49 protein-coding genes and 1 tRNA gene (1 of these 50 running past the window's edge) are annotated in these 57,671 nt (G+C 34.1%); 39 read left to right on the forward strand and 11 right to left on the reverse strand.

The window, feature by feature from the left end; translation table 11 throughout:
* The 6 genes from M2373_RS19435 to M2373_RS19460 all read left to right on the forward strand — a co-directional run.
* On the forward strand, positions 1–204 hold a 204-nt coding region (locus M2373_RS19435; protein WP_259112921.1), incomplete at its 5' end, for a class I lanthipeptide.
* An 83-nt stretch (positions 205–287) separates the two neighbouring features.
* On the forward strand, positions 288–1,460 hold the full coding sequence (locus tag M2373_RS19440) for a lanthionine synthetase LanC family protein (RefSeq protein WP_259112922.1): 1,173 nt from the start codon (positions 288–290) through the stop codon (positions 1,458–1,460).
* A complete protein-coding gene (locus tag M2373_RS19445) occupies positions 1,460–2,617 on the forward strand; it encodes a lanthionine synthetase LanC family protein (protein WP_259112923.1) in 1,158 nt (385 codons plus the stop codon). The genes M2373_RS19440 and M2373_RS19445 overlap by 1 nt, the downstream gene beginning before the upstream one ends.
* A 1-nt stretch (position 2,618) precedes the next feature.
* Complete coding sequence (locus tag M2373_RS19450; RefSeq protein ID WP_259112924.1) at positions 2,619–3,569, forward strand: LLM class flavin-dependent oxidoreductase; 951 nt, start codon at positions 2,619–2,621, stop codon at positions 3,567–3,569.
* Entirely contained in the window at positions 3,550–6,654 is a 3,105-nt protein-coding gene (locus tag M2373_RS19455) for a lantibiotic dehydratase (protein ID WP_259112925.1), read from the forward strand. Before M2373_RS19450 ends, M2373_RS19455 begins: the two co-directional genes overlap by 20 nt.
* A complete protein-coding gene (locus tag M2373_RS19460) occupies positions 6,651–8,861 on the forward strand; it encodes a peptidase domain-containing ABC transporter (RefSeq protein WP_259112926.1) in 2,211 nt (736 codons plus the stop codon). The genes M2373_RS19455 and M2373_RS19460 overlap by 4 nt, the downstream gene beginning before the upstream one ends.
* Before the next feature lie 547 nt (positions 8,862–9,408).
* On the opposite strand, the gene M2373_RS19465 is transcribed toward M2373_RS19460, so the two are convergent.
* From M2373_RS19465 to M2373_RS19490, 6 genes are all read right to left on the reverse strand, one after another.
* Positions 9,409–11,625: a peptidase domain-containing ABC transporter gene (locus M2373_RS19465; RefSeq protein WP_259112927.1), complete on the reverse strand. Its 2,217-nt coding sequence runs from the start codon at positions 11,623–11,625 to the stop codon at positions 9,409–9,411.
* Complete coding sequence (locus M2373_RS19470) at positions 11,603–12,928, reverse strand: radical SAM/SPASM domain-containing protein (RefSeq protein ID WP_259112928.1); 1,326 nt, start codon at positions 12,926–12,928, stop codon at positions 11,603–11,605. The genes M2373_RS19465 and M2373_RS19470 overlap by 23 nt, the downstream gene beginning before the upstream one ends.
* A gap of 60 nt (positions 12,929–12,988) precedes the next feature.
* On the reverse strand, positions 12,989–13,204 hold the full coding sequence (locus M2373_RS19475; protein ID WP_259112929.1) for a hypothetical protein: 216 nt from the start codon (positions 13,202–13,204) through the stop codon (positions 12,989–12,991).
* A gap of 53 nt (positions 13,205–13,257) precedes the next feature.
* A complete protein-coding gene (locus M2373_RS19480) occupies positions 13,258–13,419 on the reverse strand; it encodes a hypothetical protein (protein WP_259112930.1) in 162 nt (53 codons plus the stop codon).
* A gap of 202 nt (positions 13,420–13,621) precedes the next feature.
* Positions 13,622–15,613 carry a TonB-dependent receptor domain-containing protein gene (locus M2373_RS19485; RefSeq protein WP_259112931.1) on the reverse strand — a complete coding sequence of 664 codons (1,992 nt, stop codon included), beginning with the start codon at positions 15,611–15,613 and terminating at the stop codon, positions 13,622–13,624.
* A 348-nt stretch (positions 15,614–15,961) separates the two neighbouring features.
* Positions 15,962–17,713 (reverse strand): helix-turn-helix domain-containing protein, encoded by a 1,752-nt coding sequence (locus tag M2373_RS19490; protein WP_259112932.1) that lies wholly within the window; start codon positions 17,711–17,713, stop codon positions 15,962–15,964.
* Between the two features lie 205 nt (positions 17,714–17,918).
* Here M2373_RS19490 and M2373_RS19495 point away from each other — a divergent pair, with 205 nt between their 5' ends.
* A complete protein-coding gene (locus tag M2373_RS19495) occupies positions 17,919–18,110 on the forward strand; it encodes a hypothetical protein (protein WP_259112933.1) in 192 nt (63 codons plus the stop codon).
* 17 nt (positions 18,111–18,127) lie between these two features.
* Positions 18,128–20,311, forward strand: coding sequence for a prolyl oligopeptidase family serine peptidase (locus tag M2373_RS19500; protein ID WP_259112934.1), 2,184 nt, complete (start codon positions 18,128–18,130; stop codon positions 20,309–20,311).
* A 160-nt stretch (positions 20,312–20,471) separates the two neighbouring features.
* Here the strand turns inward: M2373_RS19500 and M2373_RS19505 are convergent.
* A tRNA-Ile gene (locus M2373_RS19505) sits at positions 20,472–20,545 on the reverse strand.
* A 62-nt stretch (positions 20,546–20,607) separates the two neighbouring features.
* Positions 20,608–21,006: a methylmalonyl-CoA epimerase gene (gene mce, locus M2373_RS19510; protein ID WP_259112935.1), complete on the reverse strand. Its 399-nt coding sequence runs from the start codon at positions 21,004–21,006 to the stop codon at positions 20,608–20,610.
* 91 nt (positions 21,007–21,097) lie between these two features.
* Between mce and rbfA the strand changes: the two genes are divergently transcribed.
* The 7 genes from rbfA (at position 21,098) to M2373_RS19545 (ending at position 29,000) form a co-directional block, all read left to right on the forward strand.
* Positions 21,098–21,457 (forward strand): 30S ribosome-binding factor RbfA, encoded by a 360-nt coding sequence (rbfA, locus tag M2373_RS19515; protein ID WP_259112936.1) that lies wholly within the window; start codon positions 21,098–21,100, stop codon positions 21,455–21,457.
* 3 nt (positions 21,458–21,460) lie between these two features.
* Positions 21,461–22,666, forward strand: a complete 1,206-nt coding sequence (locus tag M2373_RS19520) for an ABC transporter permease (protein ID WP_259112937.1) — start codon at positions 21,461–21,463, stop codon at positions 22,664–22,666.
* Between the two features lie 50 nt (positions 22,667–22,716).
* The gene (locus M2373_RS19525; protein WP_259112938.1) at positions 22,717–24,513 is read left to right on the forward strand and encodes an endonuclease; all 1,797 of its coding nucleotides are present in this window, start codon (positions 22,717–22,719) and stop codon (positions 24,511–24,513) included.
* Between the two features lie 62 nt (positions 24,514–24,575).
* Complete coding sequence (locus tag M2373_RS19530) at positions 24,576–25,313, forward strand: shikimate dehydrogenase (RefSeq protein WP_259112939.1); 738 nt, start codon at positions 24,576–24,578, stop codon at positions 25,311–25,313.
* Positions 25,314–25,388: 75 nt separating this feature from the next.
* Complete coding sequence (locus tag M2373_RS19535; protein ID WP_259112940.1) at positions 25,389–27,194, forward strand: DUF349 domain-containing protein; 1,806 nt, start codon at positions 25,389–25,391, stop codon at positions 27,192–27,194.
* A 61-nt stretch (positions 27,195–27,255) separates the two neighbouring features.
* Positions 27,256–28,281 (forward strand): bifunctional diaminohydroxyphosphoribosylaminopyrimidine deaminase/5-amino-6-(5-phosphoribosylamino)uracil reductase RibD, encoded by a 1,026-nt coding sequence (ribD, locus tag M2373_RS19540; protein WP_259112941.1) that lies wholly within the window; start codon positions 27,256–27,258, stop codon positions 28,279–28,281.
* A gap of 113 nt (positions 28,282–28,394) precedes the next feature.
* The gene (locus M2373_RS19545; RefSeq protein ID WP_259112942.1) at positions 28,395–29,000 is read left to right on the forward strand and encodes a YigZ family protein; all 606 of its coding nucleotides are present in this window, start codon (positions 28,395–28,397) and stop codon (positions 28,998–29,000) included.
* On the opposite strand, the gene M2373_RS19550 is transcribed toward M2373_RS19545, so the two are convergent.
* Positions 28,997–29,707, reverse strand: a complete 711-nt coding sequence (locus M2373_RS19550) for a zinc metallopeptidase (RefSeq protein ID WP_259112943.1) — start codon at positions 29,705–29,707, stop codon at positions 28,997–28,999. The two genes, M2373_RS19545 and M2373_RS19550, sit on opposite strands and share 4 nt — an antisense overlap.
* Before the next feature lie 107 nt (positions 29,708–29,814).
* Between M2373_RS19550 and M2373_RS19555 the strand changes: the two genes are divergently transcribed.
* The 24 genes from M2373_RS19555 to M2373_RS19670 all read left to right on the forward strand — a co-directional run bounded on the left by M2373_RS19555 (position 29,815) and on the right by M2373_RS19670 (position 55,936).
* A complete protein-coding gene (locus M2373_RS19555; RefSeq protein WP_259112944.1) occupies positions 29,815–30,948 on the forward strand; it encodes a GTP cyclohydrolase in 1,134 nt (377 codons plus the stop codon).
* Positions 30,949–31,002: 54 nt separating this feature from the next.
* Complete coding sequence (locus M2373_RS19560) at positions 31,003–31,179, forward strand: hypothetical protein (protein ID WP_259112945.1); 177 nt, start codon at positions 31,003–31,005, stop codon at positions 31,177–31,179.
* A gap of 76 nt (positions 31,180–31,255) precedes the next feature.
* Entirely contained in the window at positions 31,256–32,296 is a 1,041-nt protein-coding gene (locus M2373_RS19565) for a T9SS type A sorting domain-containing protein (RefSeq protein ID WP_259112946.1), read from the forward strand.
* A 115-nt stretch (positions 32,297–32,411) separates the two neighbouring features.
* Positions 32,412–32,783, forward strand: coding sequence for an NADH-quinone oxidoreductase subunit A (locus M2373_RS19570; RefSeq protein WP_048502955.1), 372 nt, complete (start codon positions 32,412–32,414; stop codon positions 32,781–32,783).
* Between the two features lie 92 nt (positions 32,784–32,875).
* Complete coding sequence (locus M2373_RS19575) at positions 32,876–33,436, forward strand: NADH-quinone oxidoreductase subunit B (protein ID WP_047397471.1); 561 nt, start codon at positions 32,876–32,878, stop codon at positions 33,434–33,436.
* A 5-nt stretch (positions 33,437–33,441) separates the two neighbouring features.
* Positions 33,442–33,936 carry an NADH-quinone oxidoreductase subunit C gene (locus tag M2373_RS19580; protein ID WP_259112947.1) on the forward strand — a complete coding sequence of 165 codons (495 nt, stop codon included), beginning with the start codon at positions 33,442–33,444 and terminating at the stop codon, positions 33,934–33,936.
* A gap of 76 nt (positions 33,937–34,012) precedes the next feature.
* Entirely contained in the window at positions 34,013–35,236 is a 1,224-nt protein-coding gene (locus M2373_RS19585; RefSeq protein ID WP_259112948.1) for an NADH-quinone oxidoreductase subunit D, read from the forward strand.
* Between the two features lie 108 nt (positions 35,237–35,344).
* Complete coding sequence (nuoE, locus tag M2373_RS19590; RefSeq protein WP_039370403.1) at positions 35,345–35,854, forward strand: NAD(P)H-dependent oxidoreductase subunit E; 510 nt, start codon at positions 35,345–35,347, stop codon at positions 35,852–35,854.
* Positions 35,855–35,944: 90 nt separating this feature from the next.
* The gene (gene nuoF / locus M2373_RS19595; RefSeq protein ID WP_259112949.1) at positions 35,945–37,303 is read left to right on the forward strand and encodes an NADH-quinone oxidoreductase subunit NuoF; all 1,359 of its coding nucleotides are present in this window, start codon (positions 35,945–35,947) and stop codon (positions 37,301–37,303) included.
* Position 37,304: 1 nt separating this feature from the next.
* Entirely contained in the window at positions 37,305–38,186 is an 882-nt protein-coding gene (locus M2373_RS19600) for a hypothetical protein (RefSeq protein ID WP_259112950.1), read from the forward strand.
* Between the two features lie 42 nt (positions 38,187–38,228).
* On the forward strand, positions 38,229–39,227 hold the full coding sequence (locus tag M2373_RS19605) for a 2Fe-2S iron-sulfur cluster-binding protein (RefSeq protein ID WP_259112951.1): 999 nt from the start codon (positions 38,229–38,231) through the stop codon (positions 39,225–39,227).
* 94 nt (positions 39,228–39,321) lie between these two features.
* Positions 39,322–40,386 (forward strand): NADH-quinone oxidoreductase subunit NuoH, encoded by a 1,065-nt coding sequence (nuoH, locus tag M2373_RS19610; RefSeq protein WP_259112952.1) that lies wholly within the window; start codon positions 39,322–39,324, stop codon positions 40,384–40,386.
* A gap of 58 nt (positions 40,387–40,444) precedes the next feature.
* Positions 40,445–41,002, forward strand: coding sequence for an NADH-quinone oxidoreductase subunit I (locus M2373_RS19615; protein WP_259112953.1), 558 nt, complete (start codon positions 40,445–40,447; stop codon positions 41,000–41,002).
* A complete protein-coding gene (locus M2373_RS19620; RefSeq protein ID WP_259112954.1) occupies positions 41,002–41,499 on the forward strand; it encodes an NADH-quinone oxidoreductase subunit J in 498 nt (165 codons plus the stop codon). The genes M2373_RS19615 and M2373_RS19620 overlap by 1 nt, the downstream gene beginning before the upstream one ends.
* A 4-nt stretch (positions 41,500–41,503) precedes the next feature.
* Entirely contained in the window at positions 41,504–41,833 is a 330-nt protein-coding gene (gene nuoK, locus M2373_RS19625) for an NADH-quinone oxidoreductase subunit NuoK (protein WP_089754032.1), read from the forward strand.
* Between the two features lie 2 nt (positions 41,834–41,835).
* Positions 41,836–43,749 (forward strand): NADH-quinone oxidoreductase subunit L, encoded by a 1,914-nt coding sequence (gene nuoL / locus M2373_RS19630; RefSeq protein WP_259112955.1) that lies wholly within the window; start codon positions 41,836–41,838, stop codon positions 43,747–43,749.
* Positions 43,749–45,242: a NuoM family protein gene (locus M2373_RS19635; protein WP_259112956.1), complete on the forward strand. Its 1,494-nt coding sequence runs from the start codon at positions 43,749–43,751 to the stop codon at positions 45,240–45,242. Before nuoL ends, M2373_RS19635 begins: the two co-directional genes overlap by 1 nt.
* Before the next feature lie 16 nt (positions 45,243–45,258).
* Entirely contained in the window at positions 45,259–46,644 is a 1,386-nt protein-coding gene (locus tag M2373_RS19640) for an NADH-quinone oxidoreductase subunit N (RefSeq protein ID WP_259112957.1), read from the forward strand.
* A gap of 532 nt (positions 46,645–47,176) precedes the next feature.
* The gene (locus M2373_RS19645; protein WP_259112958.1) at positions 47,177–48,232 is read left to right on the forward strand and encodes a LysM peptidoglycan-binding domain-containing protein; all 1,056 of its coding nucleotides are present in this window, start codon (positions 47,177–47,179) and stop codon (positions 48,230–48,232) included.
* A 36-nt stretch (positions 48,233–48,268) separates the two neighbouring features.
* Positions 48,269–49,096 carry a PAAR-like protein gene (locus M2373_RS19650; RefSeq protein ID WP_259112959.1) on the forward strand — a complete coding sequence of 276 codons (828 nt, stop codon included), beginning with the start codon at positions 48,269–48,271 and terminating at the stop codon, positions 49,094–49,096.
* A 17-nt stretch (positions 49,097–49,113) separates the two neighbouring features.
* Positions 49,114–51,558: a hypothetical protein gene (locus M2373_RS19655; protein WP_259112960.1), complete on the forward strand. Its 2,445-nt coding sequence runs from the start codon at positions 49,114–49,116 to the stop codon at positions 51,556–51,558.
* Complete coding sequence (locus tag M2373_RS19660) at positions 51,558–52,673, forward strand: hypothetical protein (protein WP_259112961.1); 1,116 nt, start codon at positions 51,558–51,560, stop codon at positions 52,671–52,673. Before M2373_RS19655 ends, M2373_RS19660 begins: the two co-directional genes overlap by 1 nt.
* Before the next feature lie 495 nt (positions 52,674–53,168).
* Entirely contained in the window at positions 53,169–53,588 is a 420-nt protein-coding gene (locus tag M2373_RS19665) for a hypothetical protein (protein WP_259112962.1), read from the forward strand.
* Positions 53,589–53,629: 41 nt separating this feature from the next.
* Complete coding sequence (locus M2373_RS19670; RefSeq protein WP_259112963.1) at positions 53,630–55,936, forward strand: GAF domain-containing protein; 2,307 nt, start codon at positions 53,630–53,632, stop codon at positions 55,934–55,936.
* On the opposite strand, the gene M2373_RS19675 is transcribed toward M2373_RS19670, so the two are convergent.
* Both M2373_RS19675 and M2373_RS19680 read right to left on the reverse strand, forming a co-directional pair.
* Entirely contained in the window at positions 55,933–56,847 is a 915-nt protein-coding gene (locus tag M2373_RS19675; RefSeq protein ID WP_259112964.1) for a bestrophin family protein, read from the reverse strand. The two genes, M2373_RS19670 and M2373_RS19675, sit on opposite strands and share 4 nt — an antisense overlap.
* A 15-nt stretch (positions 56,848–56,862) precedes the next feature.
* Positions 56,863–57,671, reverse strand: the 3' portion of a protein-coding gene (locus M2373_RS19680; RefSeq protein ID WP_259112965.1) for a Pycsar system effector family protein. 364 nt of this gene lie beyond the right edge of the window; the window shows 809 of its 1,173 coding nt (coding positions 365–1,173); its start codon lies beyond the right edge, outside the window; it ends in the stop codon at positions 56,863–56,865.

Raw genomic sequence — 57,671 nt, forward strand, 5'->3', positions numbered from 1 at the left:
TATAAACAATTAAAATTCAAAATCATGTACAAAATCAAATTAACAAAAGGATTACAAATCAACAAAGAGCAAATCAGCAAACTGCAGGAAGCACAAATGAACAGCCTGAAAGGGGGAACTAATAAAATCCAAAATCCGTCTCAGTCTTGCGGACAGTGTTCTTGTGATGGAGTGACTCAGGTAGCTACGAAAATCGCAAGATAATTCAATCCCTATAAAAAGAGGGAGATCTTAAAATTCCCTCCCTCTTTTTTTTTAAATCTATATAATCTCATAGCTCTCAGATCATGCAAAAAGAAAAACAAATCATCTCAGAAATAGAAAAATGTATCCGCGAAAAAGATGCTGTACTTACCAGTATTGGTCTTAATAACGGGATTTTAAGTGCTTCAATGTTTTATTATTATCATTATCTAATGACTCAAGAATCAGAATCTTTAGAATTGGTTACACATTACATAGAGAAGTCTTTATCTGTTCTTACGGAAGATTATGAAAGTTTTCATTTTAATGATGAAATCAGAGAGCTAGGATTATATATACTGTTCTTAAAAAAGCAGGGTATCTTAGATAACGATACAGATTCTTTACTAGAAAATATTGATGAAATACTGGAAGAGATATTGATTCAAAAAACAGAGAAAGGCGATCTTGATTTAACAAGTGGCTTCCCGAGTATTGCGAAGTACTTCGTTTTGAGAAATCTTGGTGATAAAAGATATTTATTGCAAAAAACCCTTGATAAAGTTATAGAACTGGCAAAATCTCACGAAACCGGAAGTTATTGGGTATTTGATCTGCGGAATAGAGAAGACCCTTATATAGAACTCGGTATGGGACATGGAGTAACAGGTGTTGTGAATTATCTTTTATTCCTTTATAAAAACAATATCTATAATGACGAATCTCTACGATTGATTCATGAGGGATTATCATTTATCTGGACCTGCAAAGAACACGATTCTGAAAACATAAATCTTTTCCCATTCAATGCATTTGAAGACATCTATATCGATTATCATAACCTGGCTTACGGCGAAATAGGTATAGGCTATACTTTTTACAATGCAGGAGTTATACTAAGCCATAAAGACTATTGTGATAAAGGATTATACATTTTATTACATACTGCTAAATTTAAAGATACCGATCAATCCAGTATTCTGGAACCGGGACTTATTTACGGCTCGGCAGGGCTATCCGCTCTGTATAACAATATACATCATCTTACGGGGCATGATAATTTTTTAGAAGCCAAAGATTATTGGCATCAGCACATGCTTCAGTACCAAAACAATGAAAATTCCAGCTGGGCAGGATTTAGTGCTTATTACAGCAAACAATACGACAGCGTACAAATGGCCTTAGGGCAAGGCATTACAGGAGTCGGGATTACCCTGATGACTGATATGATCAACACCAAACACGACTATATCTCATTTTATAACTATCATCTATAATGGAAACACTATCTTATCAAAACAGGACCGAAATTCTTAATGAATACGACCAGAAAATACTTGATTTTGATTATAGCACATTACCGGACGGATTGTTATTTGGAAAACTGGGATTACTGCTTTATTTTTTAGCCAACTATGAAGTCAATAAAAAAGAAGAATATATAAACAAAGTAGGCGCCATTCTGGAAGAAGTTTTTGCAAACTGCAATGAGCAGAAAGAAGACAATGTATATGCGTTACCTACTCTATCTAAAGGAATGACAGGCTTAGGCATTATTCTGGATTTACTAAAAAAAGACGGATTAATAGATGATGATTTTGATGAACAAATCAATGAAATCGGAGAAATTATTTTCAATCAGTCTGTTAAAATGCTGCAGGAAGACAATTACACCTTTTTTGACGGACCGATAGGAAATTTACATTATTTCAACACCATCAAAAACGAAAAATACAGCAATGGAATTGTAGACATTCTCTATGATGAATGCATTTCCAAACCTATTCCATTTGAAAATAAACTCAATGACAGTTTTACAGATGGTATCAACTTAGGATTCAATTACGGCTATCTTTCTATTGTTAATAATCTTTTATCACTTCCTGTGATCACGGAGAAAGCAAAATATATTATTGACAACTGTATGAATTTTATTATCTCAAATTTTGATATTCATGAAATAGAAAATGCCAAAATATATAAACCATACAACTATAAAGGAACACCGGAGCTTTTAAAACCTTTCCACAACAACAGGCTTTGCTGGTGTAACAGCGACCTCTCTTTCTCCTATCTTCTTTATAAAACAGGAGAAACATTACAAAACGAAAACTATAAGAAATGGGCTCATGAGATCGGAATGGAAACCACCAAAAGAAAGGTGATGGCAAACACGGGAATAGAATTAATCCACTATTGCCACGGAACTTCAGGACTCGTTCAGCTCTATCACGAAATCGATCAAAAAGACGGCCAGCCCAACTATAAAGAAGCAAAAAACTTCTGGATGAAAAGATCGATAGAAATTTTGGAAAACGAAATAGACCAGCCATTCACAGAACAGGATGCTTCTTTAATCTTCGGAAAAATAGGAGCCTTAATCGCCCTTAACGATACTATTGAAAAAACTAAATATCTAAAATTTTTACTGTAACATGAAAACAAAAAGCATAGGATTACTAGAACTGGGATACAGAAGCGGCAAAGACTCAATCACTGCTCTTAACGACGTAGTAGATTATGCCCTTCATGCAGAAAGACTTGGATACAGCAGATTCTGGCTGGCAGAGCACCACTACCCGAATATCAAGAATCTTGCCTTCTCAAATCCGGATATCGTGATTGCCATGATCGCCGGAATGACAGAAAAAATAAGAGTGGGATCCGCAGGAACTTCTGTTCCAAGCTATTCTCCATATGCAGTGGTGACCAATTATAAATTGATGAACAATATATTCGACGGAAGGATTGATCTTGGATTATCCAAAGGAGTTCCGGAAAGCGAACATACCAAAAACCTCTTAAATCCGCAGATGCTGGAAAAAGGAATCAGAAATGTATTTAAAGAGAATACAGAAGAAATTCACAATCTCCTTTATTCAGAAGAAGAAAAAAATGAAAAACAGGGTATCCTGATTCCTCCATACCGTGGACTGATTCCCGATCTTTGGTACCTTTCTTCTTCTTTAAGCAATGTAGAAGATGCTGTAAATCTACACGCTAACTATTGTGTGTCTACCTTTCATGGCAACGGAAGATTTTTGGAAAATCTAGAAGATAAAAAAGAAGAAATCAACAGATATAAAACTTCATTTTTAGAAAAAAACGGCTTTATCCCTAAAGTTTCTCTGGCTCTGGCTGTCAATTTTGCAGAAAATCATACTATAAAAACGGATGCCGAACAGAAATCTGAGTCATTTAAAATTCTTGATCTCAACTTTGAAGAATTTTATGAAATGATTGAAAATCTGGATGAAAAACTGGCCGTTGATGAATTCATTTTATACGATACAGAAGGCGACAGTGAAATAAAAACAGCCAATGCCGAAATGATAAGTAATTACTATAACCTGCAATCTATTGAACATGAAAACGCAACTCGATAATATAAATGTTGGTTTTATGAGGAACGCTTTGTACTCACTAAAACAATTTAAAGATATTCCCAAGAATACAACCGATCTCGATCAATTCGTTTTAGAATTATGGAATGACAACATATTTAGAGAATCTATTTTTCTGGCTTCTTACGAGCTGTACAACGAGTGGGCTAGATTATGTCAGGATGATCCATCTTTATCTGCGGCGAAGAGAAATAAAATCAACAATTCTATTCTGAAATATTATATCAGAATTACCACAAGATCTACTCCGTTCGGGACATTTGCTTCTCATTCTGCTTTTGAACTGAATTCAGAAAACGAAAATATTAAAGTCGAAAATATGAATTCTATCAGTCGGTATACGACATTGGATTTATCTTTTCTTTTTCAGGTTATTGCATTAATTAACAGGGATTTTCCGGAAGTTCACGAGTATGCACTTAATGATTCGATTTATAAATTGGGTGACTATTACCGATACATTGAAACAACTATACAGAACGAAAAAAGAATCTACACCTTAAGTTCATTAGAAAAAGATGAACTTCTGGACTTCCTTGTTGAAGCGACCACCAACAGACATTATTCATTCGAAAATCTGGTCACTCTGGTTACTGAAAATGTGGAAGGCGTTTCTGATGAAGACGCGAGATATTATATCTTTGGACTTATTGATGCCCAATTCTTCAAAAGTACTTTTGATATTTGTTTAAATGAGCATTCTCCTTTACACCAGATCATTGAATATCTAAATCCCAAAAAAGATATTCACGATGATTTAGAAAGATACCTGAACAACCTCATCAAAATAGAAAGTCTTCTGGAAACATTAAATTCCGGGGTAGGACAATCTCAGGAGTATTATGATGAAATTTTTGCTCTTGCCAATCAGTTTTCCATTCTTTATGACAGAAAATACCTGATCAATTCTTCTTTAAAAAGAAATCTTGATTTTTCACCGGTTTCCAAAGAAGATCTTTCAAAAATTAAAAAAGCAATCAATACCCTATCCTGCTTTTATGATAAAGAAAGTGAAATTATTAATGAAAATTTAGAAAAATTCAAAGCCGCATTTTATTCGCGTTATGAAGAAAGCCTGGTTCCTTTAGTTGAGGTTCTGGACAATGAAAGCGGCATCGGATATATACAAGAGCAAAATAGCGAAAATGATTTTTCCTCTTTACTGGATACATTGAGCTGGCCGAATATTGATAGTGATTCATTCACGATTATGTATAACAAAAAGATACACGAATTCTGGAGAAGAATAATCAATAAATCGAATATTAACGGTGATTCTGAGATCGACTTAAGCCAGCAGGATATCAACAGTATTACCAGTTCTGAAGATATCAGTCTTTCGAAATCTTTATCTGTTATGGTACAGAAAGTTTCGGATAAAATCATGGTATCTTCCGTAGGAGGTACAAGTGCAGCCAATCTTATTGCCCGATTTTCCAATGAAGACGAAGGCATCCTGGCTCCGATAAACAGAATTATTAAAGAAGAGCAAAACGATGATCATTTCATCTATGTGGAATTGCTGCATTTACCCGATAACAGAGTCGGAAATATACTTCTGAGACAGGTAAAAAGAGGAAATCAACTATCTTATCTTACCAAAGCTTCAAGTTCAGAAAACACGATTACCCTGACCGATCTGTATATTAAAATGAATAACAGCAGGGTGGTTTTATTCCATAAAGAACTCAATAAAGAAGTCAAAATTTTCCATTCTACTGCGCATAATTTTGATTACAATTCCCTTCCGGTCTATCAGTTTTTGTGTGACCTGCAAAATCAGGATGTATCAGCAGCATTGACTCTGAACATTGGAGAAACTAATTATTTAATGTACGATCATATTCCCCGCATCACATTCGGCAGCGATATTATTTTCACACCGGCGTTATGGAGAGTATATCAAAATGAGGTGGCAGGAATTAAGGTTAAAAATAATGCAGAAAGTACTAAAGCTTTAAAGCAGTACCTTTCAGATAAAAAAATAAGTCGATATTTTTTCATTTCTCAGGGTGATAATAAACTACTGATTGACTCTGAAAACGAAAATTTATTATTATTTCTTGTGGATGAACTGAGATCGAAAGAAATTGTAACATTAACGGAATGTCTTTATAACCTCGATACGGATGAATTCAACAATGAAATTATCATCCCGATGATCAACAGAAATCATAAAGCTTTAAAAACCTCACTGGACGAGCATGTCTTAAATGGTCATATTTCCGACACTAAATTCATTCCCGGAAACAAGTGGCTGTATTACAAAATTTATTGCGGAAGCAAGTTTTCAGACAAAATACTTCAGGATGTTTTCCCAGGTCTTTTACCTCAGCTGAGTGAAGAAGATATCATCAAAAAATGGTTTTATATCAGATACAATGATCCGGATAATCATATCAGACTAAGACTGGAAATCAATGATAATGATTTGACCAATACTGCTAAAATCATTACCTCTTTCAATGACTATTTTGATAAATACATCACTGAAGGTATTGTGAATAAAGTAGAAATGGGGACCTACGACAGAGAATATGAAAGATATGAAGGCGAGTTTATCGATGTGGCAGAACATATTTTTCACTACGACAGTGTTTTGTCTGTCAACCTGTTAAAAAATATTCAGAACAACGATGATCTTTGGTTGTATGCGATTAAGAGTATCGATACCTATTTTAATGTTTTTGATCTTGATTTAGATAAAAGATATGAGGTGATCAATAAGCTGTACACCGGGTTCCAAAAAGAATTCAATGTAGACAGCAATCTTAAAAAACAGCTCGATCTGAAATACAGAAACAATCTGAATATCATCAGTGAAATTGTAGAGACAGAGAATAGCGATTCTTATTTCTCAAACTTTGTAGCCTTAGTTACAGAAAACTGCAGAGAAATAGAAGATCTGAAGACCGCACAAAGGGAAAGATTAGTCAGCAGTTTCATTCATATGCATATCAACAGACTGATCAGATCCAGACACAGAATGCACGAACTGATTATTTACGGCATTGTAGAAAAGTATTACAAAATGAAAATCGGTAAAAGAAAATATCTAGTATCATGAAGCTAAAATTTATCCCTCAACACGACCAAATGGACTGTGGTCCAGCATGTATCGCAATGGTAGCTTCCTACTTCGGTAAGAACATTCCGCTCCGTTTCTTAAAAGAAAATGCCAATCTGTCAAGAGAAGGGGTAAGCTTACTAAGCATCAGCGAATTGTGCGAAGATATTGGATTTGAAACCTATCCCGCAAAATTAACACTGAAAACGCTGGATGAAAATGGTAGCTTACCGTGTATCCTTCATTGGAACAAAAACCATTTTGTAGTACTGCTTGATGTAAAGAAAAGCCTTATTACAGGCAAAAAAAGATATAAAATTGCCGATCCCAGCCATGGAATGATCTGGATGAGTGAAAAAGATTTTCTGAAAAGCTGGCTGTCAGACGGAGAAGAGGGAGTGGCACTTTTTGTAAGCCCTACCAACAGTTTTTATCAGCAGACCTTCCCTGAGGAAGAAAAAATAAGCCTTTCTTTTGCTTTAAAATATTTTAAGGAGCATAAAAAGAAATTCCTTTTCCTTTGCGGAATGCTTTTAATCGGAAGCTGTCTGAGCCTTGTTTTTCCTTTTCTTACGCAAAACCTTATCGATAAAGGGGTAAATACAAAGGATATTAATATTATCACAGTTATTCTTATTTCTCAGATCGTGTTATATGTAGGAAGTATCACTATAGAAATTTTAAGAAACTGGCTGATGCTGTATATCGGAACAAGAATAAGCATTTCTATTATTTCAGACTTTCTGAAGAAAATGCTGCTCCTTCCGATGGGATTTTTCGATACCAAAACGAAAGGAGACTTTACCCAAAGAATACAGGATAATGAAAGAATTGAAGATTTCCTGACTTCCCAGAGTCTGATGACCTTCTTCTCAATGATCACATTCCTTGTCTTTTTCGGCGTACTTTGGTATTATAATGTCTCGATTGTATTGATTTATTCTGCTTTAACAGCTTTATCATTGGGTTGGGCTCAATATTGGCTAAAGAAAAGAGAAATATTAGATTATTACCGTTTCAGAGAGAAAGGAGAAAGCCAGGAAAGTGTTTATGAAATTCTGAATGGTGTTTCAGAAATGAAATTAAACCAATTTGAAGATTATAAAAGACAGGAATGGGAAGGTATTCAGAATAAACTTTTCAAAACAACCCTTCGTATCTTAAAAATTGACCAGTATCAGTTTTCAGGATTTGAATTCCTTAACCAGTTAAAAAATATATTAGTTACTTTCTTTGCTGCATTACAGGTTGTAAAAGGAAATATGACGATTGGGGAATTATTGGCTATTTCTTATATCATAGGTCAGCTGAACTCTCCTGTCAATCAAATGATTTCATTTTTCCGTTCGCTACAGGATGCTAAATTGAGTCTTTCAAGACTAAACGAAGTTCAAAATCATGAGGAAGAAGAAAAAGAAGGGATGAAAGCTCTTTCAGTAAACAATACAACCATAAAAAATGAAGAAGAAAGAGGAATCACCTTAAACAATGTTTCTTTCCAGTATGAAGGTCCGAAATCACAATTTGTTTTAAAAGATGTCAATCTTTTTATTCCTGAAGGTAAAGTCACAGCCATCGTCGGAGCCAGCGGAAGCGGTAAAACGACATTGATGAAATTATTATTAAAATTTTATGATCCTACTTACGGGTCGATTCATTACAATGATGATGACATTCTTACTTTGTCACCGAAAAGCATCAGAGAAAACTATGGAGTCGTTATGCAGGATGGGTTTATTTTCTCAGACACTATAGAAAGAAATATTGCAACCAGCGAAGTAGAAATCAACACCCGAAAAATGGAAAATGCAGTAAGAGTGGCCAATATCTCATCTTTCATTGATAACCTTCCTTTAGGTTATAATACCAAGATCGGAGCTGCAGGAAACGGAATTTCAGGAGGTCAGAAACAGAGAGTGCTTATCGCAAGATCGGTATACAAAAATCCTCATTTCATCCTATTTGATGAAGCTACTTCTGCTTTGGATGCTGAAAACGAAAAAATAATCCATGATAATTTACAGGAATTCTTCAAAGGTAAAACCGTAATTATCGTAGCCCACCGTTTAAGTACCGTAAAAAATGCAGATCAGATTATTGTTTTAAAAAACGGATCTGTAGTTGAAAAAGGAAATCACCAGGATCTTGTGAACAGAAAAGCAGATTATTACAGTCTTGTCAAAAATCAGCTTGAACTGGGCAATTAATTTAGGTTATCGTTTTTTAGATATATAGTTTTTATAGTAAAACTCCCTGGATATTTTTCAGGGAGTTTTCGTTGTATACCAACAAATATGGGCATTTTGAAAGGTATCAGAAAAAGGTAATCTACTTCATTCTCACAGGGGATTTCCACTACTAAACTGATTAGTCGATACTTAATCTGATAGTTACAATCAAATTGAATAACCTTAAAAGAGATTCAGTATTCACTAATTCAATTTAACCTTTCATAAAAATAAAGGCACCTACAATATTGTAAGTGCTTTTTTGAAATAATTTCTGGTGTTTTTACCTAACTTAAAATTTAAATAATTAATCAACTAAAATTTTATTTATATAACCCGTTGTGCATTTTGCGAAATTTTGGGATTAAATTCGTCGGTTCGAGTGTTTTTTCGTAACAAAGTGGAGAAAAAATGTATCGAGAACAGATTCATCTTCAAAATTACAAACTTCTCGATACGATTTTTTTCAAAAACCTACTCGAAGTGACGAAAACAAGTCAAAATGCACAACGGGTTTATTTATATTTTAATTTCCCAATTCTAACTGATTTTTGACAAGACTGTAATATTCTCCAGTTTTATTTACCAAGTCCTGATGGCTTCCTTGTTCTACAATTTCACCTTTTTTCAGAACAATAATATTATCTGCATTTTTCACTGTGCTAAGACGATGGGCAATGATGATGACCATTTTCCCTTTGAAAAAACCCTGCAGATTATCATGAATAATTTTTTCGTTTTCGGCATCCAGAGCAGAAGTCGCTTCATCGAAAAATAGAAACTGTGGATCTTTATATACCGCTCTGGCAATTAATATTCTTTGTTTCTGACCACCTGACAGTTCAATACCCGAAGAACCTATTTTAGTATAATAATGCATTGGAAGTTCTTCTATAAATTTATCAATAGCGGCTATTTGTGTAGCATATTTTAATCTTTCAAAATCAATCTCTTCATCTGAAAAGGCTATGTTTTCAGCAATCGTACGGCTAAATATCTTCCCCTCCTGTAAAACAGCTCCACAGTTTTTTCTCCAATCTTCAGAGTTTATTTCGTTGAAATTGATATTATCATTCAGTATGATACTTCCCGCTTTTACCGGATAGTAAGATAATAGAAGCTTCAATAAAGTGGTCTTACCACTGCCACTGGCACCAACAATAGCAGTAACGCTATTTGCAGGAATTTTAAAAGATATGTCTTTCAAAATATCCGGTGAGAATTTTCCGGGATATCGGAAGTTTACATTTTCCAACAGAATCTGATTGACAGAATCCGGGTTTTCTTTTTTATCTAAAGTATTTTCGTTTTTTTCTTTATAAATTTCTCCTATCCTTTCATTCGCAATTTTTGCATCCTGAGTATCTTTTAAAAAATTGATGATATTTTCTAAAGGCGAAGCAAGTTGCCCTAAAATGTAGGAAATACTCAATAATCCTCCAATACTCATGGCATCTTCCGTGATTAAAACTGCACAAAAGCCAATTACTACAAGTTCTTTCAACTTAGATAAAAACTGAACGCCTGCTAATTGATAGGTATTTAAAAAAAGAGAATTAAGCTCCAACTCATTAAGTTTATTTTGAATTTTCAGGATAACATTAATATTCTTTTTCTGTGCATTATTTATTTTTATCTCAGGCATATTCATAATAAACTCATATACATGATTACTATTTTCTGACTGCCTCAAAAACATGGCATATTCAAGAACTTCTCTTTTCTTAAGAAAATAAAGCATCCAAATAATAGAAAATAATGACAATCCAAAATAAATTCCAAAAATCTCGACACTATAATATGCCAAAATAGAGCTAAATACCAGCAAATTCAGGATCGAAATCACCAGTGAAATACCTTTCCAGGTAAGAAATATCTGAATTTTATTCTGATCATTAATACGCTGTAATGTTTCAGTATTCAAACGGGTATCAAAATAATGAAGCGGAAGTTTCATCAATTTATGCAACAGAAACTCCTTCAGTTTAATGCCTAATTTAAAATTAATTTTAAGTAAAAATACATTACTGAAAAAATCGGAAATAAAGCTTGATAAAAACAAAATCAATTGGGCTAATAGCAATGCATAGACCGTTTTTAAAGATTTATTTCCGATTCCCAAATCAATTATTTTCTGAAAACTAAATGGTATAAGCCAATTGGCACCCAATCCTATTAATAATAAAAATAAAGCTCCAATATATTTCCACTGATGATTTTTCAGAAATTGGATAAATATTTTATAAAAATCTGATCCTTTAAAAGATAGTTTATTAAATGCTGGTAATTCAATAGAATACAGCTCATCAGTTTCTTCAAAAACTAAAGCTACTCCTTTGTTAAAATTTCCCATCCACTCATTACAAAAACCTTCTCTATCCAAGATGATTTTGCCATATGAAGGATCTGAAATGTGATACAGTGTCTTCTTTTTTGTAACAGAAACCTTTTCTAAAACAACAAAATGCTCTTGTTTCCAATATAAAATAGCAGGCAGTGGAATTTCTAATAAATCATCTGCAGTAAGTTTCAATGCGGTAGCTTCTATTCCTAATTTGGGAGTTACATCTAATATGTCCTGAATTGATACTCCGATTCTGGTAAATTCGAACAGATTTTTGACCTGCTGTATCGCATAATATTTCCCAAAAGAGCTCATTATCATGGCTAAACATGCTGCTGCACAGTCTGTAGATTCTAGCTGATGATAAAATTTGAATTTAGGCTTCCTGAAGTTCAGCATTTATTATTTCTTCTACTTTTGTGTAAACAATTTTACTTTTTTCATTTTCATCTCCCTGATAAATACAATATTCATCATTGGCTTCTTTATACTCCATGGCGTGCTGAGAACACCCTCCATTACACAATGGCATTATCCTGCAAGATAAGCAAGGTTTATTACTGAACTTAGCATCCATTCTTCTTTCCAGATAATCATTCTCCCAAATCAGGTCACCCTCTTCAGATAAATACCCTCCCCTGTTTTCTGTAAGAAAATCTCGTGCTGTACATTTAAATAAGTCCCCGTTATAATTTACAGTAGCACTATTTCGTTTGTCTGCATAACAAGAATTTTGAATATTGTTCGGAGAGTTATTGCTGTTTGTTCTTAAACCCCATATTTCAAACTGTTCCCTGATTTCATGAAGAGTTTTATCCAGATCATCAATTTGGTTATTTTGCCAGACACGGTGAAAGTCAAACTTCAGATATTTTTCTTTAGCTTCTTCTGATACCTCTTTAAAATCTTCAACAATTTTTGAAGAGTTACTTAAATTCTCATCGGTAAAGTTGATTCTTACATTGACAGGAAATTCATTATTGGCCAGAAAAATAATATTTCTTACAATTTCATCATAACTTCCCTTCTTTTTACTGACGAAACGAACCTTATCATGTTCATCTTTATAACCATCCAATGTGATCTGAAGATGAGGTTTTATGTCTACAGAATTAAAGTAATCAATAAAATCCTGATTAATAAGATACCCGTTGGTCGTAAAACTCACATGGATCATCTTGTTGCTATGATCATTCTCTCTCTTAAGATGTTCTACAAGAGGTTTTACATTTTTCTCAAAATATAATAAAGGTTCTCCGCCAAAGAATGCCAGTGAAAAAAACTTGATGTTTTCTTTATTTATTGTTTTTGTTATAAACGATTGGATTGAATCTAAAACAGAAGTCTCAAGCCTGGAATCTTTAATATGGGTTTCATAGCAATACCAGCATTTAAAATTACAGTTCATCGTAGGATTTACGGTAAGCAAAAAGAAATCTGTATTTTCATCAATTTTTTTACTAATATCTTTCACTTGCTGTACTTCATCGAACGAAGAATCTACAACAAAGCCGGATTCTACCAAATAATCAAAAAAACTGGGATGTACTTCTTTTAAATTATCAATTCCTTCATGGATGGCAGCTTCCAAAAGCTCTTTTAGTTCTTCTTCTAAAAAAATGGTCTTTTGCTGATAAGAATTATACAGAAAATACTGATTTTCATAAGGTAAAAGACTATTAAATTGGCTATATTTTTTCATTGATCTTATTTAAAATTAAAAATAAAGAGAGCCTGATTTCAGGCTCTCGTTTTGTGCGAATTAACCTCCACAGCCTTTTACCATGTTACAAGTGTTAGTACATGTGTTACTAACCCCGCAATCTCCAATATTAGCTCCGATATCAGGAAGTATTCCTTCTTCTTTTTTCCCACCTACAAAAGTAGCAGAGAATCCCCCTTTAAGGATTTCACCTTGTGTTGATAGTTTTTCGAAGTTAGATAAATCAAATTTTTTATTATTTTTAATAGGTTTCATAAGTTGAATAGTTTAAAAATTTAAATAAACGAATTGGTATTAGCGTGGATATATTAACCTCCACAACCTTTTACCATGTTACAAGTATTTGTACACTGATTGGTAGTACCACAGTCACCAATATTTGCATCAATAGGAGGAATAATTCCGATTTCTTTTCCACCGGTAAAAGTAGCAGAGAATCCACCTTTTAGAGTTTCTCCTTGTGTCGACAATTTCTCAAAGTTTGTTAAATCAAACTTTTTATTAGTTTTAATAGCTTTCATAAGTTTTAATAGTTTGAAATTATAAATGAATGGTTATTAGTTTTTAGGCATTAGCTTTTAAAGTCATCAAATACTTGTTTGGACTTTCTTGCGCAAGACTTTATTTATATTTCTTTTACGTGGCCTTTGTAAAGAGAAAAGTAAATCGTTTTTAGTTGGTTCTGTTCTGTTCTTCCAGGTTTTTGTTTTCCCTATTTTTTACATTGATATTCCCTCCAAAGGAATAGCTTAGTGTAAGCCTGATATAGCGGGAATCAAAATATCCATGCGTGGATGTAGGATATCCATTACGTTCAGAGGTACTGTTAAATACATATTCTCTGAAAAGGTTATTAATATTTACAGACATATTAAGTTTATCCCACAATGTTGTCTGGAAAAAAAGGCTGAGCATTGTATTGGGTTCATTATAAACTAGATCCAGTGACTTTGCAGCTAATCTATGCGAAAAGTTGAAGCCTGCATTCGTTTTTTTACTCAATGTAAATGAACTATTTAAAGTAAAATTCAAATAAGTACCCTCTACTTTCTCAGGAGTAAGCGGAGCTATTTTAGAATTTGCAATCTGATATCCTGCATATCCCGTTACATAAGCTTTCATCCATTTTTTTTTGTTATATACATAGGTTTGCCTGAAGCCATAGCTTTCTGTATCAGCATAATTAAGCTGAGTTATCTTTTGGGTCTGGTCATTAGAATTAAGTAAAACTATTCCGGCAAATGCATCACTGGTTTTCTGATAAGACAGGACCGATTGCAGAATCCCCTTATACACAAAGTTAAGTTCTATATTATGAGTATAAGAAGGCATTATATTGGGGTTGCCTTCCCAATAAGAAAACGGACTGTAGTATACTCTAAAAGGATTTAAGTTAGAAAATCCTGTTCTTCCTATTCTTTTACCATACTGAAAACTCAGGCTATGATTTTTAGTAGGAGTAAAGGTCAAATAAAACGTTGGGAAAAGTTTTGAATAATTTTTTTTATTGATTTCCTGTAATGAAATACTATTACCTTCCAGCTGAGTATTTTCCCACCTTAAACCAAGTTCTGTAGACCATTTTTTGCCCAGCTCTTTTTCTGCGGACAAGAAAAGAGCCTGTGTATTTTCTTTGTATTTAAACAAATCATTCTGAGAAAAGCCTACCGCATTAATATCTGCATATAATTCATTAGAAGTATCAGAAAAGGATAATCTTCCACCATAATTTAGTTTGGTAAACTTTGTAGGATGCTCAACATCTACATTTAAAGAGTAATTTTTAATACTTTGCGTAGAGTTATTAATATTGGACTTTGTAGAAATAGGTTTACTATTGAGATAGGCATCAAAAGTTCTGTCACTTCGATCTGTATAATCAAAGAAATCAAAATCTGTATTCATTACTATTCCTGACGAATCTAATTTATTAACAGCATGTAGATTAAAACTATTAAAGTTTCTTTTCTTATCCGTTAATCCATAGGTGTCATAGTTTTCTGCTATATTATTGACAGTCGTTTTTGTATAATCATTATTCTCTGTAACAGGTTTGCTGTAACTGCCTGTATAAAAAAAACCTACCTGGAAATTTTTATTAATATCGTAATCCAATCCCAATTTTGCAGATAGGCCATTATTGGTATAGGTAGAATTCGTGGTGCTATTCCAAAAAGATAATGGATAGTGTACGTCAGAATATTCTTCACCAATATATTTTCCGTAGTTATAGCTTAATCCGCTGTAAAGAGATATTTTATTCTTTTTATAATTGAAATTAAGAGAAGTTGTATTTTGCGATTTTGTAGCTTGCTGAAAAGTATTGGAGACATTTAATCTCCAAAAATCTCCTTTATTCTTTTTCATAACAACATTTACAAGTCCGCTATTCCCTTCTGCACTATATTTTGCCGATGGGTTTGAAATAACTTCTATACTTTTAATATCATCAGCCTTTAAATTTTTCAAAAAAGAAGTTAATTCATCTCCGGATAGTTTCAGCAGCCTCCCATCAACCATTACTCCCAAACCGGATTTTCCAATCATTGAAATCTGCTCATTGTTCACTTGTAATCCCGGGGTAATATTTAATATATCTATCCCGTTTCCTCCTGCTGCAAAACCACTTTCCTCAACATTGAAAACAAATTTATTAGTTTTCATTTCAATCAATTTCTTGTTGGCTTTTATTTCAATGGTTTTTATTTGCTTTTCCAAGATCTTATTGATTGAATCTTGTTTCTGAGCAAAAGAGAAAACGGAAATAAAACTCGCAGAAAAAAATAAAACTTTCGCCATTTTGATTATTAAATTAATTTATCCGAATAAACTTTCATATTTATAATATTCATTACGACTATATGAAATAATAAATTCGTTAAGCGAAAGTATATAAATCCAAGAATCAAAAAAAACAAATGAAATATAGATTCATGAATCTATTCTTATAAATTCATGAATCAAAACAGAATAAAACACTATTTAACAAACAGTTAAGCAAATAAATTCTCTTTAATTTTCTGATTTTTCAATTTCTTTTAAATAAACAGAAAGAGGAGTTCCTGTTCTCTTTTTAAAGGCCAAAGTGAATGCCTGTTCATTATTATATCCTAATTCTTCAGCAATAAAAGGAATTTTATAGGATCGGAATTTTCTATCCTTTGCCAGTCTACTGATGGCATAATCGATACGTAAATCATTAAGATAACCCGCAAAGTTTTTTTCTTTATGAGTATTAATAGTCTCTGATAAGTATTTGCTATTTGTCTTTATCTTTTTAGCCAAACTGCTAAGGCTGATGCCTTTTTTGAGAAATTGCTCTTTAGATTCAAACATACTTAGCTCCTGAAGAATGGCCTGCATTACTTCTGCAGAGGCACCACTTACAGATGGTTTCTCTTTGGTATCTTCTTCTATTATTTCTACAGGAGTATTTTGTATAGGTCTCTCAATTTTTTTCTCAAATTGGGTTTCTACCTGTATTTTTTGTTGAGTAATAATCTTATCTTTTTCATAAACGGAGTGTAGCAGATCCTGTGCTCTTTTTTTAAATTCCCGTTCAGATTTTTTTGATTTATAGTAAAAATATCCAAGCAGGGAAAGTCCCAGTATCAGGATCGATACTGAGATATACAATAGATTTCTACGATTCTCCAGACTATTGATAATACTCTCTTTTTCTTTTAAAAGATTAGGAGCATCGTACTTTTTCGGAAGTTCTCTTGAAATATATCGAAATTGTGAATCTAAAACTTTATCTACTTCTAAAAAGCGATCGATGTAATAAAGCTGTTTCTCTTTATCTTGTAATTCTTTATAATACTCAATAAGAAAAGGGTAAATTTCCCTCAGTTCAGGAAAAGTGCTCTTATCTTTTTGAATAATTGAATCAATCTCAATAAAATTTTTGGCTGCAATATCTTTTTGTCCTAGTGCATCATACGATTTTCCTAGATAAAGCAACGTATAATTGATATTAAGATCATTAGAATGAGATAAAAAATAATCTTTACACTTACTCAGAATATTGATTGCCTGTTTATAATTTTTCAATTTAAAATTATAAAGCCCTGAAAGATAAAGATATCGATAGTATTTATAATCATCTTTTGACTGATATAATTTTACGCCTTCTTTTATTAAAACATTAGCAGAATCTAAATTATTATAATCCAAATAAACATCAGCTAAACTAGAGTGAATATCACCCAATTCATTCTCATTCAGATATTTAGCATTTCTCAAATAATACCTTAGCGTTTTAGCTGCCTCTTCATGCTTTCCTATATAATTATTCAGATAGGCAATATTTATGTCTGCAAAAGCAATCTGTCTTTTATTTTTCTTTTCTTTCGCATATTTTAAAGCTAAAAGATAATTTTCTAATGCTTTCGACTGATTATCAAACTTATAATATAGATTTCCCTTTAAAAGATAAACTCTTGCAGGATAAGTATTTTTGGTTGAGTTTTTAGTAAAAACCAATAAACTATCAAGATACCTTAGAGAGATATCCTGATTTTCAGAAAGATGAGCTAAGACATATCCTTCTTCTATCTGATCGGTTTCATTTTCAGTTTTGGCTTTTTGAAGATAATATTTTGAAACTTGTTTCGCTTTCTCTTTATCATCATTGTTATACTGATAGAATTTTTGCTGTAACTCACTATATGAATACTTCTTCAGTGAATCGGTAAAATTATTTTGGGCATGTATTGATATACATAAAAGTAAAAGCAAAACACTACATATATACCTCATCATTTTTAAAAGTTTTTGCAAAAATATTACTTTTATCAGTTGCTTTACAATGCTCTTGTTTATTTAGATTGATTCTACGTAAGTAGTTCATACAAAGAAGTATAAACCTTCTTTTTTTTCTATAAATTCATGAATCTAGATAACATATATTATGAAAATTCACAAAAAAAAAATTTCTTTGCAGTAAATAATTTTTAATTTTACAACAATGAAGAAAGCAAAAAAAAATGAAAAAAAGTTATCTCTAAAAAAATTGCAACTTTCTAAAATCACCGATTTAGGAAAAGTACAGGGAGGTAAAACTCCTGATGGCTTGGGAATTATAGGTGATGATGGATGTATGTTTCCTGAGAATGCAAGCAAAATACATGATGGTCCTATCGGAAGTACCGGACAATAATTAATATTTATTTTTACATGAAGTATAGAATATTTATCATTACTTTACTACTTTTCACAGTTTTAGGTGCACAATCAAATAATTTAGCTCTTAAAACATCTGCTACAGATCAATATTTCGGAAGTACAATAACAGATGATTACAGAAATCTGGAAAATTTAAAAGATCCTCAAACCATTTCCTGGATGAGGTCTCAAACAGATTATTCTAATTCAGTTATTAATGCTATCCCCAATCGAAATTATTATTTAGAAAAAAGATTGGAACTAGATAAAAGACAAGGGTATTCGGTAAGCGGATTAAAAATTACAAGTGATGATAAATATTTCTATCTAAAGAAGAAATCAAACGAAAAAGTAGCTAAAGTCTATTATCGAAAAGGATTTTCAGGAAAAGAAGAAGTCTTATACGATCCTTCTCATTTTGTTTCTCCAAGAGATCGTGATACTGCACACGAATTCATCATCAATCTTATAAGTCCGAGCTGGGACGGAAACCGCCTGGCCATTTCGCTTTCCGAGAAAGGAAAAGAATTTTCAGAAGTTATTATCATGGATGTAAAAACCAAATATATTCATCCTGAAATTCTTACAAATATAAACCCGTCTACTGTCGGCGGCATTAAATGGCTTGGTGACAACTCCGGTTTTTTTTATGTTTATTACCCTACAACAGACAAAACTTCTGATAGCTTTGGCAAAAACACCGAATCTATTTTATATAAAATTGGAGAAGACCCAGAAAAACGAAATATCATTTTTTCAAATCACCATAATCCTGATTTAAAAATTGGTGATACAGGATTTCCAGCCGTGCTGACATTTACGCCTACCAATCAAAATCTTATAGGAATTATCGTAGACTCCGAAGACTTCAGAGATACTTTCATTATCAGTAAAAAAGACTTACTAAATGGTAAGCAAAACTGGAAGCCGCTGTATACCAAAAAAGATAAGATTTTTAATATAACTTTGATTGATGATGATCTATACTATATGTCCGGTCAAAACTCATCTAATTTTAAATTATGTAAGACAAACATAAATAATCCCGATTTCAAAAATCCTACCATCCTTATTCCTGAAAAAAAGACGGAAGTTCTTACCAATTATGTAATAACATCTGATGGTATCTATTATACAACAACCAAAAATGGTGTAGAAGCCAAACTTTATTTATATAAAAAGGGTAAAGAGAATCCTATAAAATTACCTTACACTTCTGGCAATATAGGTCTTCAAGCTAAAGGTAAAGACTTTTCTGATATCTGGGTAAGCTGCTCTGGATGGGCCAATGAACAGCAGAGATTTAAATATAATGTAACTAAAAATATATTTACATTAGAAAACTTAGTCCCTATAATAGAGTATCCTGAATTTAAAGATATCATTGTGGATGAAATCACGGTTAAATCTTATGACGGAACTGAAGTACCATTATCCCTGATTTACAGGAAAAATATTAAAAGAGACGGTAAGGCACCTGTTTTAATGCAGGCTTATGGGGCATACGCAGAATCATATTATCCATTTTTCGCAAGAAGTTATCTGGTTTGGGCCAACCAGGGAGGTATAGTAGCCGTTCCACACATCCGTGGAGGCGGGGAAAAAGGAGAGCAATGGCATATTGACGGTCAAAAACTAAAGAAGCCTAATTCCTGGAAAGACTTAATAGCCTGTGCTGAATATTTAATTGATCAAAATTATACCTCATCAAAAAAAATAGCTGTTTGGGGAGCAAGTGCAGGTGGAATTACCATTGGAAGAGCAATTACCGAAAAGCCCGAATTATTTGGGGCGGCAATTATTGAAGCTGGTGTTTTAAATCCCTTAAGAAATGAGTTTGGAGGAACGATAAAAACTTCTGTTCAGGAATATGGCTCCATTGAAGACTCAGTAGGCTTTAAAGGACTTTTGGAAATGGATGCTTATATGCACATAAAAAAAGGCGTTGAATATCCTGCTACCTTAATTACTGCAGGTATTAATGATCCCAGAGTTGCCCCTTGGATGCCTTCAAAGTTTGCAGCAAAATTATTGGCAGATAATGCTGCAAAAAGTCCAATTTTGTTAAGAATAAATTACGATGGCGGACATGGCGCAGATCTTCCGGTTTCAGAATTATACTCAAATATAAGTGATATTTTTGCTTTTGCATTTTGGCAGTTAGGACATCCCGATTACCAACCGGATAAAAAATAAAATGAATTCGTTTTAGTTAATTTATTTTCTACTCTTTATCAAGGATTAGTATTTGGTATCCATTATAAATTGTAATAGCCACGACTTGACCTATACCTTGATCTTATAAAATTAAAAACAATCAAGCACCTACATTTCTGTAAGTGCTTGATTCTATATGTGGTCCCACCTGGGCTCGAACCAGGGACCACCTGATTATGAGTCAGGTGCTCTAACCAACTGAGCTATAGGACCTCAAAACTTGGTTAAATTTTGTGATTGCAAAAATAGCAAAAATTATTTCACTACAAAACTTTTTATTGCTTTTCTTGACAAAGTTCTACCAGTACACCATTGGTAGATTTAGGATGTAAGAAGACAACTAATTTGTTATCAGCACCTTCTTTGGGTTCTTCGGATATAAACTGAAATCCTTCTTTTTTTAATCTTTTTACTTCTTCAACAATATTTTCCACTCCAAAAGCAAGATGATGGATGCCTTCCCCCTTCTTTTCAATAAATTTTGAGATTGGGCTTTCTTCTTTACTGGCTTCCAAAAGCTCAATTTTACTCTCTCCGGTCTCATAAAAAGAAGTAATCACTCCTTCCCTTTCCACCATTTCTTTTTTATAAGATTCCTTTCCTAAAAGTTTCGTAAAGAGTTCATCAGAAATGCCTAAGGATTTTACAGCAATACCAATATGTTCTAACTTCATAAATAAAAAATATAATTTTAGTTGTAAATTTGATACAGACTCTAAATTTCAAAGTATCAATTCAAACAAAAGTACTAAATTTGCATAACTTATGGAAAGTAACAGACAAAGAAAAGTAGCACAGATTATTCAGGAAGATTTCGCAGAACTTTTCCGCAAGCAGGCTGCAGAAAGCAAACAAAGTATTTTGGTATCAGTTTCAGACGTAAAAGTAACTGCAGATTTAGGAATTGCTAAAATTTATTTAAGCATTTTTCCTCAGGAATTCCGTTCTGCTGTCATGAAGGAAATCGAAGAAAATAAAGCTCAGTACAGAAATTTTATCGGCCAGAAAATGGCAAAACAGGTTCGTGTAATTCCTAATCTTAATTTTTATCTTGATACTGCTCTTGATGACGTTGAGAAACTGGAAAGAGAATTAAGAGGAGAAGGAGACAACCCTGTTTTATAGATTTTGAAGAACATTGCATTTTATATCGCTTCAAGATACCTTTTATCAAAAAAAGGGAGTACTGCCGTTACGTTTATTACGTGGCTGGCTGTTGGAGCAATGACGGTTGCCGTTACTGCAATGTTCGTTATTATTTCAGTTTTTTCGGGATTAGAAGATCTTAATAAGGATCTTATCTCCAATCTTCATTCAGATTTAACCATTAAAAGCAATTCCGGAAAAACGATAAAAGATCTCAAAAAAATTACAACTGTATTAGGCGACAGCAAAGAGATCAGTAATTTTTCAAAAATTATAGAAGAGAAAGTATATATCAGCTATAACGGAAAAGGTGATATTGCTTATTTAAGAGGTGTTGATTCGGCTTATGTAAAAGTAAATCCTATTGATAAAGATGTGATCTACGGAGCTTATCCGAGTTTTGATTATTCCAATGAAGTTATCATGGAAAACTCTCTGGATAACAGACTTTCAATTCCTGTAGATACGACGAATGCTTACGCAACAGTTTTGATGCCTAAACCCGGAACAGGAATTATCAACAGAGAAGATGACATTTACAATAAAAAAGATATTATTGTTACAGGAGTTTTCCCTGGAAAAGATCAGTTGGACAATTATATCATTGCACCGATCGAATTGGCAGAGGAACTTCTTAATCTTCCTAAAAAATCAGCATATCAGATTGTTATTAAATTAAAAAATCCTGAAAATGCAGATTCCGTTAAACAAAGCTTATTATCTTCTCTTGGAAAAAATATTGAGATCAAAACCAAAGAAGAAGAAAACGCAGCTTTCTGGAAGATGATAAACACTGAAAAACTGTTTATTTATCTCATTTTCGCACTGGTTATTTTTATTACAACTTTTAATCTTGCAGGAGCTATTATTATTCTTCAGCTCGACAAAAAAGAACAGGCAAAATCGTTGGTTTCTTTAGGTTTCCCTTTAAGAGATTTACGAAGAATATACTTTTATACCGGAATTCTGATCGTCGTTTTAGGTATTATTTCCGGATTAATCGTGGGAACAGCATTATGCTACTTCCAACAATACACAGAGTTTTTCAAAGCCAATGAAATTTTACCTTTCCCTGTAAAGATCGTCGGGAAAAATTATTTCATTGTAGCCCTTACTGCATCCCTCTTCGGATTCATCATTTCGTGGGTATTTTCAAAAATCAGCAAAGAGTATATTACTAAAAGTTAACAATCGTTAGGATTTATTTTTTTGTACCTTTACCGCCCAATTTTTTTAGGATGAAACATACTTTACTCTCTACTTTAATGTGCTTTGTATTTGCTAGTACATTTGCACAAATCCCGACGGGATACTACAATGGGACTACTGGTCTTACCGGAGCAACATTGAAAACAAAACTGAAAGACATTATATCTGCCGGTCACCAGGATCATGGATATGGCGGATTATGGACAGGATATCAAACCACTGACCGTGATACGACTTACGAAAACGACGGAACTATTCTTGACATTTATTCCGAGAATCCAAACGGTCCGGATCCGTATAACTTTACTTACGGAACTAATCAGTGTGGAAGCTACAGCGCAGAAGGCAATTGCTACAACAGAGAACATATCGTTCCGCAAAGTCTTTTTAATGAAGCTTTTCCAATGAAATCTGACATCCACTTTATCCGTGCTACAGACGGAAAAGTAAACGGAATGAGATCCAACTATCCTTTCGGAAAAGTAGGGACAGCGAGCTTTACTTCTCTAAACGGATCAAAATTAGGAAATTCTGTTTCTGCAGGATATGGAGGAACAGTTTTCGAACCTATTGATGCATTCAAAGGAGATGTTGCCAGAATGATCTTTTATTTTGTAACAAGATACGAAACCCAACTTGCAGGTTTCAGTACAGGAAATATGTTGGGAGGTTCTTCATTCCCTGGATTACAACAGTGGGAACTTGATCAGCTGATAGCATGGAATACTTTAGATCCTGTTTCTCAAGCTGAAATTAACAGAAATAACGCTTCTTATACCTATCAGGGTAACAGAAACCCTTATATCGACCACCCGGAATATGTAAATCAGATCTGGGGAACTCCGGTAGTTGATACTCAAGCTCCAACAGCTGCGACTAACTTAGCCACAAACAATCCGACTTCAAATTCTATTTCTTTAAGCTGGACAGCTGCAACAGATAATATTGGAGTAACAGGTTATGACATCTATGTAAACGGAACTTTTTACACCACTGCTTCCGGAACTACTGCAACAGTTTCAGGATTAAATCCTTCTACGACATACAACTTTTATATCATTGCAAAAGATGCTGCCGGAAATACGTCTTCCCAAAGTAATACTGCTACAGGAACTACTTTAGCAGGACAACCCGGAGGCGGAAGCTGTGGTACAGAAAATTTTGAAAATATACCTTCCGGAGGAAATGGCTATGATACAAGAACATGGACAAATGCAGGTATTACATGGACCGCTACTGATGGAAGAACAGACCAGACTATTTCAGGAAAAGCAATTACTTTAAGAGTTGGAAACCTTACAAGTTCTACAGTTTCCGGAGGAATTCAAAGCTTAACTTTAACGACAGCTTTAAAATTCGGAACTGGGCCAGGTGTTTTAAATGTTGAAATAAACGGAGTTCAGGTAGGTACAATTCCTTACAGTTCTACAGCTAACGCAACAACGACCACTACCATCAATAATATCAACGTAAGCGGAAACGTTGTCATTAAGATTACTAACCCTATTACAAGTACAACGGGAGCAAGAGTTGCTCTTGATGATCTTAGCTGGACTTGCTACAGCAGCTCTTTAGGAACTGTGGAAACAGCAAAAGAAAAAACTTTCAGTATTTATCCTAATCCTGTTAGAAACAACGAATTATTTGTAAAAGGTGAAAACTTATCAAAAATTTCAAAAGCGGAAATCTATGACCTTTCAGGAAAATTAATTGATGCTATTGCAAATCCTTTTAAAAATTCAAATAAGATCAATCTTAAAGGACTTACAAAAGGAAATTACATCTTGAAAACAGATCGTTTCACTACAAAATTCATTGTAGAATAAGACAATAAAAATATTTTATATAAAGACCGGTTTTGTCCGGTCTTTTTTTATAATTTTATGGTATGGATTCTAATAAAAAACTAGGTTTGATAGGAAAGAACATTTCATATTCTTTCTCAAAAAAATTTTTCGAAGACAAATTCCAGAAACTGATGTTGAAAGGATATTCTTACAACATATTTGATCTTAGTGAAATTAATGAAGTTGAAAACTTGTTTTCAACGCCTGACCTTTTAGGCTTCAATGTTACCATTCCTTATAAAGAAAAAATCATCGATTATCTCGATGAATTGAGTGATGAGGCCGAAAAAATCGGAGCTGTAAACTGTGTTTTGATTCAGGACGGGAAAAAAACAGGCTATAATACAGATGCTTTCGGATTTGAAAAGACATTTCTTCTTCACAAGAAGCAACATCATACATCAGCTTTAATATTAGGAAACGGAGGCGCTGCAAAAGCAGTAAAATATGCCTTGGACAAACATGGAATTTCTTCAATAACTGTTTCAAGAAATACGGAAGTCAATTTTGAAAATTTAGATAAAGAAACCGTTGAAAATCATAAAATTATTGTTCAGTGTACTCCGGTCGGAACTTTTCCGAATGTAGAAGAATGTTTGAGTTTTCCTTTCGAAGGAATCTCTAAAGATCACTTAATCATCGACTTAATTTACAACCCTAATTACACACAGTTCATCATCAATGCTTCAGAAAAAGGAGCAAAAACAGTGAATGGCTATTATATGCTTGAACAGCAAGCAGAAAAAGCCTGGGAAATTTGGAATTTTCAAAAAAAATAACATAAATTAGTACTTTAATTGGCTTTTGCTATATATTTAAGAGGATAATAACGCCACTCACATAAACGACTTGCTATGACTACAGAAAACAACCTTTCTGAAAACGAAGAAAAGAAAAATTCTAACGAAGTATCTCATGAAGAAACACCGGAAAACACGGTAACTCATGATGAAAATCTGCATGAAGAAGAAACAGAACATGAAGAAGAACACGAGGATGTAGAGATCTCTTTAGTTGATGCTTTGAAAGAAATGGAAAAAATCATCAACACGCCAAATGCCGGTGAAAATTCCAAAAAATTCAACTTACTCAAAGAAAAAGCAAGTCATTACATCCATGATGAAGTAGAAGACAAAAAACACGAATATACTGATGCTGGAAATGCTCCTGAGAATTTCAGTTATGAGCATCCTTCACAAGCTAAATTCTCGGCTTTGGTCAATATTTTCAGAGAAAAACACGACACTTATCAAAAAGGTCAGGAGGAAGAGCAGAAGAAAAATCTTGAGCACCGTCAGAATATTATCGAAAGACTTAAAAATCTTTATACGAATTCCGAACCGGGAACCAATCTTTTCAAATCTATTCGCGAAATAAAAGAAGAATGGTCAAAAGCCGGACAGGTTGCAAAATCTGAATTCAGAATTCTTAACAATAATTATTTCCACCATTTGAATCAGTTTTATCAGATGCTGGATTTAAATAAAGAGTTTCTTGAGCAGGAATACAATCATAATCTTGAAAAAAGACAACATATCATTGCCCGTGCCAAGGAACTTGAAAACGAGCCTGTGATTCAAAAAGCTTTAAATGAATTACAATACCTTCATAAGCTTTGGAAAGAAGAGGCAGAACCTGTTGCAGAAGAATTCCGTGAAAAAACCTGGGAAGAATTTAAAGAAATCTCCAATAAAATTCACGAAAGAAAGTCTGAGCTATCTGTAGCTATTGAAGCAGAACAAACGGCTAATCTTGAGAAGAAAAATCAGATCATAGCAGAAATAAAAAAATTATCTGAGCCTGCAGAAACTCCCAATCACAATTATTGGCAAAACTCTATTAAAAGAGTTGAAGACCTGCGTTCAGACTTTTTAAAGACAGGAAGTGTTCCAAGAAAATTGTCCAATCAGAACTGGAATGATTTTAAAACGACACTCAGAGGATTCAATACAACGAAGAATACTTATTATAAATCTTTAAAAGGCTCTCAACAGGCTAATCTGGAGGAAAAGCTAAAACTTATTCAGACCGCTCAGGACAATATGAATAACGAAGAATGGGATATTGCTGTTCCGTTATTCAAAAAACTTCAGGAAGACTGGAAAAAAATCGGTCACGTTCCAAAAAGCATGACCAATAAGATCTGGGATGAATTCCGTGATGCCTGCAATGCTTTCTTCAACAATTACAGAGAGAAGAGCAATGCGTCAACAGATAACTGGAAAGAGAATTATAAAAACAAAAAGGTTCTTCTTGATGAGTTAAAAACGGTGACCAACGAAGAAGGCAGCATCGAAAAAATCGAAACGATTAAAACAGCATGGAATAACATCGGAAAAGTTCCTAGAGATAAAATTTCAATTAATTCAGAGTTCAACAAAACTTTAAGAGAGAAGCTTAAATTGAATAAAATCAATGAGTTAGAACTTAAAGAAGAAGGTCTTTCTGAAAATCAATTAACCGATAAAGCCAGAAAAATGAAGAGTCAAATTTCTGATCTTGAGGCCGAAATTGTAAAATTAGAGAACAACTTGGCATTCTTCAAAAACCCATCAAAAGACAATCCTTTATTGAAAGACACTTTCAATTCTATTGATGAGAAAAAAGCTCATTTGGAAACATTAAGACAAAATCTTCACAGCATTATTGTTGGAGAATAAAATAATTTAAAAATATATAACAGGCGAAGCAAAGAAATTTGTCTTCGCTTTTTTCTTTCATATGCAAGACGAATTTTACATAAAAAGATGCATTGAACTGGCTCAAAAAGCATTAGGCAAAACCTATCCAAATCCACTGGTGGGAAGTGTTATTGTTCATAATGGTGAAATTATTGGCGAAGGCTATCATCATAAAGCTGGAGAAAATCATGCAGAAATCAATGCTATCAATTCAGTAAAAAACAAAGATCTCATTCCGGAATCTACGATTTATGTATCTCTTGAGCCTTGTGCTCATTATGGGAAAACACCTCCATGTGCCTTAAAAATTAAAGAACTGGGATTTAAAAAAGTAGTCATCGGAGCCATGGATTCTCATGATAAAGTGAATGGCAAAGGAAAAAAAATCATTCAGGACGCAGGAATAGAAGTAATATCAGTAATTTTGGAAAAAGAATGTATTGATCTGAACAAAAGGTTCTTCACCTATCATGAAAAGAAAAGACCTTTTATCATTCTGAAATGGGCAGAATCTCAAGACGGATTCATGGATAAAGATTTTAAGCCAACTGCTATTTCAAATATTTTAGTCAATCAATTCGTTCATCAGTTAAGAGCTGACGAACATGCTATTTTAGTAGGAACACAAACTGCGATCAATGACAATCCAAGTCTGACAGTCAGAAATACAGAAGGCATAAATCCCGTAAGAATTTTAATTGATTTTGACTTAAAGGTACCTGCCGATTTTAATATCTATAATAATGAAGCAAAAACGCTGGTTTTTAATTCTATTAAAGAAGGAAGTGAGCAGAATATTCATTTTATAAGAATACAAAAAGAAAATTTCCTTCAGCGTTTAATGGATGCTCTATACAAAGAACAGATACAGTCTGTGATCGTTGAGGGAGGATGCTTTACTTTACAGCAGTTTATAGATGCTAATCTCTGGGATGAAGCTATGGTTATTAAAAATGAAAACTTACAACTGAAAAACGGCACAAAAGCTCCTGAATTTGGCTTTAATGCTGATAAAGTTGAAAATATCAGAGATAATAGTATTTCTTTTTACAGTAATTATTTATAATCAAAAGGCTTCGAAATGCTCAACCTGACAACGATTCAATTTCATCCGTCAGTTTTAGCAATATTATGTCAAGAGATTTAAAACATCCAATTTACTAATCTTCATTAGATACAATGCAATTCGAGTATAAAACCATAGAAAAATCTATAGAAAACACCTTACTAAAGGAAAAAGGAAGCAAGTTTATTGGATTTGCCTATCCCGTAAATAATGAAGATCAGCTTAGAGAAGCTTTAGAAAAAGTAAGAGCCGAACATCCTAAAGCAACGCACCACTGCTATGCATTCCGGATGGGGTTACAAGGCGAAAATTATCGGGCCAATGACGATGGAGAACCTTCAGGAAGTGCAGGTTTACCTATTTACAATCAGCTTCTGGCACACGAAATCACAAATACACTCGTTATTTCAGTCCGTTATTACGGAGGAACAAAACTGGGAGTTTCAGGCCTCGTAAAAGCTTATAAAGAATCGGCAAAGATCACGTTGGAAGAAGCTAATATCATTACAAAAGAATTAGAAACAGAAATTGAAATTCAGTTTAACTTCAACCAGCAAAACGTTATTTTCACATTACTTTCAAAATACGATGCCAAGGTTTTGAATTTTGATGCCAATGAAAACTGTATACTTACTGCTTCTTTAAAGTTAGCACAAAAAGAAAGCATCTCAGACAAATTGTCCGAGATGCAGTATATTTCTTTTGAATTTAAAGATTAATCTCTTCTTCCTCCCATCAATAAAGATGCCCAGTAAAGAAGCTGAGCCAATGATCCTAAAGCGGCCACAACATATGTTCTTGCTGCCCATTTTAAACTGTCCTGAACGCCTACATATTCTTCAGAAGTTACCGTTCCTGTATCTTTAAGCCATTTCATCGCTCTGTTACTAGCATCATATTCTACAGGCAGTGTTATAAAAGCAAAAAGAGTGGTACACGCAAACATAATAACACCTATTGCCAATACCAATGTATTGCCTCTCGGATTTTCTATGGAAGCAGTGGCTGACATAATAACCAATCCCGCAATAATGACAAATTGCATTAAATTGGAACTTATCTGTACAACCGGGACCAATTTAGATCTGAGCTGCAACATTGAATATCCTTTAGCATGCTGCACTGCATGACCGCATTCATGAGCTGCGACAGCCGCTGCTGCCGCATTTCTCTGCATATATACTCCTTCAGAAAGATTGACTGTTTTATTTTCAGGGTTATAATGGTCTGTTAACTGTCCGGGGACCGACATTACCTGAACATCGTTAATTCCGTTATCTCTCAACATTTTTTCCGCCACTTCTTTTCCTGAAAGTCCATTTCTAAGATGCACGTTAGAATAATATTCAAATTTCGATTTCAATTTCCACGACACATACCAACTCACCAGCATTGAAATCCCTATAATAATGTAATAACCGATCATTTTTAATAAACTTTATTGTATATTTTTAACCTAAATGATGTAAAAACTGTGCCAAAGTATTACATTTTATTTATTTATATTTGTCCTATAATTAGCCTTATTAAACTATGTCTAAAGTCGCAGTTATTGAAGTAAAAACACAAGATGAATTAAAACAATTCGTTAAGTTTCCAATGGATCTTTATAAAAACAATCCTTATTATGTTCCTTCTTTTATTAAAGACGAATTTAAGATCTGGGATGTTAAAGAAAATCCAGCCTTAAATTATTCAGAATCAAAACAATTTCTTGCAAAAAAAGACAGTAAAGTAGTAGGAAGAATTGCGGTAATGATCAACCATAAAGAAGAAAAAGAACTGGGAATTAAAAAAGTTCGTTTCGGATGGATTGATTTTATTGATGACAAAGAAGTTTCTAAGGCATTGATTCAAAAAGCAATTGATTACGCCAAAGAAAATAATATTGATAAAATCGAGGGCCCCATGGGTTTTACAAACCTTGATAAAGCAGGAATGCTAACGATGGGTTTTGATAAACTGGCTACCATGATTGGCATTTACAACCATGAATATTATCCAAAACACCTTGAAGAACTTGGCTTAACAAAAGAAAAAGAATGGGTAGAATTTGAGATGAATTTCCCAAAAGTTTTACCAGAAAAAGTTGAAAAATTCAGTGGGCTTATCGCTCAGAAATACAAGCTTAAAGTCCTTCCTTTTAAAACGAAAGAAGAGATTCTGCCTTTTGTAGAGCCTATGTTTAAATTATTGGACGAAACTTACAAGCACCTTTCTACCTACACTCCTATTTCAGAAGAACAGATCAAAACTTATAAAGAAAAATACTTCCCTTTTATTGATAAAAACTATGTAATCTGCGTTGTGGATGAAAATAATGAGTTGGTATCTTTTGCGATTACAATGCCTTCCTATTCAAAAGCTTTACAAAAATCTAAAGGAAAGCTATTCCCATTCGGCTGGTGGCATTTTTTACAGGCAAGCAAAAAAAATGACCGTGCTAACTTTTACCTTATCGGAATTCATCCTGAATATCAGAGACGTGGCGTAACAGCTATTATTTTCAAAGAAATTTTTGTAAGATTTACAAGTATGGGCATTGAGTTCGCCGAAACCAATCCAGAACTGGAAGAAAATAAAAGTGTACAGGTTCTCTGGCAGGACTACAACCCTGTAAATCATAAAAGAAGAAGAACCTATTCTCTAAATATAGATAATGAATAATTGGTAATGAGTAATCTTACCAATTTTCTATATCTTCCAACACTCTAGCTCATCATGAAACCACATCTTATCATTTTTGCTGTTTTAATTGCCGGATTTGTCGCTTATAACTTCTTTTTTAAGATTGAAGACGACAGAACGAACACGGTTGTTAATATAATGTATGCAAGCATTCTTTTTGGCTATATCTCTTTTATGGCTTTATCCCTGTTAAAGAAAATGAAGAAATAACACAAAAACACTGTATATAACTCATCATTTAATGAAATAAATTTTTATTTTTACAATAAACTAATAATTCATTTAAATGAGCTCAATCGCTAAATTATCCTTTTGGGGAATTTTTCTTCTTTCTTTACAATTATTTTCTCAGGAATTTTACGCAACAAGGCCGTATAGCAGCACGAACAGAATTTACAGACTGGATGTTTCAAATCCATCGGAGGTTCTAGAGCCTGTATGCCCTACAACTGCTGTATTATTTGAAGATTTTACAGATATTGCAATTGATGGAGCCAGCAACATGTATTATGTTACCAATTCAGGGAAATTATACAGAAGAAACAATGCTACTTCAAGCTGTGAATTCTTAGGAAACTTTGATCATCAGATCAATTCGTTAGTATCAGATTCAGGAAATTATGTATATGCAACAGGAGCCTTTAATCTATTATTCAGATACGAGATCAGCACTGGTACAATTACAACAATGGGATTTCTTCCTAATACACACACACCAGGAGGAGATCTGTTTTTTTTCGAAAACAGACTTTTCGTGACAACCACTACAGGTATTCTTGAAATCAATATGCTGGATCCTTCTCAAAGCTGTCCGTTTATGAATCTTAGTATCCCGAATATGCACGCCGCATTTTCTGTAAGCTCGGAACTAAATCCTTCCAAAGTGTATGTATTAAGTTTAAATTTCGCGTCATATCCAATTTCTTCCAGCTTATATGAAGTTGACATGATCAATAAACAATTAGGAAATCTTATACGGACATATCCTTATAAATTCAATGGAGCAGCATCAGTCTACGCCTCCACTTCCACCAACTCTACTTGCACCCCAACTCCTTTAAGCGTCAGCGAAAGCACTACTCAAAACACTTACTTTAATGTAATAAACCCTGTAATCGGTAAAATAACCTGGCATACCAATATTGAAAATTCACAAATTAGCCTGATTCAGCTATATGACAACACAGGAAGGTTGATTAAAACTTTTTCTAATCAGAACAGTCTGGAGAATTTAGACATTTCCGGTACGCCATCGGGAAACTATTTATTAACAATCACTACGAAAAAAGGGGAAATCTACACAAAAAAAATAATCATAAAAGGCTAATTTTTATTGATTCTAAATTACCGGTTTTACTCATTTTACCCCCACTTTTAAGCTTATTAATTTCATGCTTTCTTGTTTATTCGCTAAATTTGCAAATTGAGATAATAATGCAAAAATGAATTTACCTGAAAGTTATATTCCAATCCTAATACAGGCAGGTGTTGCGATAGCATTCGTAGCAGTTTCTTTGCTTGGAGCGCATTTTTTAGGGCCAAAACAGAAAAAAGGAAATTCTGTTAAAAACCAAAGCTGGGAATGTGGAGTCCCGGTAGAAGGAAATGCAAGAACACCGTTTTCCATTAAGTACTTTTTGACTGCGGTATTATTCGTATTATTCGATATTGAAATCGTATTTTTTTATCCTTACGCTGTAAACTTCAGAGAATTCGGAATGGAAGGATTCCTGGCTGTACTTACCTTCGTGGCGATTTTCTTCATGGCATTTTTCTATGTCTGGAAACGTGGCGCACTAGATTGGGATAAATAAAAAAATTATGAATTATAAATTTTGAGTTTTAGATTATTAACTCTCAGAAGTTTAATCTAAAATCTATAATTCAAAATCTAAAATTAAAGAAAATGTCAGATAACAAACCAGTAATAAGAACAGATGCACCTGCTCCGGAAGGATTTGAAGGAGAAGGGTTTTTCGCAACGAAACTGAGCAGTGTAATCGGGATGGCAAGAAAGTTTTCACTTTGGCCATTGCCTTTTGCAACCTCTTGTTGTGGTATCGAGTTTATGGCTACCCTGAACCCGACGTATGATGCTTCAAGATTTGGTATGGAAAGAAACTCTTTCTCACCAAGACAGGCAGATATGCTGATGGTTTGCGGAACTATATCTAAGAAATTAGGACCAGTCCTAAAAGAAGTTTACACTCAGATGGCTGAGCCGAAATGGGTGGTAGCAGTTGGAGCTTGTGCTTCCAGCGGTGGTATTTTTGATACTTATTCTGTATTACAAGGAATTGATAAAATCATCCCTGTGGACGTCTATGTTCCAGGATGCCCTCCGAGACCGGAGCAGATTATCGAAGGTGTAATGCAGGTTCAGGCGTTGGCAGAAAGCGAAAGCATCCGAAGAAGAGATATGCCTGAATACCAGAAATTATTAGATTCTTACAACATAAGCAACTAACGGAAATGACAAACGAATTTGTATTAGAAGCAATCACAAGAGAATTTCCGGAGTCTGTAATCGCAAGCTCAGAGCCTTATGGAATGTTGACGATTGAGGTGAAGAAAGAAGATATTAAGAAGATTATTCATTATCTTAAAGATTCATCATTAGAAATCAATTTTCTTACAGATATTTGTGGAATCCATTACCCAGAGTTTCCTGAGAAAGAAATCGGAGTGGTTTATCACCTGCATAATATGATGGCTAATTTCAGATTGCGTCTGAAGATCTTTATGTCCAGAGAAAATATCGAAGTTGATTCTCTTCTAGAATTATATGCGGGAGCTAACTGGATGGAAAGAGAAACTTTTGACTTCTACGGAATCAAATTTAAAGGACATCCTGATCTTAGAGCTATTTTAAATATGGAAGATCTTGGATACCATCCAATGTTGAAGGAATATCGTTTGGAAGACGGCACAAGGACCGATAAGAACGACAGCATGTTCGGAAGATAAAAATATAATGCGATAAGCAATAAGTAATAAGCAATGAGCTTAAAGCCTAAAGCCTAGAGCCTAAAGCATTTAAATTATGAAAGATAACTCATTATCTAATATACTTAACCAATACGAAAGTAAGGAGCAAATTGATGGTCAACTTTATACCCTCAATTTAGGACCAACCCACCCTGCTACTCACGGGATTTTCCAGAATATCTTAACGATGGATGGAGAAAGAATCCTTCACGCTGAGCAAACAGTAGGTTACATCCACAGAGCATTTGAAAAAATTTCTGAAAGAAGAAACTATTCTCAGATCACTACCCTTACCGACCGTATGAATTACTGTTCTGCACCAATTAACAATTTAGGTTGGCACATGACAGTTGAGAAGCTAATTGGAGTTGAAGTTCCTAAGCGTGTAGATTATATGCGTGTAATTTTAATGGAATTAGCAAGAATCGGTGACCACCTTATCTGTAACGGAGTAACCGGGATGGATTCAGGAGCAATTACCGGTCTTACCTATATGTTCATCGAAAGAGAGCGTATTTATGATATGTACGAACAGATCTGCGGAGCGAGAATGACAACTAACATGGGAAGAATTGGAGGTTTTGAAAGAGATTTCACCCCAAAATTCCATGAATTATTAAAGGATTTCCTTAAAACTTTCCCACCAAGATTCAAAGAATTCTGTACTCTATTAGAAAGAAACAGAATTTTCATGGACAGAACCATCGGAGCAGGAGGAATTTCTGCGGAAAGAGCATTAAGCTATGGTTTCACAGGTCCCAATTTACGTGCAGCAGGAGTAGACTATGACGTGAGAGTTGCACAACCTTATTCTTCTTACCAAGATTTCGACTTTATCATTCCTGTAGGAACTGCAGGTGACACTTACGACCGTTTCATGGTTCGTCAACAGGAAATCTGGGAATCAATTAAAATCATCAAACAAGCATACGAAAATCTTCCTGAAGGATCATTCCACGCGGATGTACCTGATTTCTATCTTCCTGAAAAGGCTGATGTTTATCAAAAAATGGAAGCTTTGATCTACCATTTCAAAATCGTAATGGGAGAAACTGATGTGCCTAAAGGTGAAGTTTACCATGCTGTAGAAGGTGGAAACGGAGAGTTAGGCTTCTATTTAGTGAGTGATGGTGGAAGAAGTCCTTACAGACTGCACTTCAGAAGACCATGTTTTATCTACTACCAGGCTTATCCTGAAATGATTACAGGTTCTGTAATTTCAGATGCAATCGTAACGATGTGTAGTATGAATATTATTGCGGGAGAATTAGACGCATAAGAAATTATAGATGTTGGATTATGAATTTTAAATTAATCCAAGCTAAATATAAAAATTGAAATTTTTTAGAATTTAAAATCTAAAATTCAAAATTTAAAATTTAAAAAAGTGAGCGAAACAATAGCTTTTAAACCGGAAAGTTTAGCACAGGTACATAAAATTATCGCAAGATATCCTGAAGGAAGACAAAAATCTGCTCTTCTTCCTGTTCTGCATGTAGCACAGAAAGAATTCGGAGGATGGTTAGACGTTCCTGTGATGGATTATGTTGCGGAATTATTGAGTATTAAGCCAATTGAAGTATATGAAGTAGCAACTTTCTATACGATGTTCAATATGAAGCCGGTTGGTAAATATGTTTTGGAAGTTTGCAGAACGGGACCTTGTATGGTTTGCGGAAGCGAAAAAATCCTTGACCATATCAGAACGAAACTGAACATTAAGGACGGACAAACAACTGAAGACGGGATGTTCACATTAAAACCAGCTGAATGTCTTGGTGCTTGTGGATACGCGCCAATGATGCAGTTAGGGAAATTCTTTCATGAAAATTTAACGATAGAAAAAGTTGACGAAATCCTTGATCTTTGTAGAGAAGGACAGGTTGATTTGGGCTAATAAAAATTTAAAATCTCAGGTTTTAAATTAATTTAAATTTTAACAATTAAATGCAAGAAGCCAAAAGCTAATTGCAATAAGCAAATAACAATGAGTAAAAAACTTTTACTTAAAGACGCACATATAGAAGGTATCCGCTACTTTGAAACATACCGTAAACAGGGAGGTTACACAGCAGCTGAAAAAGCCTTGAAAATGACACCGGACGAAATTCTTGAAGAAGTAAAAGCTTCAGGTCTTCGTGGACGTGGTGGAGCTGGATTCCCGACTGGGATGAAATGGAGCTTTTTGGCAAAACCTGAAGGCGTTCCAAGACACTTGGTAGTAAATGCCGATGAATCTGAACCGGGAACTTTCAAAGACAGATATCTGATGGAGTTTCTTCCTCATTTATTAATTGAAGGAATGCTGATTTCATCTTTCTGTTTAGGTTCAAATGTTTCTTATATCTACATCCGTGGAGAATATTCTTGGATTCCAGATATTTTGGAAGAAGCAATTGAGGAAGCTAAAGCAGCAGGATTTTTAGGTAAAAATATTTTAGGAACTGGTTTCGACTGTGAAATTTACGTTCAAAGAGGTGGTGGAGCATATATTTGCGGTGAAGAAACGGCATTGCTTGAATCTCTTGAAGGTAAAAGAGGAAACCCAAGATTGAAACCGCCATTCCCGGCTGTAAAAGGACTTTGGGAAAGGCCAACGGTAGTAAATAACGTTGAATCTATCGCGGCAATCGTTCCAATCATTGATATTACAGGAGCTGAATATGCTAAAATCGGAGTTGGAAGATCTACAGGTACAAAATTAATTTCTGCTTGTGGAAACATCAACAAACCAGGAGTTTATGAAATCGACATGACAATCACTGTTGAAGAATTCATTTACTCTGAAGAATATTGCGGCGGAATTAAAGACGGAAAAAGATTAAAGGCTTGTATCCCTGGAGGAAGCTCTGTTCCGATTGTTCCTGCTAATTTATTATTAAAAACTGTAAACGGAGAACCAAGATACATGAATTACGAATCATTAGCTGACGGTGGTTTTGCTACCGGTACAATGATGGGTTCAGGAGGTTTCATCGTTTTGGATGAAGACCAGTGTATCGTAGATCATACCATGACTTTAGCGAGATTTTACAATCACGAAAGTTGTGGACAATGTACTCCTTGCCGTGAAGGAACGGGATGGATGTACAAAATTTTGAAAAAAATTGAGAAAGGAGAAGGAAAAATGGAAGATATCGATCTTCTTTGGGATATCCAGAGAAAAATCGAAGGAAATACCATTTGTCCATTGGGTGATGCAGCAGCCTGGCCTGTTGCAGCGGCTATTCGTCACTTCAGAGATGAGTTCGAATGGCACATTAAAAACCCTGAGTTGTCACAGACACAAAATTATGGGTTGGCACATTATGCAGATCCAATCCCTGCAGTTGAGAATAATGCTTAGAATGAAAAAATTATTGGCGATCGGTCTAATGGTCTCCGGTTTTGCTTTTGGACAAGTAAAAAAAGATACATTAGAAAAAGAATATAAATTGGAGGTAACTCCATATAAGCCTGAAAAGAAGGTAAAACCATTACCTTTAAGCAAAAAAGGACAGGTCTTCGTTTTCTACGGTTGGAACAGAGGAGCTTACAGCAATTCTGATATTCATTTTACCGGAGACGGTTATGATTTTCAACTGAATAATGTAGCTGCCAGAGATAAGCCTACAAAATTTGGAATCGTTTATTTTGATCCAAGTTGGTTTACCGTAACGCAGTATAATTTCAGATTAGGGTATTTTATTAAAGATAATTTGGCTCTGGTTTTAGGAATTGACCATATGAAATATGTAATGAAACAAAACCAGACGGTTGATTTTTCAGGACATATTTCAGATCCTAAATATGCAGGAATGGTACAGAACGGACAGGTAGATTTATCTGATACACAGTTCCTTACTTTTGAGCATACAGACGGATTGAATTATGAAAATTTAGGTTTAGAGAAATACAAAAATCTTATTCATAAGAAAAATATAGATTTAGTATGGTCTTACGGAGCCGGAATCGGAGTAATGTTTCCGAAAAGTAATATCAAACTTTTTGGAAATGAAAGAAGTGACCGTTTTCACGTGGCAGGTATGGGAACCGATCTTAGATCCAGTCTTAACTTAGTTTTCTGGAAAAACTGGATGATAAGAGTGGAGGGAAAAGCCGGATATATTAATATGTGGGATATTAAAACTACATTAAATAACAAACCTGACAAAGCAAGACAGGATTTTGTTTTCGGACAGATCCTTGCAGGAATCGGATATACATTTAATACAAAAAAGTATAATTAAAATATAGCTTAACGCCTAAAAGCATAAGCGAAAGCATAGAATATGAGCGAAGAGGTTAAAAAATTCAAAATAACTATAGACGGACAAACTACCGAAGTTATGCCTGGAACTTCTATTTTGGAAGCTGCCAGACAAATCGGTGGAAAATCTGTTCCTCCAGCAATGTGCTATTACAGCAAATTAGAAACAAGTGGAGGAAGATGTAGAACTTGCCTGGTGGAAGTTTCTAAAGGATCTGAAGCAGATCCTCGTCCTATGCCAAAATTGGTTGCAAGCTGCAGAACTAATGTAATGGATGGTATGGAAGTAAAAAATCTTACTTCTGATAAAGCTCAGGAAGGCAGAAAAGCTGTAACCGAGTTTTTATTGGTAAACCACCCGTTGGATTGCCCTGTTTGTGATCAGGCCGGAGAATGTCATCTTCAGGATTTAGGTTATGAGCACGGAAATCTTCAGACAAGAACTGAATTCGAAAGAAATACATACGAAGCAGACGATCTTGGTCCGAATATTAAATTGAATATGAACCGTTGTATTCTTTGTGCAAGATGTGTATTGGCTGCAAACCAGTTAACTGGTGAAAGAGAACACGGAATTTTGTTCAGAGGAGATCATGCTGAAATTTCTACTTATTTAAATAAAGCTTTGGATAATGATTTTATCGGAAACGTAATTGACGTTTGTCCGGTTGGAGCATTAACAGACAGAACTTCCCGTTTTGCAAGCAGAGTTTGGTTCACAAAACCAATGAATGCTACTTGTAAGTGTGATAAATGTTCCGGAAAAGCTACGGTTTGGATGAAAGGTGATGAAATATCAAGAGTTACAGCCAGAAAAGATCAGTGGGGTGAAGTTGAAGAGTTCATCTGCGATACTTGCCGTTTCGAAAGAAAATCATTGTCAGACTGGAACATTGAAGGTCCTAGACACATCGACAGACATTCAGTTATTTCATTGAATCACTATGAAAAACCTAAGGATGAGCTAAGAGTTTTAGACAATCCGATGGCTAAAGAAATCAGTGAAAAAGACGAAAAATAATTTTAATCTTTAAGACATGAGATTTCAGACATTAGACAACAGATTTTAAATCTGATATCTAGCATCTGACATCTAGTATCTAAATAAATAAAAAATGGATTTACTTACATTTAAACTTATACTTGTACTAGCGCTTTTCTTGCTTTCATTGACGATAGCAGCCTACTCTACCTGGGCAGAAAGAAAAGTTGCCTCTATCATGCAGGATAGAATTGGTCCCAACAGAGCTGGACCTTTCGGATTGCTGCAGCCTCTTGCTGACGGTGGAAAGTTTTTCTTTAAAGAAGATTTTACACCTGCCAATGCAGAAAAATTCCTTTTCGTATTGGGGCCGGCATTGGTAATGTTTATTTCATTAATCACAGGAGCGGTTATTCCTTGGGGTAAAAGTTTAAATTTTGGTGGAGTTTCTTATGATTTACAGGTTGCTAACATCGATGTTGGCGTACTTTTCATCATCGGAATGGCTTCAATCGGTGTTTATGGAATCATGATCGGAGGTTGGGCTTCGAACAATAAATATTCTTTATTAGGTGCGATCCGTGCTTCTTCTCAGATGATTTCTTATGAATTGGCGATGGGATTGGCTTTGCTTTCTATCATTATGATGACAGGAAGTTTAGACTTAAAAGAAATTACGGAAAGCCAGACAACGGGAAAACTTTGGGGAGTTATTCCTTGGGGTTCTGGTATGAACTGGAATATTTTCTACCAGCCGATTGCCTTTCTTGTTTTCTTTGTAGCAGCTTTGGCAGAAACAAACAGACACCCTTTCGATTTACCTGAGTGTGAATCTGAATTGGTAACAGGATATTCTACAGAATACTCATCAATGAAATTAGGGTTGTATATGTTCGGTGAATACGTGAACATGTTTATTTCTAATGCTTTCATGGTGGTTCTTTTCTTCGGAGGATACAACTATCCTGGAATCGAATGGGTAACTCAAAACTGGGGTGAAAATACAGCAGGTATTTTGAGTGTTGTAGCCTTCTTAACTAAAACGGTAATCGGAATTTTGATCTTTATGTGGATCAGATGGACGCTTCCAAGATTTAGATATGACCAATTAATGCACTTAGGATGGAAAACTCTAATTCCAATGGCATTGGTAAACTTATTAATTACAGGTGCTGTAATTTTAGCGTTTGCAAACTAAGAGATAAGAATATATTTTTAAATGCTGAATAGAAGTTCAGCCTAAAAAATTAAAATAAATGAAACTTACGAACAGATCAAAAGTTGTTTCTAATAAAGAAATGACCATTGCTGAAAAAATCTACTTACCTGCGATTTTTACAGGAATGGGGATTACATTTAAGCATGCTGTAAGAACCGTATTGAAAGGTGCTCCCGCAGTATATTCGTATCCGGAAGTACAGAAACCTAGAGCAGATATCTGGAGAGGTCAGCACGTTTTGAAAAGAGACGAGGAAGGCAGAGAAAGATGTACAGCTTGTGGACTTTGTGCAGTAGCGTGTCCTGCAGAAGCAATTACAATGACTGCTGCTGAAAGAACTAAGGAAGAAAGAGATCTTTACAGAGAAGAGAAATACGCATCGGTATATGAAATCAATATGCTAAGATGTATTTTCTGCGGTATGTGTGAAGAAGCTTGTCCGAAATCTGCCATCTATCTTACAGACAGATTGGTAGACGTGGAAACCAACAGAGGTTCTTTCATCTATGGAAAAGATAAATTGGTTGAAAAAATAAATCAAAGGATTGATATCACTGAAAGACAATCCGAGAAACAAAAAAATGCGGTAAAATAATGGATCAGTTTTTATTTTTCTTGGTGGCGTTTTTAGCAGTGGCAAGTGCGGTATACTTTGTATTCGCCAGAAATCCTTTATATGCTATTTTGTCATTAATTGTTACGATGTTTTCTATTGCAGGTATGTACATTCTTCTGAATGCACAGTTCCTTGCGATTATTCAGATTATTGTTTACGCTGGAGCCATCATGGTATTATTCCTTTATATCCTGATGATGCTTAACCTTAATAAACAAGACGAAAGTAAGAAGAACAATACTTTAAAATTTATTGGAGTTTTTACAGCAGGTCTTTTATTAATTGGGGTATTAGGTGTATTCAGAGGTGTTCAGGACAATCATGTTGTTGTTGAAAATGTAGACAAAGGCGTTGGTCTTACGAAGAATCTGGGTAGACTTTTGTTTAATGAATATGTTTTACCGTTTGAGCTTGCATCCATCCTTATTTTGGCAGGTATTGTAGGTGCGGTATTAATCGGTAAAAAAGATTTATAAAATTATGGGAGAAGTAAATACATTTATACAAAGCGTCCCTCTGAATTATTTTATCATTCTTTCTTCAGTATTATTCTGTTTGGGAGTGTTAGGAGTATTGTTGAGAAAAAACGCTATTGTTATTTTGGGTTGTGTTGAGCTTATGCTAAATTCTACGAACCTTTTATTGGCTGCATTTTCAGCATACAAAGGTAACGGAGACGGGCAACTTTTAGTTTTCTTCATTATGGTGGTTGCTGCTGCGGAAGTAGCGGTTGGTCTGGCAATTATTGCTATGCTGTATAGAAATACCCGTTCTGTTGATGTAAGTATATTTAATAAATTAAGAGGATAAGAATGGAGAATTTAATATATGCAATAGTACTTTTACCACTTTTAGGTTTTCTTATTAACGGTCTTTTCGGGAAAGGCCTTCCAAAAATAGTAGTTGGAAGTCTGGCGACAGCAATGGTTTTTATACCTTTCTGTATCGCTGTAAGTATTTTCATGAATTTTGATTCTGAAAGTCAGCCTGTCATTGTAAAAGCTTTTGAATGGTTTAGAGTAAACGGAGTTCAGATCAATTTCGGATTCCAGATTGATCAGTTGTCATTAATGATGGTGATGATCATCACAGGTATCGGATCTTTGATTCACCTGTACTCTATCGGATATATGAGTCATGATAAAGGTTTCTATAAGTTTTTCACTTATTTAAATCTGTTTATCTTCTCAATGTTATTATTGGTAATGGGAAGCAACTACCTGATCTTATTCATCGGATGGGAAGGTGTAGGATTGTGTTCTTATTTACTAATCGGATTCTGGTATACGAATGAAGAATATGGTAAAGCAGCAAGAAAAGCTTTTATCATGAACAGAATTGGTGACCTTGCGTTACTAATCGGTATCTTCATGATTGCCGGACAGACAAACGCTGTAGATTACCTTACAGTAGCAGAAAACGCCGGAAAATTTGAATTAGACGGAAGCGTAATTATCTTTATTACAGCGAGTTTATTTATCGGTGCAACTGGTAAATCGGCTCAGGTTCCATTATATACTTGGTTACCGGATGCGATGGCTGGTCCAACTCCTGTTTCTGCGTTAATTCACGCGGCAACGATGGTAACGGCGGGTATCTATTTAGTAGTAAGATCAAACTTCTTATTTACGTTAGCACCTACTGTTCAGGGAGGAATTTTATTCATCGGATTCTTAACAGCAGCTTTAGCAGGATTCTATGCATTACGTCAGAACGATATCAAAAAAGTATTGGCCTACTCCACCGTTTCACAGCTTGGATTTATGTTCATCGCTTTAGGTCTTGGAGCTTATACAACGGCTATGTTCCACGTAATGACACACGCTTTCTTCAAAGCATTATTGTTCTTGGGAGCAGGTTCTGTAATTCACGCAATGAGCAACGAACAGGATATGCGTTTTATGGGAGGTTTGAAAAAATACATCCCAATCACTCACGCTACTTTCCTTATCGGAACATTGGCAATTTCAGGATTCCCTTTATTATCAGGGATGATTTCTAAAGACGAAATTTTAGTAGCAGCTTTCGCTAAAAATCCTATTTATTGGGTATTCTTATTCATTTTAGCGGCTATTACTGCAACGTATATGTTCAGACTGTATTATTTAACTTTCCACGGGGAGTTCAGAGGTACTGAAGAACAAAAGCACCACCTACACGAAAGCCCGACAAATATGACATTACCATTGATCGTATTGGCTATTCTTTCTGTATTGGGTGGTTTAATTAACCTTCCTCACTTCATCGGTCACGGTCATTATGCAAAATTAATGGAGTGGTTGAAGCCGGTTCTTACTGAGGAAAGCTTTAAGCAAATGGAAGCTACTCTTTCGGGAGTTCCGTTTGGTACTGAGATGATTCTTTTAGGAGCAACTGTTGCCATGTTCTTCTGTGTTTGGTTTATCGTTAAAAACACGTATGTGAATAAGAAAAAACAAGCACTTCCTGAAGAACAATATACAGGATGGGAAAAATTGTCTGCTAAAAAATTATATATTGACGAACTTTACAATGCATTAATTGTAAAAACTGTTGAAGGATTAGGACGCGGAGGAAAGATGTTTGATAAAGGTATTCTTGATCGTTTTGTAGACTTTGTAGGTGAAGGAGCTGAAGACAGCGGAAAAGCTATGAAGCGTATTCAGAACGGAAATGTTGAGAACTACATTCTGATCATGTCTTTAGCTGTGGGAATTATACTGATTGTTAACTTTATATTACAATAATGTCTGGTTTATTATTAACATTATTACTATTACCTCTAGTAGGTTCGGGATTAGTTTTTGCATGGAAGAGTAATTCCAGCAAATATTTGGCACTGGGAATTGCATTGGTTCAAATGCTTGTAACATTCTACATTGCGGCGGATTTTAATTTTACGCCAACAGTGGACAGCGTGTTGCAGCATGAGATCAACTACCCTTGGTCACAATTTATGAAGAGCTCTCTTCACTTCGGGATCGATGGGATGAGTTTGCTTCTTTTGTTGTTGACCAATATTTTAGCGCCAATCATTATTTTATCTTCTTTTAATGAAAATGTAAGCTACAGAAACACGTTCTACGGTTTGATTTTGCTGATGCAATTCGGGCTTGTAGGAGTTTTCACTTCGCTTGACGGATTATTGTTCTACATTTTCTGGGAAGTAACTTTGATTCCGATCTGGTTTATTGCCGGACTTTGGGGTCAGGAAAATAAAAGATTTGAATTCACTACGAAATTCTTCGTATATACATTCGTTGGGTCATTATTCATGTTAGCCGGATTGATTTATGTTTACAATCATTCTGCATCTTTTGCGCTGACAGATTTATATAATGCTCAACTTAACGAAACACAACAGACCGTGGTATTCTGGTTTATTTTCTTTGCATTTGCAGTGAAATTACCGGTATTCCCTTTCCATACTTGGCAACCGGACACCTATACATATTCGCCGACTCAAGGATCGATGCTCTTATCTGGTATCATGCTTAAAATGGCGATTTATGGAGTTATGCGTTATTTATTACCAATCACTCCCCTTCCGATTGCCGGAATTTCAGGACAGATTGTAATCATCCTTGCGATTGTAGGAATTGTTCACGGAGCATTAATTGCGATCATCCAGACAGATATGAAGAGAATCATTGCGTATTCTTCTTTCTCTCACGTTGGATTGATGGTGGCAGGTATTTTTGCTTCTGCAGTGATTACTTTAAGAGGAACTTTCAACATTGAAGGTGCTGAAGGAGCTTTGGTACAGACTTTCGCTCACGGTATCAACGTGGCAGGTCTTTTCTACTGTTGTGATATTTTATACAAGAGATTTAAATCAAGAGACATCAGACAGATGGGAGGTTTGGCGAAAGTTGCTCCTAAGTTTGCCGTGTTGTTCCTGATTATTATATTAGGATCAATGGGAGTTCCATTGACTAATGGATTCATCGGAGAATTTATCCTGTTGAAATCAGTGTATGATTTTAACGGATTGGCAGCGGTAATCGCTGGTCTTACGGTAATTCTTTGTGCTGTATACTTATTGAGATTCTACGGAAAAGCAATGTTCGGACAAGGTGATGATGCAGTGTTGAGTACAGCAAAAGATTTATCTGCAGTAGAATTCTCTGTATTGGCAAGTTTAGCGGTTTTTGTGATTGTACTTGGTATTTTCCCACAGCCGGTAATCGAAATGGTGAATAGTTCGTTGAAGTTTATCTACCAATCAATGGTAAGCTAATTTGATATTTTAAAAAATGAGTGTTTTAATTATTGTTTTCCTAACGGCAGTTGTTGCGTTATTTTCAGGAGTTTTTGAACAAGGGAAATTCGCAAGGTACATTGGGATTTTGGGATTAATCATCGCATTATACGTAAGTTTCATGCCAGAATGTGCTTTCTTCGAAAAGTACAGACACATGTATGATTATACTGCAAATACTGCTTTATTTACTAAAATATCAATCGTAACGACATTATTACTATTCTTTTTGGGAGGTTTTGCATTCAGCAACCACAGAAGCCACCAGTCAGAATTATACGCATTGATGCTTTTTGCATTGTGCGGAGGGATTATCCTTTTCGGATACCAGAACTTAGTAACGTTATTCTTAGGAGTTGAAATTCTTTCTATTCCTTTATATGTAATGGCAGGAGCTAACAAAACTGATTTGAGATCAAACGAAGCGTCAATTAAATATTTCCTGATGGGTGCATTCGCGACAGGTTTCTTACTGTTCGGTATCGCGTTTATCTACGGAAGTGTTGGAAGTTTCGATTTATATAAAATCCAGGATTTCGGAGTTTCAAATCCTAAAGACGTCATGTTCATCTTAGGAGTTTTACTGATTCTTTGTGCATTGGCATTCAAAGTTGCATTGGCACCTTTCCACATGTGGAGCCCTGATGTTTACTTCGGAGCGCCTTCATTAATCACCGCTTTCATGGCGAGTGTTGTAAAAATCTCAGGATTTTTCGCATTATTCAGATTAATGACGATTGGATTTGGTGGGGTTACCGCTGAATGGATCAATGTTTTCGGAGTATTCTTAATTATTACATTGCTTTTGGCAAACGTTATGGGTCTTGCTCAGACAAATGCAAAAAGAATGCTGGCATACTCTTCAGTTTCCCACGCAGGATACATTGGGTTGGTTTTCTACGGAATGACAAGCCTTTCTACTTATAATTTGGCGTTCTATTTATTTGCGTACGCTTTATCAACAGTGGGTGTTTTCATGTGTCTTATTTATGTTGAAAAACTGAAAAGAGAAACATCTTTCGGAGCTTTCAAAGGATTGGCAAAATCTGAACCTTTATTAGCAACAGTAGCGGCTATTTCTATGCTTTCAATGGCTGGAGTTCCGTTAACTGCTGGTTTCATGGGGAAATTTGCTTTATTCTCTCAGGCAATGAATTCTAATCACGGAGTTTTCTTGGTATTGGTAGCGGTTTTAGGTTCTGCAGTTTCGATTGCGTATTACCTAAGATTAATTATCTCTATGTTCTTCTTTAAAGAAAGTACATTCAAATCGTCAGAAAAAGTAACCCTTACTTACAATATTGTTGCTGTTGTTATCATCGCTTCAGTAATTGTTTTAGGAGTTGCCCCGGATTTATTTGCAGGAATATTCGGATTGTAAAATCAATCTTAAAGATAAAAATCAAAGCACAGCATTTATGTTGTGCTTTTTTGTTGGTTCAAAGTTCGATTGAAATTTAGCTCAACAGATATATAAAATTTCGATAGTTCGGCAAGCTCACTACAGGCTAGGCTCAATCTGACACCTTCAAATCATACATTTAGTATTAGATTTGTCGGTCTGAGCCTGTCGAAGACTAGAATTAAAAATTAACACAATGGAATTGTTTAAAGAAATCTAAACAGGCTCTTAAAGTTCGAGGGACAATCGGTTAATTAACCGAAAGATTCAAGCTCAAAATTGGATGTTTTGATTCTTCTCACATCCAACTTCCAGCCTTTAAGCTTAATTTAAATCAATTCCTACCTCTACTTTTATTACAAAAAACATATTATCTGATTTTAATTTTTTATTTTTGGAATATAAAACACCAAATAATGAAAAATATTACTTTTCAGAAGAATTCTCTTTTGTTCATCTCACCCTTTCGACCTTTTAACAATATCATTTCATTGTAAATATTTTCTACGTCATGAATATATTTTTGAAAACCCATATTGTAAGGAAAGGTGAAACCTTAGAACAAATTGCCGAAATGTATAACATTCCGGACATTAAGATTTTAAAGGATCATCATTATCAACATGTGCCTGATGATTCCAACCATTTAGGTCATACTCTATTTCCGGGACAGGAAATTTTCATACCCGATCAAAAAGTAATTGAAGACTATATTTTCAGGAAAAAGGAAATTTCAGAAGAAAGGAACAGCCGTACAAATCATCTCATTGAAAACAGCATCCTTACGCCTGATTTTCAAAATAGCAAAAAGCAGTATTCCGTGAAAGTAACTGACTTCACCAATGACATTCTTCAAAATGAAACACAATACATCACTCAGTTGCAGTATCTCGGAAAAGAGGAGAATTACTTTATTTTCATGTATCAGAAAAAAAATCTTACCGTAAATGGAGAAAAACCTGATATGAAATTGTATGAATTAGCCCTACAATGTACTTCTGTTTTATTTCCTGCCAAACTGCAAATAAATTCCACAGGAACCGTTGAAGGAATAAAAAATTATCATGAAATCCGGAATAACTGGGCATCAAAGCATCAAAATTTATTGAAAAGATATGAAGGTTCTTACTCTTTGGAATATATGAATGAAATCAATAAAACCATTGACTGCTATGAAGAATTAGTCCTGTCTTTTAGGAGAGATCTGTTTCTGCAATTTTTCTTTTGTCCCTATTATAAATCTTTTAAAGAAGCAAAAACAATATACAATATTCGATTATCCGAAAAAAGAGTCTTGTATAAAGCTGAGTACGCTATGCAATTGACCGATGAAATTTTAATTACGCTCTATTCTCAATGTGTGGATACAAGAAGTCAACAGGAAATCATCAATTATTTATACAACAGTAAAGACCAACGCAACGACGAGGAACTACTGGAATCTGAGATCAAAGGAAATTTTCATTTATCTAAAAAAGACAAAATATTACAGGAAGCAGATATGATACTAGATTCCTATTACTTTGGTATAAAGGAAACTACAAAAATTAAAATTGATTTAAATTAATTTTATACATTTGATTAAACACAAAAACACATAATAATGAAAGAATATAAAGTTCAAAAAGGTGATACTTTGCTATCCCTTTCCCAAAAACTAGGTCTGCCCACGGCCTATTCCCTAAAAGAATTCCACAATTTTAAAGGTCCCATCGATCGAGGGATCGGAAACGAAATTAAGCCCGGAATGATTCTTACCATTCCGGAACAACATGAGGTGGACAATATGAACGCGGTATATACCAGACGTGTGCAGGAAAGAGAGGCTGCCCAAAAAGAAAAGGAAGAAAATGAAAAATCTAAAGTACCTCTTTCTGAAAATACCACTCAAGATTCTGAACAGAAATCTGAAGACAAGGAAAAAGAAAAAAAAGATGCTGAAGAAAAACCAGCTGGTGAACATGACGGTAAACTTTTCGTCATTCAAAAAGGAAAAGCCATTTGCGATAAAGGAACAAAATTTCCACAGTTCAAAGTAAGCAGCCATAAAAAACATTACCTGAACAATGAAAGTAATTCGGATGATTTTTTGGCCGTTACAGAAAACGATCTGCAATTCAATCCGCCTGCAGTTCCGTTTGGAAACTGTTCACTGAAAAATAACCAGCCCTGCAGCTTTGCTCCCGTCGGAAAATGGACGAAATTTTATAAAGATGTAAAAGTATTAGATAATGCTTTGTTAACCGAAATATCCGAACTCCAATGCGCAATTGGCGGAAAAATAAAAATCATGGATCATGGTCAGCGAGCCCAGCTCAGCAAGCAGAATTTCAAAAATGCAGATGCAAGAGTGCATAGTTATATTAATCCTTTGGTGGATTTGAGGATGCTTAATGAACAGTTGGACGAAGAAGAATTAGATGCTTATTAAATTAAAAACACAAAAACATGGCAAAAAGAAAATTCAGCTTTTTGGCAGATGAAGACGAAAAATATGAACAGGAATACCAAAAAGAACTCGCAGAAGAACAAAAGTTAGCGAAAAAAGAAGCGGATATAAAGTTGACCAACAAAGGTAAGCAAGGTGTATCTATGATTTCAGGAGATGCCTCTCCTACTGTTGGCGAAAAAAATACATACAATATCTTACATTGGTATGAAGAAACCCCACTGGAAGATAGAAACCCCGCAAAGGTTACATGGGAACTTTTTAAGAAAAGAAGAGATGGAAAATTTACAACCACGAATATAAAAAAAACGGGGATTAGCAGTTTCACTTTTGGAGAAGTAGCATCACAACATACTTACCGCTTAGAAGCTTATCTTCATAAGCCTGAAGGTGGTGGGTTGATCATCACTCCTAAATCTTCTAAAATTCCGAAAATAGGGAAAGTAGAACTTCATTATGTGGATAATAAAAAAGGAGATACTTTTAGTTTTTATGATACGTTAAGAGCAAAAGCCCATACCACGCATCTTGCAGGAAAAGAAGTTATTTTTACGCTGTGGGAAGATGATGCAAAAGATAGCGGCCATGACCCAAAAAATTTGATCGTAGAAGCAAAAACCGTGCGTGTAGGTTCGGATGGATTGGCGATTGCAGAGTTCCAGCTGACAAAAGCTCTGATGAAAAAAGCAATGAAAGGTGAAGCTGATGCGAAAGAATTAGAGTTTTATATAACCGTAGAATATTATAAAGGAAATATTCATGATTCTGAAAATGTAAATGTTAAAAATCCATTATACTGGACGCCCGGAGTAGTGCCTCCACCGCTTGGAACGAAAAAACCAGAACGCAAAGCCACTGTAAAAGCAAAAAATTCTCCTGCTGAACAAAAACCTATTTCCAAACGAGAAGAAAAAAACATTTTGATTCCTCAGTCTAAAGATTATCTTCAGCATGATTGGGCCGAAGTTATGGGAAAGGCTTTGAAGAACAAAGAAAGGACGGTTTTTAAAGATTATGGAAATTCTACGGTGGGAGTGAAAGCTCCGAAGAAGGAGGAGAAAAAAGAAAAATGTGTTTGCCAGCAGTACGATTTGATTTGGGGGAACAAGGTGAGTTGTGAGTTTAGGAAGAAAGTTGTGGAAATATGTGCGAAATTGTGGGGAGAAAGTCGAAAAATGGAAATGGCTAATGAATTAATGACATGTATGGCACTGGAAACAGGAAAAAAATTTACATCAGATGTTGGTTATCCAAATGCAACAGGATTAGTGCAATTTACTAGCGGAGAATATGGTGCTATCACTGCAATGAATGAAAATGGTTACAATAATGGAGAAAAAATAACAAAAGAAATTCTTAAAAACTTATCTCCCGTAAAACAATTAGATTACGTAAAGCTATATTTTGAAATGTGGATGGTAAAATACAAAAAAAATATACGAGACTCTCTAGATATGTACATGACTATTTGGTGCCCTAGTGCAGTAGGACGTGAAGATACTTTTGTATGCTATAGTGCTGAAAGAGATAAAAGATCTGGTAAAAAGTTCTACGAAAAAAATAAAAGTGCAGAATACGAATATTATGATGAAAATGAAAAAATTATTACAGCTCGATTAAAAAAAGATGCTAATAAGGCAAATGGAGAAATTACCAAAGGAGAACTGAGACCACGGTTAAAATATTGGAAGGAATTAGGAAAAAATAATAAGTCCACATCTTTTATATGCATTGATAATAAAAATAACACAGATAATGATAAAATAGAAAGTTCTGGATATTATATTTTTAGAACTGGAGAAATAAAATATATAGAAGCTAATAGTATAATTGATTATTACGTTCAGGTAAAAGAAGGTAATAATGTATTTAAAAAAATATCTACATTAAATAAAAATACAAATGGTTTGGTTAAATTTCCAGATTCAGGAAAAGGTTTTAATAGATATGGAGGGGTTGATAAAGGAGGAATATCGAAAGTAGAAAATGTTGGGGAAGGAGATCATTATCTTAAACCAGAAACAGCTGCAGCATTATTCGGAATAATTAACGAAATTAATGATAAGAATTGGGAAGTTCATTTTGGAGATATGTCTTCATCAAATGGTAGTGATCCTTGGCAAAAAGGCTCTAAGCATCATGCTGGGCATGGGCATCTTGGAGTACAATCTGGTAGAAATATTGATTTTAGATATTTAAATAAAACAGGTGTAAGTTTCCATGGTGTTAATACATCAAATAATTTTGATAAAGGAAAAAATGAAACATTTTATACATTAGCTTTTAAATATGGCTTTCAAAAAAATTATGCTTCAGGAATGACTGATTTTAGGAAATATGGCGTAAACCCGAATGTTGGAGGACATTATGATCATGGACACATAGGATTAAATAATATAAAACTAGAAAAAGTAAAAACTATTAATGTTAAAATTTTAAAATAATGAAATATATACTTGTAGGATTAATTTGTGGATTTTTTTTAATGAACTGCCAAAATAAAGAAGGAACCGCTACTAAAGAAAATTCAGTAAACGACACAATAGGTTATTTAAATATTCTGATTGACAAGAATATAAACTTAATGATTGGAAAATTTAATTCACAAAATGAGAATATAAATCAAGATTTTAAAATAAATAAGATAGATGATACTATATATATTTCTAAAGAATTTTTAGAGTCTGAAAATATAGATGGAAAAAAACTAAACTTTAAAAGCAATCATAAATTTGAGATAACTGCTCAATATAATGTTGGATATAGTTTTTCAGGCGACGAAAAGAAAATGATTTTTTTACCTATAAATCATCAAATAATTCGGAAAATAAGTTCTAATTTAATCATTCCGAGTATAGATAATATATTTAAAGATATTGAATTTAAAAAATTTGAAAAATCAAATACAAAAAAAATAAAAGAACAGTCTTATGAAACCTTTATAAAATATTACGAAAATATACCTGAAACTGAATTGAAGTCTTGCTGTATTACGGATTTTGAAAACTATCAAAAGGTTAAAAAAATAAATCCCAGAAAAATTGTTGATTTAGAACTTAATAACGATTTATTGATTAATCCTGATTATAAATCATTAATTATAAATATAAAAGACCTTACTATAGGTAAAAAGTATATCATTAAATTCTCAAAACAAGATATTGAAGAAGAAAATAATATTAAAAAAGTTTCAATTGACACAGACAAACTTTCAAATTGGGATGGTATTTATTGGTTATATCCATATGAAATAGGAAGTGATAAAATTGGTAATTATTATATTAATATTTCAGAAAATAATAATGATTTCGGATTTAGTGGTGATGATACTTTTAGCTATAAAATAAATACTAAAATTGAAGATAATAAATTATATATTTTTGATAAAGATAGCCCGTTATTAAAGCCTTTAGCAATTATTTATAAAAATAAAGACAATAAATTTTATCTTAAGAGCAGCTTAATAAAAATAGAAAGATCTGATCTAAAAGAAACAGAATATGGCTACCCTATAAAATGGGCAAAGTCAAGTGACGATGTTCCAAATTTACCTGAATAGAAATAGAGCTGAATAAAAACACTTATTATTTAAAATAAATTATCTAAAAATATAATGAATAAAGTTTTAGTAACCTCTCTTATATTATTTATGACAAGTTGTAAAAAGAAAATTTCCACTACTCAGAAATATAGTTAGAGCCAAAATGAAATATCTATTTTTTATCCTTTTACCTATATTATCCTGCAAGAAAGACAACCAAAAATTTCAACAGGAATTTAAAAATGATATAGTTTCGAATGAAGATTCTTTGAGAAAGATAAAAGATACAACACTTTTTATAAATTCTTCTGAGGGTGAAGAAGTCATATTTTTAATTAATACAAAAATAATGACTCGATAATTAACAGTGAAGTTTTCGGAGAAACTGGAAAATCACAATATCATTTTGTTTTTAATAAAAACTTTAAAGAAGGAACTTGCAATACTTATAGATATGAAGAGCCTATTTACATGAATGTAAATCCAAAAATAATTTCAAAAAAAAATGAAAATTTGACCACATCAAAAGAATCTTATAACAGGCTCAATAATATTTATCAAAGTTATAAAAATATACTTTTCAATAAAAAGCTCGACAGAGTTCAAAATACCGATATGAAATCTTGGTACGGAAATTACGAAGGTCACTTTTTGAGAATGGAAGGAGAATCCGCAGATCCCAGAGGTTGGGCAAGTATTCAGTTAAATATGAATAAAGATTCTATTATTTTTCATATTTCCAGTTATGTAGAGGAAAAAACATTCAGATTGAAAGTGGATAAATTTGATACAAAGAGCATAGAATTTTCTATGGAACCCAATGAGAATATAAAGATCATAAAAACTAATTCAGAATCGTATATTATAAAAAGTCCATATATTAACGATCGAAATGCAGAAAAAAACGAAGTAAAGTTGGCCAAAGCAAAATAAACCCTGCTTTTTTCATAACTTTACTTGAAATTTCACAGCTTTTGGCAAATCTTTATAAAAAAGACGCTCCATTTCAGGTTTACATATCATTCAAAAAATATTTGGATGTGTTGGAACATATCCGATATAACGACAGATTAGAATATCGGGTCAATTATGCTGAATCTTTAATCGAGAAAACAAAGAATTTTCAGGAACTGAGAAATGGTTTTCAGGATTTGTCATTACTGGATAAATATGAAGATCTCATCAAACTTCTTCTGGCCGACCTCTTCCCTACCGGATTGACGAATAATGAAATAAAGGCAGCAAGTATTCCGCTATCCAATATTACTTTTAATTATACCGAGAGGTTTAAAAATATTCTTAAAGATGCCGGAAAAGATTTTGAAATAGAGCTTAGAAATATCAATGATGATGAGTTTTATGTTTTCTGTTGCTGTCTTATTTTACAGGTTTATTTTAAAAGAGATGTAAGAAGTTTTATCCCTTTTTACTATGATATCCCTAATAAACAGGGAATCATGAAACATTATAAAATTACAGTAAATTCGGATTTCAGCGATATTTACCCTACCGAAGATGCAAAAATACCAGAAGAAGCAGTCATTGATATGCTGCTTGAAAATCTGGATGACACCAAACTTTGGAAGAAATATTTCCCATCCAAATCCTGGATTCTGAGCGGGTTTACGATTATCTCGTTAGTTGATTGTACTTCAGAAGTTGCTTTATCGGATCTGAAATCAAGTATGATAAAGATTGATCCGGAAAATCTGATTCCTGATGAAAATTTAAAAGAAATTTTTAAATCTTATTTTGATGTTCCCGAACTGAATTTTGGATTAATGCTTTTCAACAATAAAGAGAAAAGATTAGAAAAAGTTCCGATCTATGAAAATGTATTCACCAATCATATTCTGGATTTCTGGATCAATACCTTTGATGAAAATATTCGCAAAACAACGTTTGAAAATTTTAATTATAATTCAAAACCTATTGTTGTTTCAAATGTTGACAAACTTGATGGGCACATTAAAAGTTTACCATCTTTCAATATTTTAAAGGAGAACAATATCAATAGTTTCATGGTAATTCCTATCATGAAAGAAAACGAGTTGCTGGCCATCATGGAATTTACTTCCCCGGTAGCCAATAGTTTTAATGGTTTAAAACTTAAAAAACTGGAGTTCTTTGCTGATATGATTCTCTTCTCTCTGAGCAGATTCAGCTTTGAAAGAAATAATCAGATTGAAGCCATTATCCAGCGAGAATATACAACAATTCACAACAGCGTCATCTGGAAGTTCAGAAACGAAGCCGAAAAATACTTCAATGCTTTTCTTGCCAGAAAAATATATACTTTAAAACAGATTTCATTTAGAAATTTAACCCCATTATTCGGCTTTTCCGATATCCGTTCTTCTTCCGAAAAGCGTTTTAATTTAATGCTTGAAGATCTCAATCAACAGATCGACTGCCTTCACAGTATTTTTTCTTTGCTTAATTCGGATTCAGAAAAATATGCACTGGCCCTTGATATCTTCGAAAATGAATTAAATAATGAGATAAAAGCCGATACCGAGCAACGGTTACAGCGGTTGTTAAGGGATGAAGTTCACCCCTATCTACAGGGTGTTTTAGAAACGAAATCTACCCCCGATATAAAAGAAAAAATTAAAGATTACTTCTTACAGGTTTTCAGTCAGAATGATCTTTTCTATGCCAACAGAAAAAGTCTGGACGATTCTATCACGCTTCTTAACAGAAAACTGGCCGATATGCTGGATGAAAGCCAGATAAAGGCACAGCAGATTTTTCCGCATTACTATGAAAGATTTAAATCTGATGGTGTAGAACATAATTTATATATTGGACCGAATATTGCGCCTGATCTTCATTATCATTCAAAAGTCGTTCATAAGTTAAGGTACTGGCAACTGAAAACGGTCTGTTATATGGAACTGGAATTTCAGAGTTTCAAAAAAGACCTTCCGATTTCCATGGATATCGCTTCGTTAATTTTTGTTTATAACGAAAAAATAGACATCCGTTTCCGCATGGATGAAAAGCGTTTTGATATCGACGGAGCTTATAATTCTTATTATGAAATCATCAAAAAACGTCTGGACAAAGCGCATGTGAAAGATTCTACAGAAAGAATAACCTGCCCCGGAAAAATCACCATCGTCTATTTCGGAATGGAAAACCAACGAGAATATCTGGAATATGTAAACAAACTCCAGAATAAAGGTCTCCTTCAACATGATGTTGAATTCTTAAGAGTAGAAGATTTACAGGGAATTACAGGTTTACTGGCGTTACGGGTTTCGCTGGTAAAAAATTAATTTAGAAAATAAGAATCCGGTTTTTTAAAAGCATCTTGTGGAATTTCTGCCTGTTCAAAAATAGAATATTCAATCGTTCTGCAAATACTGTTAAGGGCCAGATCATTTTCTTCCTCACCGAAAGGTTCTCCAATCTCCTGAATAATAGCATCCAAAGCAATAAAAGTATAGCTTATCAACAAAACGATCAATGGCATCATCCAGCCCAGACTGTCAACCAACCCAAACGGCAGCCAAAAACAATACAAATAAACCGTACGGTGCAGTAACACACTGTAAGCAAAAGGTAACGGAGTATTGTAAATTCTCTCACATCCTCCTGAAATATTAGAAAACTGATTCAACTGATGATCCAGCTGGGTCAGAACGATCGTATCAATGTTTCCTTTTTTATGCTGCTCTTGGATCCAGTCAGCAATAAATCCTAAAATAATACTTGGAATAAATTTTTTATTTTCCACCTTTTTAAGCTGTTCCGGAGATAACAAATGTGAAAGCCGTTCAGTCCCCGATTTATCTCTTAACTGATCATTCAGAGACCAGCAGAATGCGGAAATCATTTTAACTACTTTCTGCTTTTCTTCCTTGAAAGGACCATCTACAAGTGAAAAAATCTGACGCGTCAATGATCTGGTTTCAATCACCAATAATCCCCAAAGCTTTCTCCCTTCCCAATACCGGTCGTAGCTCGCAGAATTACAGAATCCCATGAAAATAGCCAATGCCAAACCTATTAATGTGAAAATAGTAGGATTAAGATGAACCTTATAATCAAAAACTTTTCCTTTAAAAAAATAAATAGCCAAAGAAAACAGCGTAATAGCTACCAGCTGAACAATAATTTTTTTCAGCACAGAACCTCTCCATATAAAAAGCATTCTTAGCCAGTTCGCACGCTGTCTTACAATCATTTCAGTCTATTTTATTTAAAGAGAAAGAAAAGCATATCCAAAAGATAGAACAGAAATGATAATTCCGGCCATAAAGATCTTATAAGTTATCGAAAGCAGTTTATATTTTCGATCCAGAACTTTTCCCAGATAGTATAAATCTTTCACCATAGAATCATAAATATAGTCTCTGTCCTTGATTAAATCTTTCATTGCGTTATGATAATCATCAAAAAGCATACTGTTGAAATTACCAAAAAACAACAGATTTACTTTTCTGTCTGCTACATCCTGAAGTGTAAATCTTGCTTTAGTAACATTAGGCTTTGTAGATAAAATCGCAAAAATGATCGTTAAAACACTTGATAACAATAACACAAAACTTGGAATAACAAGGTGAGAATTTTTCGGAGCATCCAGCTTCGGAACTAATACAGACAGACAGACAGAAATAATAATAGCATTTACAGAAAGTAGAATATTGGCTTTGCTGTCTGCAATATCACTTAATCTCGTATGATTATTCAAAGTTACTCTGAACAGAGTATCGACACTTCTATCTGATTTTGGTTCTTTCTCTTTGTCTTTTTTATTTTCAGAGCCTTCTTTTTTACCGTCTTCTTTTTCTAGTTTCTTTTCAATCTTCTTAATATTTTTCTCTTTCAAAGGACCCCAGTTTTGTATTGCATAATCGGTATAGAATTTATGCTTATTCTTCAGCATTTCCAGATTTCCGGCATTCCATTCATCATTAGAAAAACATCTTACATTGGTAAGTTCCCATTCTTTTCTCAAAGCATCAGAAATATCATTGTAATCATGGCTTGCAAAATGGCTGCAATCCG

The sequence above is a fragment of the Chryseobacterium sp. JUb7 genome (assembly GCF_024806495.1).
Taxonomy (GTDB): domain Bacteria; phylum Bacteroidota; class Bacteroidia; order Flavobacteriales; family Weeksellaceae; genus Chryseobacterium.

Bases quoted from the DNA above. Each gene is read 5' to 3' on its own strand.
- M2373_RS19580 (WP_259112947.1), top strand. From the start codon at position 33,442: ATGACAAACGAATTTGTATTAGAAGCAATCACAAGAGAATTTCCGGAG.
- M2373_RS19530 (WP_259112939.1), top strand. From the start codon at position 24,576: ATGGATTCTAATAAAAAACTAGGTTTGATAGGAAAGAACATTTCATAT.
- M2373_RS19570 (WP_048502955.1), top strand. From the start codon at position 32,412: ATGAATTTACCTGAAAGTTATATTCCAATCCTAATACAGGCAGGTGTT.
- M2373_RS19455 (WP_259112925.1), top strand. From the start codon at position 3,550: ATGAAAACGCAACTCGATAATATAAATGTTGGTTTTATGAGGAACGCT.
- M2373_RS19675 (WP_259112964.1), bottom strand. From the start codon at position 56,847: ATGATTGTAAGACAGCGTGCGAACTGGCTAAGAATGCTTTTTATATGG.
- M2373_RS19535 (WP_259112940.1), top strand. From the start codon at position 25,389: ATGACTACAGAAAACAACCTTTCTGAAAACGAAGAAAAGAAAAATTCT.
- M2373_RS19555 (WP_259112944.1), top strand. From the start codon at position 29,815: ATGTCTAAAGTCGCAGTTATTGAAGTAAAAACACAAGATGAATTAAAA.
- M2373_RS19620 (WP_259112954.1), top strand. From the start codon at position 41,002: ATGGATCAGTTTTTATTTTTCTTGGTGGCGTTTTTAGCAGTGGCAAGT.
- M2373_RS19650 (WP_259112959.1), top strand. From the start codon at position 48,269: ATGAAAGAATATAAAGTTCAAAAAGGTGATACTTTGCTATCCCTTTCC.
- M2373_RS19485 (WP_259112931.1), bottom strand. From the start codon at position 15,613: ATGAAAACTAATAAATTTGTTTTCAATGTTGAGGAAAGTGGTTTTGCA.
- M2373_RS19640 (WP_259112957.1), top strand. From the start codon at position 45,259: ATGAGTGTTTTAATTATTGTTTTCCTAACGGCAGTTGTTGCGTTATTT.
- M2373_RS19605 (WP_259112951.1), top strand. From the start codon at position 38,229: ATGAGCGAAGAGGTTAAAAAATTCAAAATAACTATAGACGGACAAACT.
- M2373_RS19655 (WP_259112960.1), top strand. From the start codon at position 49,114: ATGGCAAAAAGAAAATTCAGCTTTTTGGCAGATGAAGACGAAAAATAT.
- M2373_RS19445 (WP_259112923.1), top strand. From the start codon at position 1,460: ATGGAAACACTATCTTATCAAAACAGGACCGAAATTCTTAATGAATAC.
- M2373_RS19600 (WP_259112950.1), top strand. From the start codon at position 37,305: ATGAAAAAATTATTGGCGATCGGTCTAATGGTCTCCGGTTTTGCTTTT.
- ribD (WP_259112941.1), top strand. From the start codon at position 27,256: ATGCAAGACGAATTTTACATAAAAAGATGCATTGAACTGGCTCAAAAA.
- M2373_RS19565 (WP_259112946.1), top strand. From the start codon at position 31,256: ATGAGCTCAATCGCTAAATTATCCTTTTGGGGAATTTTTCTTCTTTCT.
- M2373_RS19475 (WP_259112929.1), bottom strand. From the start codon at position 13,204: ATGAAACCTATTAAAAATAATAAAAAATTTGATTTATCTAACTTCGAA.
- nuoK (WP_089754032.1), top strand. From the start codon at position 41,504: ATGGGAGAAGTAAATACATTTATACAAAGCGTCCCTCTGAATTATTTT.
- M2373_RS19495 (WP_259112933.1), top strand. From the start codon at position 17,919: ATGAAGAAAGCAAAAAAAAATGAAAAAAAGTTATCTCTAAAAAAATTG.
- M2373_RS19585 (WP_259112948.1), top strand. From the start codon at position 34,013: ATGAAAGATAACTCATTATCTAATATACTTAACCAATACGAAAGTAAG.
- M2373_RS19635 (WP_259112956.1), top strand. From the start codon at position 43,749: ATGTCTGGTTTATTATTAACATTATTACTATTACCTCTAGTAGGTTCG.
- rbfA (WP_259112936.1), top strand. From the start codon at position 21,098: ATGGAAAGTAACAGACAAAGAAAAGTAGCACAGATTATTCAGGAAGAT.
- M2373_RS19560 (WP_259112945.1), top strand. From the start codon at position 31,003: ATGAAACCACATCTTATCATTTTTGCTGTTTTAATTGCCGGATTTGTC.
- M2373_RS19615 (WP_259112953.1), top strand. From the start codon at position 40,445: ATGAAACTTACGAACAGATCAAAAGTTGTTTCTAATAAAGAAATGACC.
- M2373_RS19545 (WP_259112942.1), top strand. From the start codon at position 28,395: ATGCAATTCGAGTATAAAACCATAGAAAAATCTATAGAAAACACCTTA.
- M2373_RS19645 (WP_259112958.1), top strand. From the start codon at position 47,177: ATGAATATATTTTTGAAAACCCATATTGTAAGGAAAGGTGAAACCTTA.
- M2373_RS19465 (WP_259112927.1), bottom strand. From the start codon at position 11,625: ATGCTGAACTTCAGGAAGCCTAAATTCAAATTTTATCATCAGCTAGAA.
- nuoL (WP_259112955.1), top strand. From the start codon at position 41,836: ATGGAGAATTTAATATATGCAATAGTACTTTTACCACTTTTAGGTTTT.
- M2373_RS19490 (WP_259112932.1), bottom strand. From the start codon at position 17,713: ATGATGAGGTATATATGTAGTGTTTTGCTTTTACTTTTATGTATATCA.
- nuoH (WP_259112952.1), top strand. From the start codon at position 39,322: ATGGATTTACTTACATTTAAACTTATACTTGTACTAGCGCTTTTCTTG.
- mce (WP_259112935.1), bottom strand. From the start codon at position 21,006: ATGAAGTTAGAACATATTGGTATTGCTGTAAAATCCTTAGGCATTTCT.
- M2373_RS19500 (WP_259112934.1), top strand. From the start codon at position 18,128: ATGAAGTATAGAATATTTATCATTACTTTACTACTTTTCACAGTTTTA.
- M2373_RS19440 (WP_259112922.1), top strand. From the start codon at position 288: ATGCAAAAAGAAAAACAAATCATCTCAGAAATAGAAAAATGTATCCGC.
- M2373_RS19575 (WP_047397471.1), top strand. From the start codon at position 32,876: ATGTCAGATAACAAACCAGTAATAAGAACAGATGCACCTGCTCCGGAA.
- M2373_RS19470 (WP_259112928.1), bottom strand. From the start codon at position 12,928: ATGAAAAAATATAGCCAATTTAATAGTCTTTTACCTTATGAAAATCAG.
- M2373_RS19550 (WP_259112943.1), bottom strand. From the start codon at position 29,707: ATGATCGGTTATTACATTATTATAGGGATTTCAATGCTGGTGAGTTGG.
- M2373_RS19525 (WP_259112938.1), top strand. From the start codon at position 22,717: ATGAAACATACTTTACTCTCTACTTTAATGTGCTTTGTATTTGCTAGT.
- nuoF (WP_259112949.1), top strand. From the start codon at position 35,945: ATGAGTAAAAAACTTTTACTTAAAGACGCACATATAGAAGGTATCCGC.
- M2373_RS19450 (WP_259112924.1), top strand. From the start codon at position 2,619: ATGAAAACAAAAAGCATAGGATTACTAGAACTGGGATACAGAAGCGGC.
- M2373_RS19660 (WP_259112961.1), top strand. From the start codon at position 51,558: ATGAAATATATACTTGTAGGATTAATTTGTGGATTTTTTTTAATGAAC.
- M2373_RS19460 (WP_259112926.1), top strand. From the start codon at position 6,651: ATGAAGCTAAAATTTATCCCTCAACACGACCAAATGGACTGTGGTCCA.